The 55,839-nt window shown below is 49.1% G+C and carries 61 protein-coding genes and 1 riboswitch (2 of these 62 running past the window's edge); of the genes, 41 read left to right on the forward strand and 20 right to left on the reverse strand.

The features are described from left to right. Positions 1-556: the 5' portion of an energy transducer TonB gene (locus tag VPR01S_RS08970; RefSeq protein WP_040902493.1), read on the reverse strand. The gene continues 143 nt to the left of window position 1, outside the view; 556 of the gene's 699 nt are visible here — the first part of the coding sequence; its start codon is at positions 554-556; its stop codon lies off the left edge, out of view. 168 nt (positions 557-724) lie between these two features. Here VPR01S_RS08970 and hutW point away from each other — a divergent pair, with 168 nt between their 5' ends. From hutW to VPR01S_RS09070, 20 genes are all read left to right on the forward strand, one after another. Beyond that, positions 725-2,098, forward strand: coding sequence for a heme anaerobic degradation radical SAM methyltransferase ChuW/HutW (hutW, locus tag VPR01S_RS08975; protein WP_021705000.1), 1,374 nt, complete (start codon positions 725-727; stop codon positions 2,096-2,098). A gap of 10 nt (positions 2,099-2,108) precedes the next feature. Continuing rightward, on the forward strand, positions 2,109-2,621 hold the full coding sequence (gene hutX, locus VPR01S_RS08980; RefSeq protein WP_021705001.1) for a heme utilization cystosolic carrier protein HutX: 513 nt from the start codon (positions 2,109-2,111) through the stop codon (positions 2,619-2,621). A gap of 18 nt (positions 2,622-2,639) precedes the next feature. Further along, positions 2,640-3,170, forward strand: a complete 531-nt coding sequence (hutZ, locus tag VPR01S_RS08985; protein ID WP_021705002.1) for a heme utilization protein HutZ — start codon at positions 2,640-2,642, stop codon at positions 3,168-3,170. A gap of 65 nt (positions 3,171-3,235) precedes the next feature. After that, entirely contained in the window at positions 3,236-3,769 is a 534-nt protein-coding gene (locus VPR01S_RS08990; RefSeq protein WP_040902510.1) for an ATP--cob(I)alamin adenosyltransferase, read from the forward strand. A gap of 234 nt (positions 3,770-4,003) precedes the next feature. Further along, complete coding sequence (locus VPR01S_RS08995; RefSeq protein ID WP_021705004.1) at positions 4,004-4,408, forward strand: lysozyme inhibitor LprI family protein; 405 nt, start codon at positions 4,004-4,006, stop codon at positions 4,406-4,408. A gap of 184 nt (positions 4,409-4,592) precedes the next feature. Further along, positions 4,593-4,952, forward strand: a complete 360-nt coding sequence (locus tag VPR01S_RS09000; RefSeq protein ID WP_021705005.1) for a VOC family protein — start codon at positions 4,593-4,595, stop codon at positions 4,950-4,952. Between the two features lie 55 nt (positions 4,953-5,007). Beyond that, complete coding sequence (locus tag VPR01S_RS09005) at positions 5,008-5,490, forward strand: PaaI family thioesterase (RefSeq protein WP_021705006.1); 483 nt, start codon at positions 5,008-5,010, stop codon at positions 5,488-5,490. Between the two features lie 12 nt (positions 5,491-5,502). Continuing rightward, positions 5,503-6,048, forward strand: a complete 546-nt coding sequence (locus VPR01S_RS09010; RefSeq protein ID WP_040902511.1) for a nucleotidyltransferase family protein — start codon at positions 5,503-5,505, stop codon at positions 6,046-6,048. A 123-nt stretch (positions 6,049-6,171) separates the two neighbouring features. Then, positions 6,172-6,462 carry a YciI family protein gene (locus tag VPR01S_RS09015; protein WP_021705008.1) on the forward strand — a complete coding sequence of 97 codons (291 nt, stop codon included), beginning with the start codon at positions 6,172-6,174 and terminating at the stop codon, positions 6,460-6,462. Positions 6,463-6,921: 459 nt separating this feature from the next. Further along, entirely contained in the window at positions 6,922-7,206 is a 285-nt protein-coding gene (locus tag VPR01S_RS09020) for a MazG nucleotide pyrophosphohydrolase domain-containing protein (protein WP_021705009.1), read from the forward strand. Positions 7,207-7,262: 56 nt separating this feature from the next. Continuing rightward, positions 7,263-7,748: a GNAT family N-acetyltransferase gene (locus tag VPR01S_RS09025; RefSeq protein ID WP_021705010.1), complete on the forward strand. Its 486-nt coding sequence runs from the start codon at positions 7,263-7,265 to the stop codon at positions 7,746-7,748. A 32-nt stretch (positions 7,749-7,780) separates the two neighbouring features. Beyond that, positions 7,781-8,518, forward strand: a complete 738-nt coding sequence (locus tag VPR01S_RS09030; protein WP_021705011.1) for an SDR family NAD(P)-dependent oxidoreductase — start codon at positions 7,781-7,783, stop codon at positions 8,516-8,518. A gap of 39 nt (positions 8,519-8,557) precedes the next feature. Further along, positions 8,558-9,580: a S66 family peptidase gene (locus tag VPR01S_RS09035; RefSeq protein WP_021705012.1), complete on the forward strand. Its 1,023-nt coding sequence runs from the start codon at positions 8,558-8,560 to the stop codon at positions 9,578-9,580. Positions 9,581-9,645: 65 nt separating this feature from the next. Then, positions 9,646-10,107 carry a RidA family protein gene (locus tag VPR01S_RS09040; RefSeq protein WP_021705013.1) on the forward strand — a complete coding sequence of 154 codons (462 nt, stop codon included), beginning with the start codon at positions 9,646-9,648 and terminating at the stop codon, positions 10,105-10,107. A 193-nt stretch (positions 10,108-10,300) separates the two neighbouring features. Beyond that, positions 10,301-10,522 (forward strand): hypothetical protein, encoded by a 222-nt coding sequence (locus VPR01S_RS09045; RefSeq protein WP_021705014.1) that lies wholly within the window; start codon positions 10,301-10,303, stop codon positions 10,520-10,522. Between the two features lie 139 nt (positions 10,523-10,661). Beyond that, positions 10,662-11,174: a GNAT family N-acetyltransferase gene (locus VPR01S_RS09050; protein WP_021705015.1), complete on the forward strand. Its 513-nt coding sequence runs from the start codon at positions 10,662-10,664 to the stop codon at positions 11,172-11,174. 70 nt (positions 11,175-11,244) lie between these two features. Then, positions 11,245-12,048, forward strand: coding sequence for a PhzF family phenazine biosynthesis protein (locus VPR01S_RS09055; RefSeq protein ID WP_021705016.1), 804 nt, complete (start codon positions 11,245-11,247; stop codon positions 12,046-12,048). Continuing rightward, a complete protein-coding gene (locus tag VPR01S_RS09060) occupies positions 12,045-12,776 on the forward strand; it encodes a glucose 1-dehydrogenase (RefSeq protein ID WP_021705017.1) in 732 nt (243 codons plus the stop codon). Before VPR01S_RS09055 ends, VPR01S_RS09060 begins: the two co-directional genes overlap by 4 nt. 15 nt (positions 12,777-12,791) lie before the next feature. After that, positions 12,792-13,493, forward strand: coding sequence for a DUF4336 domain-containing protein (locus VPR01S_RS09065; protein WP_021705018.1), 702 nt, complete (start codon positions 12,792-12,794; stop codon positions 13,491-13,493). 157 nt (positions 13,494-13,650) lie between these two features. Continuing rightward, positions 13,651-16,011 carry a Lon protease family protein gene (locus VPR01S_RS09070; protein ID WP_021705019.1) on the forward strand — a complete coding sequence of 787 codons (2,361 nt, stop codon included), beginning with the start codon at positions 13,651-13,653 and terminating at the stop codon, positions 16,009-16,011. Between the two features lie 52 nt (positions 16,012-16,063). Here VPR01S_RS09070 and VPR01S_RS09075 read toward each other — a convergent pair whose 3' ends face one another. Both VPR01S_RS09075 and VPR01S_RS09080 read right to left on the reverse strand, forming a co-directional pair. Then, positions 16,064-16,957, reverse strand: a complete 894-nt coding sequence (locus VPR01S_RS09075) for a cation diffusion facilitator family transporter (protein WP_021705020.1) — start codon at positions 16,955-16,957, stop codon at positions 16,064-16,066. Positions 16,958-17,136: 179 nt separating this feature from the next. Continuing rightward, complete coding sequence (locus tag VPR01S_RS09080) at positions 17,137-18,015, reverse strand: LysR family transcriptional regulator (protein ID WP_021705021.1); 879 nt, start codon at positions 18,013-18,015, stop codon at positions 17,137-17,139. Positions 18,016-18,148: 133 nt separating this feature from the next. On the opposite strand from VPR01S_RS09080, the gene VPR01S_RS09085 reads away from it, so the two are divergent. Continuing rightward, on the forward strand, positions 18,149-18,724 hold the full coding sequence (locus tag VPR01S_RS09085; RefSeq protein ID WP_021705022.1) for a class I SAM-dependent DNA methyltransferase: 576 nt from the start codon (positions 18,149-18,151) through the stop codon (positions 18,722-18,724). A 39-nt stretch (positions 18,725-18,763) separates the two neighbouring features. Here VPR01S_RS09085 and VPR01S_RS09090 read toward each other — a convergent pair whose 3' ends face one another. Continuing rightward, entirely contained in the window at positions 18,764-20,740 is a 1,977-nt protein-coding gene (locus tag VPR01S_RS09090; protein ID WP_021705023.1) for an acetoacetate--CoA ligase, read from the reverse strand. A gap of 220 nt (positions 20,741-20,960) precedes the next feature. On the opposite strand from VPR01S_RS09090, the gene phhA reads away from it, so the two are divergent. Both phhA and VPR01S_RS09100 read left to right on the forward strand, forming a co-directional pair. Continuing rightward, a complete protein-coding gene (phhA, locus tag VPR01S_RS09095) occupies positions 20,961-21,752 on the forward strand; it encodes a phenylalanine 4-monooxygenase (RefSeq protein WP_021705024.1) in 792 nt (263 codons plus the stop codon). Beyond that, on the forward strand, positions 21,745-22,077 hold the full coding sequence (locus tag VPR01S_RS09100; protein ID WP_021705025.1) for a 4a-hydroxytetrahydrobiopterin dehydratase: 333 nt from the start codon (positions 21,745-21,747) through the stop codon (positions 22,075-22,077). Before phhA ends, VPR01S_RS09100 begins: the two co-directional genes overlap by 8 nt. Positions 22,078-22,174: 97 nt before the next feature. Here the strand turns inward: VPR01S_RS09100 and VPR01S_RS09105 are convergent, their stop codons facing one another. Then, on the reverse strand, positions 22,175-22,495 hold the full coding sequence (locus VPR01S_RS09105; RefSeq protein ID WP_021705026.1) for a hypothetical protein: 321 nt from the start codon (positions 22,493-22,495) through the stop codon (positions 22,175-22,177). Between the two features lie 236 nt (positions 22,496-22,731). Continuing rightward, positions 22,732-22,796: riboswitch (Fluoride riboswitch) on the forward strand. Between the two features lie 103 nt (positions 22,797-22,899). Here VPR01S_RS09105 and VPR01S_RS09110 point away from each other — a divergent pair. Next, a complete protein-coding gene (locus VPR01S_RS09110) occupies positions 22,900-23,592 on the forward strand; it encodes an iron-sulfur cluster assembly scaffold protein (protein ID WP_021705027.1) in 693 nt (230 codons plus the stop codon). A gap of 15 nt (positions 23,593-23,607) precedes the next feature. Continuing rightward, positions 23,608-24,582, forward strand: a complete 975-nt coding sequence (locus tag VPR01S_RS09115) for a GGGtGRT protein (RefSeq protein ID WP_021705028.1) — start codon at positions 23,608-23,610, stop codon at positions 24,580-24,582. 3 nt (positions 24,583-24,585) lie between these two features. Here the strand turns inward: VPR01S_RS09115 and VPR01S_RS09120 are convergent, their stop codons facing one another. Further along, positions 24,586-25,152 (reverse strand): hypothetical protein, encoded by a 567-nt coding sequence (locus tag VPR01S_RS09120; RefSeq protein WP_021705029.1) that lies wholly within the window; start codon positions 25,150-25,152, stop codon positions 24,586-24,588. A gap of 80 nt (positions 25,153-25,232) precedes the next feature. Here VPR01S_RS09120 and VPR01S_RS09125 point away from each other — a divergent pair, with 80 nt between their 5' ends. The 4 genes from VPR01S_RS09125 to secF all read left to right on the forward strand — a co-directional run bounded on the left by VPR01S_RS09125 (position 25,233) and on the right by secF (position 29,428). Further along, positions 25,233-25,901 (forward strand): hypothetical protein, encoded by a 669-nt coding sequence (locus VPR01S_RS09125; RefSeq protein WP_021705030.1) that lies wholly within the window; start codon positions 25,233-25,235, stop codon positions 25,899-25,901. A gap of 220 nt (positions 25,902-26,121) precedes the next feature. Then, positions 26,122-26,589, forward strand: a complete 468-nt coding sequence (locus VPR01S_RS09130) for a hypothetical protein (RefSeq protein WP_021705031.1) — start codon at positions 26,122-26,124, stop codon at positions 26,587-26,589. Positions 26,590-26,680: 91 nt separating this feature from the next. Beyond that, on the forward strand, positions 26,681-28,522 hold the full coding sequence (gene secD, locus VPR01S_RS09135) for a protein translocase subunit SecD (protein ID WP_040902499.1): 1,842 nt from the start codon (positions 26,681-26,683) through the stop codon (positions 28,520-28,522). 3 nt (positions 28,523-28,525) lie between these two features. Next, positions 28,526-29,428 carry a protein translocase subunit SecF gene (secF, locus tag VPR01S_RS09140; RefSeq protein ID WP_021705033.1) on the forward strand — a complete coding sequence of 301 codons (903 nt, stop codon included), beginning with the start codon at positions 28,526-28,528 and terminating at the stop codon, positions 29,426-29,428. A gap of 41 nt (positions 29,429-29,469) precedes the next feature. On the opposite strand, the gene VPR01S_RS09145 is transcribed toward secF, so the two are convergent. The 3 genes from VPR01S_RS09145 to elbB all read right to left on the reverse strand — a co-directional run bounded on the left by VPR01S_RS09145 (position 29,470) and on the right by elbB (position 32,339). Further along, positions 29,470-30,207, reverse strand: a complete 738-nt coding sequence (locus VPR01S_RS09145; protein ID WP_425585294.1) for a dienelactone hydrolase family protein — start codon at positions 30,205-30,207, stop codon at positions 29,470-29,472. Between the two features lie 94 nt (positions 30,208-30,301). Next, entirely contained in the window at positions 30,302-31,450 is a 1,149-nt protein-coding gene (yiaY, locus tag VPR01S_RS09150; protein WP_021705035.1) for an L-threonine dehydrogenase, read from the reverse strand. Between the two features lie 238 nt (positions 31,451-31,688). Next, positions 31,689-32,339 carry an isoprenoid biosynthesis glyoxalase ElbB gene (gene elbB / locus VPR01S_RS09155; RefSeq protein ID WP_021705036.1) on the reverse strand — a complete coding sequence of 217 codons (651 nt, stop codon included), beginning with the start codon at positions 32,337-32,339 and terminating at the stop codon, positions 31,689-31,691. Positions 32,340-32,788: 449 nt separating this feature from the next. Between elbB and VPR01S_RS21955 the strand changes: the two genes are divergently transcribed. After that, positions 32,789-33,625: a hypothetical protein gene (locus VPR01S_RS21955; RefSeq protein WP_021705037.1), complete on the forward strand. Its 837-nt coding sequence runs from the start codon at positions 32,789-32,791 to the stop codon at positions 33,623-33,625. Here the strand turns inward: VPR01S_RS21955 and VPR01S_RS09165 are convergent. After that, positions 33,604-34,524: a LysR family transcriptional regulator gene (locus tag VPR01S_RS09165; RefSeq protein ID WP_021705038.1), complete on the reverse strand. Its 921-nt coding sequence runs from the start codon at positions 34,522-34,524 to the stop codon at positions 33,604-33,606. The genes VPR01S_RS21955 and VPR01S_RS09165 overlap by 22 nt on opposite strands. 95 nt (positions 34,525-34,619) lie before the next feature. Between VPR01S_RS09165 and yjjG the strand changes: the two genes are divergently transcribed. Then, a complete protein-coding gene (yjjG, locus tag VPR01S_RS09170; protein ID WP_021705039.1) occupies positions 34,620-35,294 on the forward strand; it encodes a pyrimidine 5'-nucleotidase in 675 nt (224 codons plus the stop codon). On the opposite strand, the gene VPR01S_RS09175 is transcribed toward yjjG, so the two are convergent. From VPR01S_RS09175 to VPR01S_RS09185, 3 genes are all read right to left on the reverse strand, one after another. After that, positions 35,295-35,984, reverse strand: coding sequence for a helix-turn-helix transcriptional regulator (locus tag VPR01S_RS09175; RefSeq protein WP_021705040.1), 690 nt, complete (start codon positions 35,982-35,984; stop codon positions 35,295-35,297). 23 nt (positions 35,985-36,007) lie between these two features. Then, on the reverse strand, positions 36,008-36,328 hold the full coding sequence (locus VPR01S_RS09180) for a hypothetical protein (RefSeq protein ID WP_021705041.1): 321 nt from the start codon (positions 36,326-36,328) through the stop codon (positions 36,008-36,010). Between the two features lie 126 nt (positions 36,329-36,454). Next, positions 36,455-37,450 (reverse strand): glycosyl transferase family 90, encoded by a 996-nt coding sequence (locus VPR01S_RS09185; protein WP_021705042.1) that lies wholly within the window; start codon positions 37,448-37,450, stop codon positions 36,455-36,457. 483 nt (positions 37,451-37,933) lie between these two features. On the opposite strand from VPR01S_RS09185, the gene VPR01S_RS09190 reads away from it, so the two are divergent. Beyond that, positions 37,934-38,476 (forward strand): NUDIX domain-containing protein, encoded by a 543-nt coding sequence (locus tag VPR01S_RS09190; protein ID WP_021705043.1) that lies wholly within the window; start codon positions 37,934-37,936, stop codon positions 38,474-38,476. Positions 38,477-38,531: 55 nt separating this feature from the next. On the opposite strand, the gene phnX is transcribed toward VPR01S_RS09190, so the two are convergent. Genes phnX through phnW form a run of 3 tightly spaced genes read right to left on the reverse strand, consistent with a single transcriptional unit; the run spans position 38,532 to position 41,877 of the window. Continuing rightward, positions 38,532-39,359: a phosphonoacetaldehyde hydrolase gene (gene phnX / locus VPR01S_RS09195; protein WP_021705044.1), complete on the reverse strand. Its 828-nt coding sequence runs from the start codon at positions 39,357-39,359 to the stop codon at positions 38,532-38,534. A gap of 10 nt (positions 39,360-39,369) precedes the next feature. Further along, entirely contained in the window at positions 39,370-40,749 is a 1,380-nt protein-coding gene (locus tag VPR01S_RS09200) for an aspartate aminotransferase family protein (RefSeq protein ID WP_021705045.1), read from the reverse strand. A gap of 24 nt (positions 40,750-40,773) precedes the next feature. Next, positions 40,774-41,877 carry a 2-aminoethylphosphonate--pyruvate transaminase gene (phnW, locus tag VPR01S_RS09205; RefSeq protein WP_021705046.1) on the reverse strand — a complete coding sequence of 368 codons (1,104 nt, stop codon included), beginning with the start codon at positions 41,875-41,877 and terminating at the stop codon, positions 40,774-40,776. 254 nt (positions 41,878-42,131) lie between these two features. Here phnW and VPR01S_RS09210 point away from each other — a divergent pair, with 254 nt between their 5' ends. From VPR01S_RS09210 to VPR01S_RS09230, 5 genes are all read left to right on the forward strand, one after another. Next, positions 42,132-43,142 (forward strand): putative 2-aminoethylphosphonate ABC transporter substrate-binding protein, encoded by a 1,011-nt coding sequence (locus VPR01S_RS09210; protein ID WP_040902500.1) that lies wholly within the window; start codon positions 42,132-42,134, stop codon positions 43,140-43,142. 149 nt (positions 43,143-43,291) lie between these two features. Continuing rightward, entirely contained in the window at positions 43,292-44,404 is a 1,113-nt protein-coding gene (locus VPR01S_RS09215; RefSeq protein WP_021705048.1) for a putative 2-aminoethylphosphonate ABC transporter ATP-binding protein, read from the forward strand. Positions 44,405-44,412: 8 nt separating this feature from the next. Then, on the forward strand, positions 44,413-46,137 hold the full coding sequence (locus VPR01S_RS09220) for a putative 2-aminoethylphosphonate ABC transporter permease subunit (RefSeq protein WP_040902501.1): 1,725 nt from the start codon (positions 44,413-44,415) through the stop codon (positions 46,135-46,137). Positions 46,138-46,160: 23 nt separating this feature from the next. Continuing rightward, complete coding sequence (gene phnR / locus VPR01S_RS09225) at positions 46,161-46,865, forward strand: phosphonate utilization transcriptional regulator PhnR (RefSeq protein ID WP_021705050.1); 705 nt, start codon at positions 46,161-46,163, stop codon at positions 46,863-46,865. A 66-nt stretch (positions 46,866-46,931) separates the two neighbouring features. Beyond that, positions 46,932-47,834, forward strand: a complete 903-nt coding sequence (locus VPR01S_RS09230) for an EamA family transporter (protein ID WP_021705051.1) — start codon at positions 46,932-46,934, stop codon at positions 47,832-47,834. A gap of 27 nt (positions 47,835-47,861) precedes the next feature. Here the strand turns inward: VPR01S_RS09230 and VPR01S_RS09235 are convergent, their stop codons facing one another. Further along, the gene (locus VPR01S_RS09235) at positions 47,862-48,440 is read right to left on the reverse strand and encodes an HD domain-containing protein (protein ID WP_021705052.1); all 579 of its coding nucleotides are present in this window, start codon (positions 48,438-48,440) and stop codon (positions 47,862-47,864) included. Positions 48,441-48,856: 416 nt separating this feature from the next. Between VPR01S_RS09235 and VPR01S_RS09240 the strand changes: the two genes are divergently transcribed. Further along, positions 48,857-49,210, forward strand: a complete 354-nt coding sequence (locus tag VPR01S_RS09240) for a DUF3316 domain-containing protein (RefSeq protein WP_040902517.1) — start codon at positions 48,857-48,859, stop codon at positions 49,208-49,210. Between the two features lie 71 nt (positions 49,211-49,281). Here the strand turns inward: VPR01S_RS09240 and VPR01S_RS09245 are convergent, their stop codons facing one another. Together VPR01S_RS09245 and VPR01S_RS09250 are read right to left on the reverse strand one after the other, a co-directional pair. Beyond that, positions 49,282-50,064, reverse strand: coding sequence for a siderophore-interacting protein (locus VPR01S_RS09245; RefSeq protein ID WP_174377440.1), 783 nt, complete (start codon positions 50,062-50,064; stop codon positions 49,282-49,284). Between the two features lie 139 nt (positions 50,065-50,203). Continuing rightward, complete coding sequence (locus VPR01S_RS09250; protein WP_021705055.1) at positions 50,204-51,682, reverse strand: peptide MFS transporter; 1,479 nt, start codon at positions 51,680-51,682, stop codon at positions 50,204-50,206. A gap of 276 nt (positions 51,683-51,958) precedes the next feature. Between VPR01S_RS09250 and VPR01S_RS09255 the strand changes: the two genes are divergently transcribed. The 3 genes from VPR01S_RS09255 to VPR01S_RS09265 all read left to right on the forward strand — a co-directional run bounded on the left by VPR01S_RS09255 (position 51,959) and on the right by VPR01S_RS09265 (position 55,558). Beyond that, positions 51,959-53,083, forward strand: coding sequence for a M14 family metallopeptidase (locus tag VPR01S_RS09255; RefSeq protein WP_021705056.1), 1,125 nt, complete (start codon positions 51,959-51,961; stop codon positions 53,081-53,083). Positions 53,084-53,218: 135 nt separating this feature from the next. Beyond that, positions 53,219-54,622 carry an FAD-dependent oxidoreductase gene (locus tag VPR01S_RS09260; protein WP_021705057.1) on the forward strand — a complete coding sequence of 468 codons (1,404 nt, stop codon included), beginning with the start codon at positions 53,219-53,221 and terminating at the stop codon, positions 54,620-54,622. Between the two features lie 63 nt (positions 54,623-54,685). Further along, the gene (locus VPR01S_RS09265) at positions 54,686-55,558 is read left to right on the forward strand and encodes a LysR substrate-binding domain-containing protein (RefSeq protein WP_021705058.1); all 873 of its coding nucleotides are present in this window, start codon (positions 54,686-54,688) and stop codon (positions 55,556-55,558) included. 29 nt (positions 55,559-55,587) lie between these two features. Here the strand turns inward: VPR01S_RS09265 and VPR01S_RS09270 are convergent, their stop codons facing one another. Next, positions 55,588-55,839: the 3' portion of a hypothetical protein gene (locus VPR01S_RS09270; RefSeq protein ID WP_021705059.1), read on the reverse strand. 423 nt of this gene lie beyond the right edge of the window; the window shows 252 of its 675 coding nt (coding positions 424-675); its start codon lies off the right edge, out of view; it ends in the stop codon at positions 55,588-55,590.

The raw sequence follows: 55,839 nt of genomic DNA on the forward strand, positions 1-55,839 counted from the left end.
CTTGTTTGACCTGATTACCATTTTCATCCAGCCATACCTCGTACATTGTCACGCCTTCAATTCCCCGTTTTTGTGCCAGACGAGGGTAATGCGGGGCGACCGGCCGAGTGACAAACGATGGTTTTTGTACCATGACAGGTTCACTGGATGCGCCTTGTGTCGCCGGTTGAGGTTTCACGTTGTCGATAGGAGGAGTCGGTGGTGTTTCCTGCTCAGGTATTTTTGGTTGTTGCTTTGTTGCCGGCTTAGCTGACTTAACCTGAGCCGGCTTTGATTTGATTGGCTTTGTGACGTGTTTCTTCACCGCCGGTTTCGTGGCGACACTTTTCGTCGGTGACGTCAGTTCCGCTGCCGCTTGCACAGTCTCTGGAGCCTCAGTGGGTATGGCGTCGGATGCTGGGCTGGGAGGCGGGGCAGCAACAAAATTTATCGCAACAGATGTCGACTGGCTACCCGCGGGCATTGCCAACGCTTTTGGTTCCTGGGCGACAAACAGTAGAGCAGCATGCGCGATCAAAGACACACCGCCAGCAATTGCATACCTTGTCAGGCTCACTTTTTTCTCCACTTTGTTGACTGGCTGAACACACAGAGCAGATTATTATTTAAAATCTAAATAATATCAATTATCAATTGCATTCTCATTTGTGTGCTTTTATGATCCCGAACCAGCACCTAGATTGAAGCCTGAGTCCCTTGAATAAAGGGCATTGCAGGATTGTATATGAAGATTGACTTAAATAGTTTTGATGAATCGGTTTTGGGACGTCATACCGACGATCCACTCCGATTTGCTTTCGATGCGAAGCACTCCGCTCACGCTGGTGGCGGAAGTTCGATAGTGTCGCCGCAGAGTTCAACTACGGTTTTAGACAAGCTGTACCAAACTCCGGGTCGTGCCGGTGACAAGCGTTGTCTCTATATCCATGTTCCTTTTTGTCGTGTGCGGTGTACGTTCTGCAATTTTTTCCAGAACGCGGCAAGTCGCCGTTTAGTCGATGAATACTTTGATGCTCTGATGTTGGAAATCGAACAAAAGTCCCAGCTCGCCTGGACACAGTCCGCGGTATTTCAGGCGGTGTACGTTGGAGGTGGTACGCCAACGGATCTGTCTTCAGAACAGATACAGCAATTGGGTCAGAGGATACGATCCGCGTTTCCACTTGCGTCTGATTGCGAGATTACCCTGGAAGGGCGAATCAATCGTTTTAGTGATGAAATGTTTGAAAGGGCGCTCGAAGGCGGATTTAACCGTTTCTCTTTTGGTGTTCAGAGTTTTGATACTAAGGTCAGACGCAGCGCGAAACGACTGGATGATCGAGATACGGTGCTGGAACGTTTGAGCCAGTTAAGTGCCCGCGATGATGCATTAATTATTATCGATCTTTTGTACGGACTGCCGCATCAGTCGGCTGAGGTCTTTGAGCAGGATCTGCGCGATTTTCTCTCGACTGGGGCTCATGGACTGGACTTGTATCAGTTAGTGGTCGGCGGAGACGCGCCGATGTTGAATTTGGTGGAAAAGGGTAAGTCACCTCCGCCGGCAAGCTCCACGGAGAAAGCGCTTCTGTATAAAATTGGCGTTGAGTTTATGCGCCAGCATCATTTTCGGCCACTCAGCGTCAATCATTGGGCTCGAGACAACCGGGAGCGCAGTTTGTATAACAGTTTGGCCAAAACGTCGGCTGACGTGTTACCGCTAGGTTGTGGTGCGGGCGGTACGCTTGGCGGCTACAGTGTCATGCAGCATCGTCATCTTCAGGCCTATCTGCAAGCGATTGAGACACAACAGATGCCAGTGATGATGCTCAGTAAACAGCATGACTTGGCATCGGTATTTGCCGCTTTAAAAACGGCTTTCGACAGTGGTGTACTGCGTCGCTACGCGCTACCAAAGGTGTTTGGGGTGAACCTTTTTGGTTTACTGCATCCTCTGTTCGTCCACTGGGATCACCTTGGTCTGGCAAAGCTTGAAAAGGATTATCTCAGCCTGACGTTGGCGGGTGGTTTTTGGTCTGTCACTTTGACGCAGGCTTGTATCCGGATTCTGCTTCATACTTATCAAAACACGATGAAGCCATGTTTGGTGGCCTCTTAATGGAATAACTATGAATACATTAAAACAACAGGTCGCTCAGGTGATCGAAGATGAACCGAAACTGCTCCCAGCGGCCATTGCACAGCAATTGAAGGTATCGGAGTTTGATGTGGTTGCTGCGTTGCCGGATGACATGGTCGCCGTGATGGCAGGTGGACAGGCACAATCGATTCTAGAAGAACTGGTCAGTTACGGGCCGGTGACGACGATCATGCATTCGTTCGGTTCGATTTTTGAAGTGAAAGCTCCGTTTCCAAAAGGTAAGTTTGCACGCGGTTATTACAACTTGATGGGGCGCAGTGGGGAACTTCATGGCCATCTTCAACTCGACAATATTAAGAATATCGCGTTAGTCAGCAAACCATTCATGGGGCGAGAAAGCCACTATTTTGGTTTCTTTTCTGAAGACGGCAACAACATTTTCAAAGTGTACCTGGGGCGGGATGACAAGCGTGAATTGATTCCGCAACAAGTATCGCGATTTAAACAAAAACAAGCAGAAATAAAACAGAACGATCTTTGAGAGAGTCAGGAGATAGCCATGGATCAGCAAATAAAACAAGAGCGTTTGCAGGGACGCCTTGGACCGGAAATTCAGGAGTTTCGTCAGCAACGCAAAACCATTCAACTGGCGACAGTGGATGAAGAGGGGCGCCCTAATGTGAGTTATGCCCCGTTTGTACAGAATCAGGAAGGCTACTTCGTGCTGATTTCAGAGATCGCACGTCACGCAAGAAACCTCCAGGTGAATCCGCATGTCTCTTTGATGTTGATCGAAGATGAAGAGAGCTCAAAACAGTTGTTTGCTCGCAAGCGTTTGACATTTGATGCAATTGCCAGCGTGGTAGAACGTGATTCACCACTGTGGGCGCAAGTGATCGGACAAATGCAGGAACGTTTTGGCGAAATTGTCGAAGGGTTAAGTCAATTGCAGGATTTTGTCTTGTTCAACCTCAAAGCGGAACGTGGTTTGTTCGTGAAAGGTTTTGGGCAGGCGTATCAGGTATCAGGGGATGACTTGGTTGATTTTGTGCATCTGCAAGAAGGCCACAAAAAAGCGTCTAACAGCTGATTATTATTAATCATTTTCTAAGGGAGCTATAATGCTCCCTTTTCTTTTATCTGGAGTTGATCACCGTGAAACCGATAAGCAAAGCGCATGGTGAAATGTGTTACCCGTTTATTTATGAAGACAGCCCAGTGTGTGATTTTGAAATTGCGGCGGACGAACTGTGTACACGTGTGGGCAAAGTGTTGAGTATGGAGCTGGACGAGCACAGCCGGGAAATATTGACCCGCATGCAGCCGCACATATACCATCTCAATGGCTCTGTGCGCGGCAAGTTAGCCATTTTTGAGGAGACGCTCAAGGAACTGCATCGCGATTATGAGCAACTCTGTCAGATTCTGGAAGGCGGTTTTCGTGGATTTGTGTTGCCTGGCGGGCATCCGATCGCAGGAGAGCTGCACTTGTGCCGTACGCAAGCAAAGAAGGTGGTTCGTGCCTTAGTGGCGGTGGAACACTCGGGCCAAAAATCGCCTGCGCCCATTCTGTTTAAGTATGCCAACTTGCTGGCGAATATTCTTTACGCACTGGCCTCATACACCAACCGTATTCATGATGTGGCGGAGACGGAATTTGTCAGTAAAAGCTACGCGATGCCCAAGTAAAGACGGATTGTCTGAATCACTTACCAAGTGATCGCTCAGCCTGACAGCTTGAGAGTGACACCGCAAAAAAAATGCTTCACGAATCCATGTCAGCAAGCATTCTGGCTCAAAATTAATACGGTACAAACGCCTGTCTGACGAACTGTTAATGTCCGTGTTCCAGTGACCTGACAGTGAAACAATCGGCAGGATGTACGCGCGCCTTAATCAAGCGTTAAATAGGAAAATAAAAAAGTGAAAAAGTGGTTGTTAATCGGGTTATTGCTAACGGGGGCCGCGATGGCATCGGATAAGATTGAACATCCGTGTACCGTGAAAGGTGGTGGCGTGACCGCTGGCTATCTGTGTGCTGTGAACAAAATGGATATTGCCGACAAAGAGCTGAATCGAACTTATCTGGAAGCGTTAAAGAGAGTTAAAGAAGAAGAAACCGCTTTAAGGAAAACATGGGAAAAGACAGACTTGGTGAAGCCTTTTCGGGCGGCTCAGCGCGCATGGTTAACATTCAGAGACGCTCAGTGTCGATTCAGTGGCCTTTCTTCAACACCATCTCCCTGGCAAGCCGTTCAGATTGAGGAATGTAAAGTAAGAATGACGCTTGAACGAATCGCTTATTTTAAGGCGGTGTATGTAGGTTAATTGCCTTGCAGTGCAACGTGAAGCCAGTAACAAATCGTTAATTAGGATTCGCGACGCGTGGCATTTTTTAATGATTTAGGTGTAGTGTTGGAGAGGGTAGAAGGAGCCGGCAATCATGTACTCCTTGCGCGATAGTGCACATCGTATTGATTGACGACCAGAGAAGCCGAAAGGAGGCGAATGCATGCATCAACATGAAAAACTGAATTATGTAGAGTTTGGAGCCAAAGACTTGGCCGCCACGAAGGCTTTCTTTTCTGCGGTTTTTGGCTGGGCGTTTGTGGATTATGGCCCCGAGTATACCGCCTTTTCAGACCAAGGCTTGGATGGTGGTTTTTTTCGGGCAGAGACTTGCAATCAAACCAGCACAGGTGGGGCACTGCTGGTGTTTTATAGTGCTGATATTGAATCGACGTTGGCTAAAGTGACTCAGCATGGTGGTCAAGTGACGCGTCCTGTCTTCGATTTTCCGGGTGGCTGGCGCTTCCATTTCACAGAACCCAGTGGTAACGAGTTCGCGGTGTGGTCAGAGGCGCGCGGATAGAACCGTGCATCATGATCTCAATCGGTTAAGGTCAAACTAGATTTCAGGAGTCGGCATGGAACAGGGAAACGCTTTTCAGGATTTAGTTCCAAATAATCATTGCTTTGGGTGTGGCCCCGAAAACCCGCTTGGTTTGCAAATCAAAAGTCACTGGGTTGATGAGAACAAATCGGCGTGTAGGTTTGTGCCTTCACCTCATCATTGTGCGGGGCCCGTTCAGTTTTTAAATGGCGGTATCATTTCGACCATCATTGATTGCCATTGTATATGCACGGCGATCGCGAAGGGCTATCAATTGCAGGAGCGGGAAATCGGGACCGGCGAGACGATCTGGTATGTAACCGGGAAACTTGATGTGACTTTTCTTAAGCCGGTACGCATTGAACAAGAAGTGGAATTGGTTGCCGAGATAGATGAAATAAAAGGCAGCAAGATGACATTAACTTGCCAGCTCTACTCTGCAGGCGAACTCTGTTGCTCTAGCCAGGTTGTGGCGATACAAGTGCCCAACAGTTGGCTAAATAATATGACGGGCTGATTGGCAAATTCATTGAACGTTTATTCGAAAACAGTTGAGTCTCTTGTCAGGCGAGATGCGTTGCGGCTAAAAGCATTGCAATGTGTTAAGCAACTTCAGTTGCCTCAATGCTATCTGGCGGCTGGCTTTGTACGCAATTTGGTTTGGGATTATTTGCACGCCAAACCTCGGTCAACCGCGCTAAACGATGTCGATGTGATCTATTTTGATCCTCTGGAAACGAACCCTGACGCGCATCTGGCTCACGAAGCTCGACTGAAACACGCCTTGCCTATACTCAACTGGCAAGTGCGTAATCAAGCTTGGATGCACCTTCGCAATGGGGATCGTCCCTATCAGAGCGCTATTGATGCGATGAGCTACTGGCCTGAGCAGGAGACGGCGGTTGCGGTCAGACTCAACAGTGACAATCAATTTGAATGCGTGTCCGTGTTTGGTCTTGCTTCGTTGTTTGCATTGAGGATTACCTACAATCCAAAACGTGAACGTGTTCTGTTTGAACAACGACTCCAGACTAAAGGCTGGCTCAATCTATGGCCTGAGTTGCGAGTCGTATGAACGCCTTGGGCTGAGTGCGGCCAAGACAATCTTTTGAAATTAAAATAGAAAAGTGTCGGTCTCATTTCGAGTGGATGGCAATACTACACAGCTGAAGAAGAGAATAACGCAGGGAGTAACGGAATGTTTGTGGTTTCAATAACCTATAAAGTCAACTTGGAGCAAGTGGAGTCGCATTTAGACGATCATATCGCATACCTTGATCGTCAGTATGAGCTCGGTCACTTTCTGGTTTCGGGACGCAAAGTACCCCGGACGGGCGGTGTGATTCTCGCGTTGGCACAGAGCCGTGAAATGCTCGATGCTGTGCTCGCTGAAGATCCTTTCTACCAGCATGCCTTAGCCGATTATGATGTAACTGAATTTGTGCCTACCAAGTCGTCCCAAGAGCTGGCGCTGTTGTTAAATCGGTAATCAGTCAGCTTGTCTGTCGTGTTTCAACTGTAACCAGCGCGCCCTGGCGTTTTATCTCAGGCTTGGGTACCAAGTGTCGACTCACGACGAGGATTTTAGCGAGCTGGTATTTCGTTTGATTTAGTAGCCATCAGGCTATTGCTTCTCAGTCGCGGCGGCATGATCGACTTTCGCAATGATATTCATGTAGTTCGCTTATAGTGCCTGCTCCCGTTTGCTGGCCGTTATGTCGCAAAATTGTAAGCACTTTCAACTTTGATCAAACCGTATCGGCCAGCGCCAGAAATGGCATCTGTAGCAGATTCAGTCCAAGTCGTTGCGACTTCATATTGTTCTCCTTGTGACAATATGAGCGTAATGGACGCAAAGTAAAAGATAGTGTTGATACGCAGCGAAAACACATTGCGCCATTGTGGGCAAATGAGCCTGTGGATTGTCTGAACCAACGAGAGAAAACCTGTGAAGATAAGTGAATTGCAAGCGCATATTAAAACGTTCGATTACGACCCTGAACAGCCGCAGAGCTACTTTCTAAAGTTAATTGAAGAAGTAGGGGAAGTGTCCGAAGCATTAAGAAAAAACCGTTCAGGGCAGCCTGACAGTGGGTCTTTAAAAGGCTCCTTAGCAGAGGAGTTGTACGATGTCCTCTATTATGTTTGTGCGTTGGCAAATATCCATGACATTGATTTGGAGAAAACGCACCAGCTCAAAGAACAGTTAAACAAGATCAAATACAACCGTTAGGTCAACAAGTGTCAGAGTCTGCGGACGCGAGTTCGCCGCCTTAGGAAATGGAATAAATGATTATCAGGGAAATGAACAAAGATGATGTAGACGCATTGATCGATATTTTTGTCGAGCTAGAGCGTTACTACTTTGGGGAAGAGGCGGCCAGTGCAGAAGAGCTTCATGATTATCTGCTGACTAAAGTGTTTTCACCCGAGTCTGGTGTCCGGGTAGTGGCGGCTATAAACGACCAGTGTGTGACGGGGATTGCGACCTATACCCTGATGTATCCGGCCCCGAAATTATCAGGACAGATGTATATGAAGGATCTGTTTGTTTCATCGGCGGCCCGAGGGCAGAGGGTTGGGAGAAAGATCATGCACTATCTGGCTGCACTCGCCATTGCAAAAGGTTGCCGGCGTCTCGACTGGACGGCAGAAACAACCAACCCGTCTGCGGGCGACTTCTATCGCGCTATCGGTGCCCAGCATGTGACGGAAAAACAATATTACCGTTTTAGTGATGAAGCACTAAGTCAACTCGCGGTTTTGAATGAATAACATCGACGTTAACAGAGATTATAGGGAAGAAGATGAAGACAGCACTTATCACCGGAGGAACGAAAGGGATCGGACTGGAAGCGGTCGTGCGCTTTGTCCGGCAAGGTTATCAGGTAGTGACGTGTGCCCGCCATTCAGACACCTGGCGACAAGCGACGTTGATTCATCCGGAGCTGGAATCGGTAAGGTTTATTCCAACCGATATTTCCGTTCAGGCTCAAGTTGAGCATCTTTTTGACTGCATTAAGTCGGATTATTCCGGGTTGAACGTCGCGGTCAATAATGCGTCACCGGCATTGGGTTCGAGGGGGCTTTATCATACGGTTGATCCCGATGCGCTGCAGGAGACACTGCAACAGGACTTTTGGTCACATGCGTTGTGTCTCCGTTACCAATTGGAACTGATGAACTCAGGAAGCGCGATCGTCAACATTAGCTCGATTAACGGACTCAGGCCCACACCGAATGCTGCCATGTATGCGGCAACGAAGCACGCTTTGGAAGGGTTAACGCGCTCGCTGGCGCTAGAAAACATTGAGCGCGGTATTCGCATTAATGCGGTGGCTCCGGGCGTCACCTGGACACCACGCTGGGAAGAGCGGGCAAAGGAAATACCGGCTATCCGACAAGATGTTTCCAGCGTTGTCCCACTGGGGCGGTTTGCCAGCAGCAAAGAGATCGTTGATGCGATTGAGTTTCTTTGCTCCGATAAAGCCAGCTATATTGTCGGCCACACGTTGGTGGTTGATGGTGGGCTGTCAATAAAATAAGTCAGCCATTTACCCATTACAGAAGGATCTATTGCGGCTATGTTGTTACCACCAAGATTAAAACAGGGCGATACGATTGGCTTTTTCTCGCCATCCTCACCGGCGACCGTATTTGCCCCCACTCGATTTGCGCGAGCGAAAACTTTTCTCGAAAGCAAAGGGTTTAAGCTGAAAGCAGGTAGCCTGACGGGTGAATCAGACCATTACCGTTCGGGGTCAATACAGTCCCGGGCTGAAGAACTGAATAGATTGATTCGTGACCCTGAGGTGCGGTGTATTATGTCGGTGATCGGCGGGTTCAACAGCAACGCGCTGCTGCCTTATATCGACTACCAAGCGCTGCAGCGTGATCCGAAGATCATCATAGGTTATTCGGATGTGACCGCACTCCTGCTCGGTATTTATAGCAGGACTGGGCTGGTTACTTTTTATGGCCCGGCGTTGGTGGCATCGTTCGGGGAACTTCCTCCACTGGTCGAAGAGACGTTTGCATCCTTTGAGTCGTTGCTTTGCCACTCGCCGAGATGGCCTTACGAGTATCAATTACCAACCTATTGGACCGATACGATGATCGATTGGGAAACGCAAAGTGAAGTAAAGCCTGTGCGTGACAACCAATGGCTATTCCTTGGCAACGCAGCGGTTTGTGGGCGTCTTGTTGGCGGGAACCTCAATACCATGAGCGGTATCTGGGGATCAGAGTTTATGCCAGTAATCCAACCAGGTGACATCTTGTTACTCGAAGACTCGCTGTTAAGTATTGCCCACATCGAGCGATCATTTAATCATCTAAAACTCTGTGGTGTGTTTGAGAAAGTGGGCGCCATTATTCTGGGCAAACATGAACTGTTTGACGACAAAGGTACCGGACGAACGCCATTGGATGTGTTACAAGAAGTACTGGGAGAGCAGACGCTGCCAATTCTTTACGGGTTCGACAGTTGTCACACTCATCCGATGTTGGTGACGCCGCTGGGTGTGGAAGCGTGTATTGATTTCGAGCAGGAAACCATCCATCTGATGTCGCCCTGGACTCAGGAAGTTTCCGCTGGACAAGTTTAAATGTTGAGTCGGAGCGTGTAATACCAGATCAGCACTCAGTGATGACGTTATTTCAAGGAGGACTTATGGACGCAGAACAACAAATTAAACAACTAGGCCTGATACTGCCACCAGTCAGCGAACCACAAGGCAGTTATCGTAACTGTGTACGTACAGGAAATCTTTTGTATGTTTCCGGAAAAGGGCCAGTCTCGGGATTCGATGAGATACCCAAAGGGAAATTGGGGCGTGAGTACACCGTTGAGCAAGGGTACGAGTTCGCCCGTGCCGCAGGGCTAGATATTTTAGCGGCCATAAAACAAGAGCTCGGTACACTCAGTCGCGTGACCCGCGTGGTGAAAATTCAAGGCTTTATCAATGCAACTGAAGAGTTTGAACAACATCCCCGAGTGTTGGATGGTTGCTCTGAGCTGATGGTGGAAGTGTTCGGTCAAAAAGGCATGCATGCCCGTTCTGTTTTTGGTGCTGCTTCGGTCAGAGCCAACTTACCACTTGTGATTGACTCAATTTTTGAAATCGCTGATTAGAGTGTTAAAAATATGCAACAGGCATCAAGTGAGTCACTGAAAGAGTCTTTAACGATAAAACAGCGACTTACAAGCGCTAAACTTCATATTGAAGAGCGTTGACCTTCGTGATCAAACGCAATTCATTCTTAGCAAAATTACTGGATAGTGGACGGAGCATATGGGGTATATGCGTATCGTAAAGAGGTAAAAAATGCGAATGTATCGAGACATTACGAATGATCCGTCGATCCGCGGGTACGAGATCGGTGATGATTACATCACGGTGTGGTTGGAAGGCGATGTCAGGCCAAGTACCTATAAATATGATCGGGCTGGTCGGCAGCATGTGGAACGAATGAAGCAGTTGGCGAAGTCGGGGAATGGACTCAATGCTTATATTCAACACTTCGTGAAGTTTGATTACGATCGTTAATGTTTCAGCCTGACGCTTGGTATTGTGTCAGGCTTTTTCATATCTGTTGTCTGTACACTTTTACGTGCCACATTGCTGTGCTAGGGTGAATGTCCTTAATTTCATGAGCTTACATGACGAGTTTAAGCATAAGGAACCTATGCAAATTACACTGTTACGCGAGTCAGATACTCAAGCGTTGTTAGAATTTGAGTTGGAAAATCGCGCCTGGTTCGAATCCCATATCAACCCACGTGAAAATAGCTTCTACAGTTACGAAGGTGTGCGTAGCCACATTCTTGAGTTTCTCGGTGGCTACAGGACCCGTGAAATTCTGCCGATGTTAATCAAAAATGATCAAAACGAGATCGTCGGTCGAATTAACTTTCATCAGGTGGACAAACTCCGCCAGACGGCTCACCTGGGTTATCGTATTGGCGAGCGCTTTACGCGTCAGGGTATTGCGTCGTTGGCGGTGGGGCAGATTCTCCAGAAGGCACGTCAGTTTGGTGTTCACACGGTGATCGCCATGGCAGCAATCGATAATCTGGGCTCGCAAAAAGTATTGGGGAATAACGGATTTGAAAAAGTTCGGGTGATCAAAAACTTTGCCGTTGTGCGTCGGCGCAGTATCGATTGTATTGAGTTCCAGATTGATTTGGACAGCGAGTAACTCTCAGCCATCAAATGGCCGGAGGGGGGCACACCAAGTGGTCAAAGACATAAACAGCCAAGGAGTCATCATGGCATTGGATATTTATCAAGTCGACGCTTTTACCCATCAGGCGTTTCGTGGCAATCCGGCCGGCGTGTGTATCATTCGGGAAGATTTGGATGAAGCGCTGATGAAAAACATCGCTAAAGAGATGGCCGTTTCTGAAACGGCGTTTCTGAATCTGAATACGATGAATCTCAGATGGTTTACGCCACAGGTTGAGGTTGATCTATGCGGGCATGGTACGTTGTCAGTAGCGCATATTCTCAGACAGCGACATGTTGCCCAGACAGGCGACGAACTGGCATTTGATACGCGAAGCGGCATATTGAAAGTAACGTTAGATGAGCAGCAGTATCATCTGGATTTGCCTGCCGCTCAGATTGATACTCATCAAACAGTGAGTGATGAGCTGATTGATCATCTTGGCATCTATCCGGAGCAGGTCATTCAATCCGGTCTGTTTGACGGCAAGTATTTTATCGAGGTCGAGGATGAGGAAACGATTCGTTGTTTGGAACCCAACTTTGATGCTTTAACACAGTTCCCCGGGCGTAGTGCTTTAATCACGGCACGTTCAGAAAGCCGCTACGATTTTATTTCGCGCTACTTCGCTCCGTGGGTGGGCGTGAATGAAGACCCGGTTACGGGCTCTGCTCACTGTGCGTTGGCCACTTATTGGGGAGAGCGACTGGGTAAAACGGTGATGAGCGCGTATCAGGCTTCGCAGCGAGGTGGCGAGGTGACAGTAACCTTACTGCCTGAACAGCGCGTTTTACTGACCGGGCAGGCGGTGACGATTTTGAGCGGAAAACTGGATCTGTCAGTATGAATAAAGTGGTGATTGTCACTGGTGGTGGCCGTGGCATCGGTGCAGCAACGGCCAAAAGGTTGGCGGCTCAGGGGTACGCTGTGGTCGTCAACTACCGGGTTCGCCAACAAGAAGCTGAAGCTGTAGTTGCGGAGATCACAAGCCTTGGCGGTACGGCGTTGGCGATTGCTGCTGATGTATCGGCAGAAGCGGATGTCGTTCGGCTGTTCGAACAGGCTGAGCTGCATTTTGGTCAAGTGACGCATCTGGTCAACAACGCCGGTATTCTGACCACCCAGTCCGAGTTAAAGCACATGACCGCCGAGCGTTTTAGCCATGTATTGAACGTCAATGTGATGAGCTGTTTTTTATGCTCGCGCGAGGCTGCGAGAAGGCTGCCCTTTGGAGGCGCTATTGTCAATGTTTCGTCTGCGGCTTCACGCACCGGAGCCCCGTTTGAATACATCGATTATGCGGCGTCCAAAGCGGCGATGGACACTATCACCAAAGGTTTGTCTCTCGAATTAGCGCAACATGGCATTCGGGTAAACGGTGTGCGTCCGGGGTGCATATATACTGAGATGCACGCTGATGGGGGAGAGCCTGAGCGTGTGGATCGCTTAAAAGAACGTATCCCGTTACAACGTGGCGGTCAACCAGAGGAAATTGCGGCGGCGATCGCCTGGTTGCTGTCGGATGAAGCGTCCTACGCAACAGGGTCGTTTATTGATTTGGCTGGCGGAAACTAACGCGTAAGGAATCGTATGGAAGCTCTGGGAAAGGATATTTGGATTGTCGAGGGTGGAACGGTGCCCTTTTTTTCATTGCCGTATTCGACTCGGATGACAGTGATACGTTTGCAAGACGGTCGTTTATGGATTCATAGCCCAATCAAACTGACGCTGTCTCTGAAAGCGCAAATAGAGGCTCTGGGTGAGGTTGCCTACCTGATTGGACCGAACCATCTGCATCACTTGTTCATTGAAGATTGGCAGCGCGCTTATCCCTTGGCGCAGACATACGCGACGGCGGAGCTGAAAAATAAACGTGAGGATCTGTTTTTCAATGGGGTACTTGAGTCAAGTTCGGCAATGCCATGGTCGTCAGAGATACGCCAACTGCTGTTTACTGGCTCTCGGGCAATGCAAGAGTGTGTGTTTTATCATCCGGAATCGGGCGTTTTGATCGTAACCGATTTGATTGAGAACTTTAATCCGACGGTATTTAAGCCCTGGCAGCGTGCGATAGCCAGAGGCGTTGGCATTCTGGCTCCCAACGGTAAAATGCCGCTGGACTGGAGGATGAGCTTCATGTTCAGTAAACCGCAGGCAAGAGAACACCTTGCGACCATACTCGAATGGCAGCCACGTATGATCGTGATGGCGCATGGTGAGATCATCCGTCAGCAGGCAGAAGGTTTCTTACATCGTTCTTTTTCCTGGCTTGACCTGAACTGTTCCCACTGACTTTCGAAGGCTTTCCCTACTCAGTGAAATAAGGTGCGCAAATTGATGTTTATTTGCGCACTCAGACCCGTTTTGGGTGTAAGTCACTAAATTGTAAACCAAAGCCAACTACACTGAGCGAATAAACAACGACAAAAACAAGAAAAAGGAGGTTGTTATGGCAATTCAAAGATTGGATGCTACTCAGCTCTACCACGTCGCTGAGCTGGAAATTTTGCCATGTAAGTCAACGAAGGAATTACCTCCTATCGATGAAATTGTGGGCCAGGAGCGCGCACAAAAGGCCGTAGAGTTCGCCATGTCGATCAAGGAAAAAGGCTACAACATTTATGCCATAGGTCAGAATGGCCTTGGCAAGCGTACCATGATCCTGCGTTATCTGAATCGGCATAAACATGACGTAGATGGTCTTTATGACTGGTGTTATGTAGCAAATTTCGATGATATCCGTACACCAAAAGTTCTGAAACTGCCTTGCGGAGTAGGCAATAAGTTTCGTCTGGATATTGAAAAGCTGATGACCAAACTGGTGACGGCTATTCCATTGGCGTTCGACAATGAAATGTATTTCAGCCGGGCTGAAAAGCTCAAAAATCAGTTGGCGCAAAAGCAGCAGGCGGAGCTGGAAAACATCAGTCGGGAGGCAAAAGACAAAGGGATCAGCCTGACGCTAACCACGCAGGGAGATTACCAGTTTATCGCCATGAACGGTGAGGAGCTGCATACCGAAGAGTCGTTTGAGGCGTTAAACAAGAAAGAGCAGGAGTACTTTGGTGCCACCATCGATGAGCTGGAAGTCAGTTTACGTAACATGGTCAGACAGCTGACGGAGTGGGAAGAGGCTTACAGCGACAAAATCAAAAAGCTCAATGACGACGTCACACAGGACGTCATCACGCACTTTTTCCGTCAATTGAAAGAAGACTACGCGCAATATCCGGAGATCAAAACCTATCTGCGTGATCTGCAAAAAGACATTGTCGAAAACGCTGATATCTTTCTGGAAGAGGGCAGCGAGCAGGGTGAGATTGCCCAGGCATCGCTGGATAAAAAGCTGCCACGCCGTTATAAAGTGAATGTGCTGGTCAGCCGAGCTTCCCACGAGTTTCCCGTGGTGGTGGAGGAGAACCCGAACTACCATTCATTGTTTGGCTACATTGAGACTGCGACGTTTAAAGGGACGGTTTTCACCGATTACTCCTTGATTCGTGCCGGGAGTTTGCATAAGGCCAACGGTGGAGTCTTGCTGATGGATGCGGTCAAAGTCCTGGAACAGCCTTATGTTTGGGATGGCATTAAGCGTGCGTTGCGATCGCGTCAACTGAGCTTCACCTCATTGGAGAAAGAAGTGACGTTGACCGGTGCCGTTTCTCTGGATCCGGAACCTATTCCACTGGATGTGAAAATCATTCTGTTTGGGGATTACCGGACTTATCAGCTGCTTCAGCATTATGATCCGGAATTCAGTGAACTGTTCCGTGTGACCGCCGATTTTGAAGACGAAATGCCGCGCACAGCGGATTCAGAGCTGCACTATGCCCGGTTTATTTCCAGCATCGTGCATGACAACAGCATGCTGCATTGTGATCGGAAAGCGATTGCCCGCATCATCGAGCACAGCTCTAGGATTGTCAGCGATCAGGGCAAGTTGTCGCTGCACTCGGCGCACATTGCCAACCTGTTGCGTGAGTCTAACTATGTGGCTCGCCAGGCAAACTCTAATATGATTCGTGCCTCGCACGTTGAGGACGCATTACGCAATCAGGAACTCAGGGTCAGCCGTCTCAAAGACAGTGTGATGGAGAGTTTCATCAATGGCACTACGTTAATCCATACGGAAGGTTCGGCTATCGGTCAGGTCAATGCGTTGTCGGTGCTCAGTACCAGTGATTATATGTTTGGTGCGCCCAACCGAATCACCGCCACCACGGCGTACGGTGAAGGTGACGTGATTGATATTGAACGCAGTGTCGATCTTGGTGGTAGCATTCACTCAAAAGGGGTGATGATTTTGTCGGCGTTCCTGACCTCCGTATTTGGCAAGACCGCCCGAGTACCGTTAACCACGCACATTACGTTCGAGCAGTCATACGGGGGTGTCGATGGAGACAGTGCGAGTATGGCGGAATTTTGCGCTATCGTATCGGCTTTCTCCAAACAGCCAAACCGTCAGGATATCGCGATTACCGGCTCGATGAACCAATTTGGGGAAGCACAGCCAATCGGTGGTGTGAACGAGAAGATCGAAGGTTTCTTTGATGTTTGTGGTATCAAAGGCCGGAGCCACGAGCAAGGCGTGATCATTCCTCGCTCGAATGCTCATAACTTGATGCTGCGAGCGGATGTGGTGAAAGCGGTTGAGCGTGGCGAGTTCCACATCTGGGCCATTGACCATGTGACAGAAGCAATTGAGATCTTTACGGGTAAACCTGCGGGCGAGCTGAGTGAAGAAGGCAGTTACCCAATCAACTCGATATTCGGTATTGCGCAGGCAAAATTAAACGCGTTGAGAAAGTAAAAACAAAAACGCCGGATTTTAAATCCGGCGTTTCTTTGTCTTGAAATCAGACTTAGGCTGCGATGTTCATGGTCAGATTAAGCTCAAACGGCAACTTAGACAACTTGTCTTGTAACTTGGCTCGCATCTGATGAAGTTCATCAATGGCCAGCTGTTCTTGCTCTGGCAGAATATCGATGTTGACCCGTAGCTCGTTACCCACTTTAGTGACGCCCGCCAGCGCCATGCCCTGGGAAAATTCCTTTTCGATAAACTCGACACCTTTACTGACCTCACTGCGGATAGATTTATCCGGCGCCATCATCAACAGCTCTCGAACGGCATCACGCAGCATACAAAACGGCACTTTGATGAAGTAGAAAGACATCAGCAGCATCATAGCCGGATCGGCATACACAGAGTAGTGTGACCAAGGTGACAGAGAAACAAACCAGGCAGAAACAAACCCGAGTGTCACCGCGACGCTCAGCAATGTATCCATTTGCCACTGCTTGGCTTCCGCTTCTATCAGACCGCTGGAAAAGCGTTTGCTCTTGCGGGTAATGTACCACCAGGCATAACCACACCCGATGACATTAACCACACCAAATAAGGTTGCAATCGATGGGTCAACGGCGCGTCCGCCCTGGAACATGGCCAGCACTGCGCCATACAGGGAATAGGAAACGACCGATAGGATAACCGCCCCTTTGATCGCGATAACGACTGGCTCCAGTACCGCTTTTCCAAACGGGAACAGGTTCTTCGACGGAGAGCGAATGTATCGTGAAACGGCGAGTGACAATAAAGTTAACAGTAAACTGACGAGAGAATATACGCCGTCAAACACAATCACCAGAGAGCCAACGAGAGCACCAAGTACTAAGCCACCGCCCGCAAAGCCTGAAGCTAAAAGGGCTGAAGCCGTTAATACTCTTTTCTCATTTAAGCTTGTCCTGGCACACATACATCACCTGTTGTTCAAAAATACGCAGCCATTCTTTGCTTAAGTGCACATTTTTACAAATGTAATCTTTATGTGATGATGAGATTAAAACGTATATTTTTATATTTGTCTTTATATTCAGTAGTTTATGTCTGGTTTCTGGTGTCATTAAATTTGACACTGAGTGATTGTTGTGCGGGTCAAAAATCAAACAGATATTCGTTGAGCTTATCCGCCAGCCAAAGCATACCAGGATGTTCCGCCATACCTGAGGCGGTAAACATACAGTAATCCTCTTGCGTAAGCCCGTAGGTATGTTTGATTACCGCCAGCTCTTGCTGGCGCAGATGATGGCGGATCAGCGGCTCCGGTAATACTCCCCAGGCTTCCTCTGTCAGTATCGTGTTCAACATGTAATCAAAGCTGGAGAAACCGATATACCGGCGTGAGAAAGGTTGCAGCTCCGGGTTGTCTTTTTCGTTGAGGTAGACCATGACCGCTTGCATGGAGTTTCGAAGCAGTTCGTCGGTCACCCGGCGCATTTTACTCAGTGGGTGTTGGGTATTGCACACCGACATCATGCGTATTTTACCGAGCGGTTGATAGGTGATGAGCGGATCATCGATTCGTTCGTAGTCCACTCCAAAAGCGAAATCAACCTGCTGAGTGGCTACCAGATTGGCGAGGTCACCGCTGGAGGCGAGGATCAGGTTAAACGAGGTGGCCGGAAAGCGGTTGTTCAATCTGTGCGCCAGATCTTGCCACAGATCGTCTGGCAGAGAATCGTCCCGGGCAATCCATACTTCGGCGTTAAACTCTCCCGAAGCCTGAGCGCAGGTCTGGCGGATACGTGCGGCAGTAACCGTCAGGCTTTCGCAATCCTTATAAATGGCTTTGCCTACTTCTGACAGTGTGAGGTGGTTGCCGGATCGAACAAATAACTCGGTATCGAGTTCTTTTTCCAGAGCTTTAATCGCCATACTGAGCTTAGTACGGTTGCACTCTAACTGGCGTGCAGCTTCAGAAACCGAGCCGGTGTCAGCAACGGTACAAAAGGCTTCTATTTGAGAGAGGTTCATGCGCTGGTGGTTTATCCGAATTGATGATTCTGCAACTAATTTATACCAAATTGTCGGCGAATAGCACTAACACGTAAAGTCCGTTTTGGTTTAATCTATTGTAAGTTAAAGAAGTATTTATAGGGAGATTACCATGGCGCACGATTGGGATGCATACGCAGCAGAGTGGGAGAACAACCCAGCTACTGCTGTCTATGCTGAAAAAGCGTTTGAGTCACTGCAACAACTGGTTGATCTGAAAGGTAAACACATTCTTGATTTCGGATGTGGTACTGGCTTGTTGACACAAAAGATGTCACCACTTGCCAAAGACATTGTTGCTCTGGACGTGTCTGAAGCCATGATCGAGCAACTCGACAGCAAAGAGTTGGCCAACGTCGAACCTGTGGTTGATATGCTGACTCGCGGATTGGTTGCGCTGCACCCGGCTTTTCGTGGGCAGTTTGATTTGGTCGTGGCGTCATCAGTATGCGGTTTCTTACCCAACTACTCTGACGTTGCAGATATTGTGTACTCCATCCTTGATGAAGGTGGTCTGTTTATTCATTGGGATTGGTTGGCAGAAAACGACCAGGATGGCCTGACGGTTTCCCGGGTGAAAACGGTGTTGTCCAGCGTTGGTTTTGAAGACGTCAGTGTCTCTGTGCCTTTTGAACTGCAAACTCAGGAAGGGACGCTCAAGGTCTTGATGGGCGTGGGCAGAAAATAATGACGTTTAAACACCCGGCTTAAGCCGGGTGTTTTGTTTTTAGTCTGCTAGCGCCGGAGTCAGCGACGCAATCTCGTCCAGAACTTGTGGATTGGCAATGGCGCCGACATTTTTCACCGTTTGGCCGTGGATCACCTGTTTCGCTGCCAATTCGACTAGTTTCCCCGATTTGGTTCGGGGAACATCACTGATGGCCAATATCTTGGCTGGCACATGACGAGGTGAGCACTTCTGGCGCAGAAGCTGACGAATTTTGTCTTCCAGATCTGGTGTCAGTTGCGCGTACTCCGTCAGTTTCACCAGTAACACAATACGTTCGTCATTGTTCCATTGTTGGCCAATGGCAATCGAATCGACGACCTCATTCAACTGATTGACCTGCTGATAGATTTCTGCGGTACCTATTCGGACTCCTCCTGGATTTAAGGTGGCGTCGCTGCGACCAAAAAACTGCACCCCACCATTTGAATGCATAATGACATCGTCACCATGGTGCCAGGTATTGGGGTATTTATCCCAGTATGCATGATGATAGCGTTCACCATCGTCATGCCAAAAACCAACCGGTTGGTTCGGGAAACTGTTCAGGCAGACCAATTCTCCACGCTCATCGAGCACGGGTTGACCTTGCTCGTCGAAAACGGCGATATTCATACCAAGCCCCGCGGCCTGGCATTCTCCGCGATACACGGGGGAAATCGGATTGCCAAGGACAAAGCAGCCGCAAATATCGGTGCCGCCTGATATGGACGCCAGATGCAAGTCGGGCTTGATGTGTTGATAGACATAGTCGAATTGCTCCGGATACAGTACAGAGCCTGTAGAGCACAACGTCTTAAGCGCGGAGAGATCGAACTGTTCTGCGGGGGCCAGACGTTGTTTCTGAATGGCTTCGAGGTATTTGGCGGAGGTGCCGAATAGCGTCACACGGGCTTTTTCCGCCAGACGCCACAAGTTACTGGTGTCAGGGGAGACTGGGCTGCCATCATAAATGACCAGTGTTGCACCACTGGCCAGCGCCGAAACGTGCCAGTTCCACATCATCCAGCCACAGGTAGTGTAGTAGAAAACCCGCTCTTTCGGCTGAATGTCGCAATGCAATTGATGCTCTTTAAGGTGGTTAATGACAGTGCCACCCACGGAATGGACAATGCATTTGGGCTTTCCGGTGGTCCCTGACGAATAGAGCACAAACAACGGGTCATTGAAGCCAATGCGATGGTAGCGAATGCCTCTGGGCTGATAACATTCCAAAATCGCATTCCAGTCTGAAAATGTATGGTCCGCAGGGGGAAGCCCGACCAGATATTCAATCTGACAAGTGTTTTCCAGCTCGTCTAGATTTTTGGCCAGCTCGATATTTTTTTTCTGCATATCAAAAGCTTTGCCGCCAAATGTATAGCCGTTGCAGCAGAATAACACTTTAGGTTTCACCTGGCCGAATCGCTCTGTCACGCTATCGACACCAAAGTCTGGCGACGTGGATGTCCAGATCGCCCCTAAACTGGTCGTTGCCAGCATCGCCACCAGAGTTTGCGGCATATGGGGCAGGTAACCGGCGACCACATCTCCGGCGCCAACGCCATTCTGTGTGAGCCATTGTTGTACCACTGACACCTGATCGCAGAGCTGTTGCCAGGTCAGGTGTTGTTTGTCTTCTCGCTCGTTTTCGAACCAGACAGCGATGCCCCCGGGATCCTGAAACGCATATGAGAGAAGGTTTTCAGCATAGTTAAGTTCGGCTTGAGGAAACCAAATAGTGTCTCGGCTTGGCTGAAATGTCTGCCATTTGGGCAATCCTTCACCGAGAATACAGTCACCTCGATAACCAATCACATCGCAAAATTGCCACACTTCCAGCCAAAACTGTTTTTTGTCTTCGACGGACCAGCGATGCAGATCCGCATAGGTTTCAATTTGTTGGCCCAGCATGTTGATGTGTTTAATGAACTGATGAATATTCGATGCTGAAACGCGCGCAGATGACGGCGTCCAGAGGGGCTGGTTAGGGGACATGACTTCCTCGTCTACTCTATTCCTGTAAGTGTAGTTTTGATGGCTTTTTGTGCAAAGTCAAACCAAGAGAAGAATAAACAGACATCTGATAAATAAGCAAAAAATACACAATTGTAAAATTTATGTTACATCGATTGGGGTGCGATTACCGCTGGATAAATTGGCAGCCAGTAGGGAAGGCGATAGGCTTAATGTAAAGGACTTGTTAATTGGTGTTTGTATGACTCAGTATCATTCTAAGCCTGTGAATAGCAAAGGTTTTGTCGACTGGAACGACGACGAAGATCGCATTTGGTACGATCTGGTTACCCGTCAACAGAAAGTGATTAACCATCGCGCCTGTCAAGCGTACCTCGACGGTCTGACGATGTTGGATTTGCCGCTTCACAGGGTACCACAGTTGCCTGAAGTGAATGCCGTTCTGAAGCAAGAGACGGGCTGGCAGGTCGAGCCTGTGCCAGCGTTGATTAATTTCGACCGTTTCTTTGCCTTACTGGCCGACAAGAAATTTCCGGTGGCGACTTTTTTGCGCTCACGTGACGAGTTTGACTATTTACAAGAGCCGGATTTCTTTCATGAGATATTTGGCCACTGTGCGATGCTGACTCACCCGGATTTTGCTGCTTTCACCCATACTTATGGCAAGTTAGGTAAGAGCGCGACACCAAAACAACGTGGCTACTTAGCTCGGTTGTACTGGTTTACGGTGGAGTTTGGTCTGGTTAAAGAGCAGGGTAGCACTAAGATTTATGGTGGTGGTGTGTTGTCTTCTCCCGGTGAAACGGTATACGCACTCGACAGCGCAGACGCCATTCGAGAAACGTTTGATTTGCAGACGGTACTAAGAACACCTTATCGAATTGATATTATGCAACCAAAATATTATGTGTTGGATGATATTGCTGAGCTGTATCAGCTTAGCCAAGTGGATTTAATTGCCGAAGTGGAACAGGCAATGTCCAAAGGACTTTTACCTCCATTATTTGAACCAAAGGAAGTGACACATGCTTGATGAATTGCGCTGCGAAGCTTGCAGTATAGATGCCATCGCGTTGACGGAAAAAGAGCAGCAAGCACTGCTGAGCGAGCTACATGGCTGGCATATTCATGTTCGGGATGGGATTCCTCAACTAGAGAAAGTGTATAAATTTAAAAATTTCATGCAGGCATGGACATTTGCTAACCGAATTGCAGAATTAGCGGAGGAGGAGTTTCATCACCCTTCTATCTTACTGGAGTGGGGAAAAGTAACTCTGACATGGTGGAGTCATTCTATTAAAGGTTTGCACAAGAATGACTTTATCTGCGCCGCGAAATCTGACGCAATGTGCGAATAAAAAAGCAAATCCCCAAGGCTGTCTGGCAGACTTGGGGATATTTTTACCTTTCCCATAGCAATCCCTGTTATGGATGATGAACCAACTATCCTTGTTATTACTGACGGTCACCTGGCAGACGACGTTTGGTTGTCATGGTGTTACCGCTGGCGTCATTGGCCATAAAGGTGTAAGTGCGGGCGTGATTTTCCTGATTCCAGACTGAAGCGCGACCGAACTCATCTGTTTTCACTGTGTATTCATTGCCGTTTTTCACCATAATTTCTTGGTTAGCGACCGCTTGACCGTTGTCAGTCACGGTGATCATGGCTTTGCTGCCAAGTGTCTGTACGTCCATTTGCATGGCAGATGCTGCAGGTACCACTGCCAGCGCGGAAAAAATACCAGTAATCGTAATCAGTTTGTTGATGCTTTTCATAGTGTGATCCTTATTGGTTTGATTTTTGCTCTCTGAGCACCTGATGTAAATCATATGTGTGATTTATGTCTCACTCTATAGCAATTCATGGTTCAAGTTGTTCGAAAACTTTGAACTATATTTGCACAATTTATGCGTGCCACATTTTTAACCACTTTGAGTCATTAAAAATTCGGTTTTTAGGTAAAAAGACTCTAAAAAGGCATTTGCAAACGGACGCAAACTGGCCTTATCATCCTAAGCAAGGTGATGGGGTTCCACCTATTTAACCGCCGCTTGGGCTGATGACTCCTACAGAAACGAAAACAGGTGTAACTGTTGGAAGGGCAAGGATATTGCTCGATTTTCTGTAGGAACCAGATGCCGCCATCTGCACTTGTTTTCCTGACCCAAAGGAAAACGCCATGCAATACTCTTCCGAAATCCAATCCATGTGCCCGATTCAACGTGGCGAATTGCATCCGTCTGCTCCGATCCCCGTAGAGGGGCGAATGGTACGCCCTAAAGACGTCATTGCGATTTCAGGTCTCAGTCATGGAGTCGGAACCTGCGCTCCGCAACAAGGTGCGGCTAAACTGACGCTTAACGTAAAGCAAGGCATTATTGAAGAAGCCTTGGTCGAAACTGTGGGCTGCTCGGGTATGACGCACTCTGCGGCGATGGCGGCGGAAATTCTTACCGGTAAAACCATTCTAGAAGCACTGAATACGGACTTGGTATGTGATGCCATAAATGTCGCGATGCGCGAAATCTTTTTGCAGTTTGTTTACGGCCGCAGTCAGTCGGCGTTCTCTCTAGATGGTTTGGAGATAGGTTCAGCACTGGAGGATCTTGGCAAAAGTCAGCGTAGTCAGGTGGGAACCAGCTACTCGACGCGTCTGAAAGGGGTGCGTTATATGGAGCTTGCGGAAGGTTACGTCACCAAACTGGCACTGGATGAACGCAGTGAAGTGATCGGTTACCAATATCTTAACCTGGGCAAAATGATGGCCGACATCGAACGAGGTATCCCGGCTGACGAGGCGATGCAAAATGCGGTCGGAGTCTATGGCCGGTTCGATGAAGCGGCGATGACCATTAACCCTCGTCAGGCGTAACCAAAGGTGAACAAAATGAATACTCAAGTGACTCAACTACTGCAAAGCATGAATTTTTCTTCGATTGAAGAAGCGCACCGATACTGCCTGACGTTTGACATCGATCCGAAGCAGCAAGTTTTGGAGACTCAGCCGATCGCCTTTGATAATGCCTGTGATGCGTATACGCTCGGCACCGCGTTGGCCTTGCAGCGCCAGGTAACTAAAGCAGAAGAAGCGGCCATCGCTATTGGGGAAGGTTTGCAGGCATTTTGTAAACCGGGCAGTGTGGCGGCGCAGCGTCAAGTTGGGCTGGGCCATGGGGCTCTGGCCGCTCGTTTGCTTAATGAACAGACCCGGTGTTTCGCATTTCTGGCTGGGCACGAATCATTCGCGGCGGCGGAAGGCGCGATAAAAATTGCGTTAAACGCCAATCAATCACGACAAACGCCATTGAAAGTAATCCTTAACGGATTGGGCAAAGATGCTGCGTATTTAATCTCTCGTATCAATGGTTTTACTTACGTCCGGACCGAGTTCGACTACGATACAGGAACGCTTGTTGAAGTCAGTCGTACGCGCTTCTCTAAAGGTGCCAGAGGAGACATTCTTTGCTATGGGGCGGACGATGTGCGCGAAGGTGTGGCGATCATGCATTGCGAGCAAGTGGATGTCAGTATCACGGGGAACTCAACCAACCCGACCCGTTTTCAACATCCGGTTGCTGGTATCTATAAGTCCGAGTGCACGGCGCTCCATAAGCGGTATTTCTCTGTCGCTTCAGGTGGTGGAACCGGCAGAACGTTACATCCAGATAATGTGGAAGCAGGTCCGGCGTCTTACGGTTTGACCGATACGCTAGGCAGGATGCATGCCGATGCACAGTTTGCAGGCAGCTCATCGGTGCCGGCGCATGTGGCGATGATGGGGTTCATTGGTATGGGGAACAACCCGATGGTAGGGGCGACCGTGGCACTGGCCGTCGCTGTTGAACAACAAGTGCATCAATAACGACTAGTTATGCTGAGAGGGCTGGCGTGCATTTTCCAGACTCTCAGCTTCTTGCGAATACCGGCTACGAAGAAACTCCAGCTTTTCCATCAGCTTTTGCACCTCTTTCCGCAGCTTTTGATTGACTTGTATATAGCCTGCGCTGGTGATCATATTGAGCGCAAATCCTTGTTCTTCGCAGGCTTGGTTCAAAGACAACCAGTTGGACTCCATCAGACGGATAGCAGGCGTCATCTGACGCAGTTGTAACGTCTCTATATTCATGTTGTCTGCAGCGGCTCTTGATGCCCGGATTTGTCCTTCCAATTTTAGGTGCCACTGTTGTTTGTCTGATTGCCAGAAAGACACCAGTTCCTGTGAGGAAAATTCATCATGGAGAAAAACCTGGCGATGATACGCAGACAACCAGAAGTTGAATTTGTTGGCATGAAAGTTATACCTGTCGTCAATTCGCTTTTGTGCAGCAAGAGCTTTGTTCCATTCTTTTTCATTACACTGCACACTTTTGGCTTGAGACGGTAAAGTGATCAACGCTGTGGCCGTTATAAGGACAAGTAGTCGCCAGATCATAGTTATCTCTGCAGGTGTATCTGAGTTAATTATAGATGAGCGATGTGTGATTGAGATAAACAGGAAGAAGACGCGAAGCGATGAGAAAAATAGTGATGTTGGTCTTGCTGGTGCTCGGATTGGCTGCGTCTGCTGCTGGGTATTACATGTTTTATCTCAAACCGAAGGAAGCCGCGCAAAACGCCAGTCAGAATGAGCCTCTTGTACCGCCAGCAACCGAATACAAAGGCAAGAAAGTCGTCAAAACGCAACCGGATGTCGTGAAAACAGACTATTACGTTGGTTCTCCTCAGTTAGGTGTGCGAGAAGCTCCGGATTATGATGCTTATGCTGAGACCGAATATTATCGTGGTGACAAGCTGATTATTCTCGAGCAAAAGGACGGGTGGGGCCGAATTTCGCCATATTATGTATACGAAGAAGGCGGCCCGGAAGTGGCGGAGTGGGTGCCGATGGATGCCTTACTTGAAACGCCGCCTATCATCAGTGAAGCCGAGCGTCGGGAGACGATAACCGGGTACATCAACGGCTCAGACGATTTTGATCTCTATGAAGAGATGTTTATTAAAACAACCGACAAATTGCTGCAAGACGGAACTTGCTCACCAGCGGATTTTGAAGAGCTCGGAGGATGGGTCACTTCTGTCAAATACAGTGATGGCTACGTGTACTTTGTCTATTGTGGCGGCTTCAAGGTGTCAAATAAGATTTATGTCGATGTTCAAACAGGCGAAATTTTCTTTCGCTAATTACTGAGGGGCGAATAATCAGAGGTTCGGAGCCTTTGACTTTCAGTCTTTGAGTCACTCTTTCGTTTACTTTTGGCGAGCTTTTGAACGGCTCTGGCTCAAAATTAAGACACTTACCTATGTTGCACCATTGAAATGTTAGATTTTAGAACTTTTTAGTTGTCGCTATGAATGCGCAAATCTATTATGCATTCTGGTTTGGTTTTTATTGGCCGCGTGAATGGCATTTCGCTTAATTAAATACATCTTCTTTACCTTGCTGGCGATGGTTTTACCTTCGCAGGCTTCTGCGTACCTGTCGCAGACGGAATCCGATGTATTGACACGTCTGTCCAGCACTAAACCGTCACACGTATTACCGGGGAGTATTGATTTTCAGGCTCTGTTTGATCAGAGTGGGGAAACGCAAACTCCGTCGTCAACACCCAGCTCTCATTCCGAATTTGACTCCGCGGCCGTTGGTATCATTAACGCTAACCGTTGGAGCTCCCGCCATTTGGAAGATGGCGATGTTCCGTCTTTCGATGGCAGTGATATTAATAGCGCTATTGCGCCGGCACATCGGCTCTACCGCGCAGATATCGACACGCCTCATTACGAGACAGACAACCAGTTTTCCCAAAGCCATCGTATTGCTGGCTGGAAAGAAACCAATGCACTGTACGTAGCGCTAAACAGTCAATACTGAGTTTTCCTCTTTACGTGGCGTTTTCCGCGCCAGGCTTTATCTCAATCTGATTTAGACAACACTCGATAAACAATCGAGGGATTATACGTATATGAAGAAAACTCCGAAAAAGACGGCAAAGAGCGCTCGTCTGATGAATCACTATTCTGCTTGGAAGTATGTGGTTCTGGTTGCGACAATTATTGTCCTGACACTCAGCGCTATTCCGACCTGGTACGGTGAGAAACCGTCCATTCAGGTGACAGCGTCACAGAACAACAAAGTGTTGAGTTCAGTAACAGAAGTGAACCAGTATCTGGCTCATCGCAACATCAATGTAGACACCATCACCCAACAAGGTGAGAAAACCACGCTGGTATTCAATAACGAAACGGATCAAACCCATGCACGCGGGGCATTGGACGAACTGTTGAACAAAGATGACAGTATTTCGTTCTCTTATGTGTCCGTGGCACCGCAATGGCTGAGCAACCTGGGTTTTAGCCCGATCAAACTTGGCCTTGATCTGCGAGGAGGTGTTCAGTTTCTGCTGAATGTGGATGTGGACAAAGCCTTTGAAGATCAGCGCAATGCACTGGTTGATGAGATGCGCGACATGCTTCGTCAAGAACGGGTGCGTAATGTTCAGTTTGTGAAAGTAGGCGTGGATGGCTTTGATCTTAATAGTATTTCTTCAGACGCTCTGACGAAATCAGCTACGTACCTCAAACAGAACTATCCAGGTTGGGATGTGAAACGCTATTCCGATCACCTGAGTGTGAATCCGACGCAACAGAACAAAAGTGAGTTCCAGAGCATCACGTTGACGCAAAACCTTAAGATTATGCGTGATCGGATTGAGGAACTGGGCATTACGGAAGCCTTGGTTCAGCGTCAAGGCGAACACAGCATCCGTATCGAATTGCCGGGTGTTCAAGACCCGTCTCAGGCAAAAAATGTGATTGGTGCGACAGCTACGCTGGCATTCCATGAAGCGAAAGAACCGTCTCAGGGCAAGTCGTATGACGACATGATCCTCAAAGACAACAATGGTCGTGAAGTGGTTCTGGCAAAGCGTCCGGTGTTGACTGGCGAACACATTGTCAATGCGCGTGCTGGTGTTGATAAAATGGGTTTCTCCGAGGTGAACATTTCTCTCGACCATGCTGGTGGCAAAATCATGAGTGATTTTTCCGGTAAGCACATTGGTAAGCCAATGGCGACGGTGTACCGCGAATACACCACCAACGCGAAAGGCGAAACAGAACGCAGCGAACGTGTGATCAGCGTAGCAACGATTCAGTCTCAACTGGGCAGTCAGTTCCGCATTACGGGGGCTGGCTCTATGCAGGATGCGCAGAATCTGGCTCTGTTACTGCGTGCTGGCTCTCTGACCGCACCTGTAACCATTGTCGAAGAGCGTACAATCGGCGCGTCTTTGGGGGCGGAGAATATTCACAACGGTTTTGCGGCGCTGGCATTAGGTATGGCGATGACGCTGACCTTCATGGCTTTGTGGTACCGCCGTTTAGGCTGGGTTGCGAATACCGCGTTGCTGATCAATATGGTGAGCTTGCTGGGTATGATTGCGTTGCTGCCGGGAGCGGTACTGACGTTGCCAGGTATTGCGGGCCTGGTACTGACGGTCGGCATGGCCGTGGATACCAACGTGCTGATTTTTGAGCGGATAAAAGATAAGGTCAAAGAAGGGCGCTCTTTTGCCCAGTCGATCGATCAAGGTTTCAACAGTGCATTCAGCACTATTTTGGACGCGAACGTCACGACCATGATTACCGCCGTCATTCTTTACTCCATCGGTAACGGGCCTATTCAGGGCTTTGCCCTGACGCTGGGATTGGGTTTGTTGACCAGTATGTTCAGTGGTGTGTTCGCATCACGGGCAATCATTAACTTGGTTTGGGGCCGCGATGGCCGCCGCGATGTGAGGGTATAAATCATGGTTGAGTATTTGAAACGACACATTCGCCCAATTCGCTACGTGACGGGATTGGTCTCTATTCTGCTGATGGTGATTTCTTTTGCGGCGTTAGGCGTACGGGGTCTGAATATGGGCCTGGATTTCACGGGTGGTATGGTGACCGAAGTGAAAGTTGATCCGACCCTGACTAACGTGCAACTGACTCAGGCGCTGAAGCCTGAGCTTGGAGAGTTTACCAGTGTCACACACTCGAATGAGGACGGACGCTGGATCATCCGCTATGCGATCCCAGAAGCAGGGCAAACCACCCCGGATATTACCCACATTCTTCAGGGGGTGTCGCATCAAGTGGATGTGATCAGCAATAGTATGGTGGGATCACAGGTTGGCCAGGATCTCTACAATCAAGGTGGTCTGGCATTTCTTATCTGTGTGCTGTGTATTCTGGGTTATCTGAGCTTCCGTTTTGAATGGCGCTTAGCAAGCGGGGCAATACTGGCATTGTTCCACGATGTGGTATTGGTGCTCGGCTTCTTCGCGTTGTCACAGATGGAGTTCAACCTTACGGTATTCGCGGCGGTGCTGGCGATCCTCGGTTATTCGTTGAATGATTCCATTATCATTGCAGACCGGATTCGTGAGCTTTTATTGGCGAAGCCGAAGACGCCGACCAAAGACACCAACGATCAGGCAGTGATCGCGACATTTTCGCGTACTATGGTGACATCGGGCACCACCTTGATGACAATTGCTGCGCTATGGATCATGGGAGGCGGGCCACTAGAAGGATTTGCAATTGCGATGTTCATCGGTGTGATTTCCGGTACCTGGTCTTCGATTTCAATCGGTACTATCTTGCCGGAGTGGTTCAAACTGGAGCCGAAACACTACATGCCAGTAGAAGTGGATACCGCACCCTAACAAGAAAAGCCAGAAAGCCCCGCGACAGCGGGGCTTTGTCATTACTGGGTTTGTGCGGCGAGAAACTCCGTAAAGCGGGTCCACGATTTTTCATCAGCATCTTTGCGATAACGCTCACTGCCAAATACAGTAAAGGCGTGCGGCGCGCCACTGTAGGTGATCATTTCATGCTTCACGCCTTGTGATTCCAGTTCACTGGCCAGCGTGGCAAATTGATCCATGGTGATGGCGCTATCGGCTGTTCCATGGAAAACCAGGATTGGCGCTTTAGCATCGGCATACGATTGACCTTCTGGGGTTGTCAGTCCGCCGTGAAACGTGACAAACCCTTTGGCGTTCATGCCTGCTCGGGCGGACTCAAGCACTGCGGCACCACCAAAACAATACCCCATAACGACCACATTCGTGCCACTGCCGTTCAACTTCGCGGCATAATCCAGGCTACCTTGCATCAGTGCTCGCAACTTTTGGCGATCCTTGTAAAGCTCGCCGGTATGCTGACGTTTGTCTTCGACTTTGGTCGGGCGAACGCCTTTTCCAAACAAATCGACGGCGAAAACGTTATAGCCTAGTTTATTGAGCATTTCCGAACGTTGCACTTCGTAGTCGGTCAGCCCATCCCAGTCATGAACCAACAAAACAAGTGGTGCAGTGTCGCTGACTTTGGACCAGTAGCCCTCGTATTCACTACCATTTACATTGTAAATCTGATTCTCTCCGGCCAGTACTGATGTTGTCAAAAGTGACAAAGAGAGTGCGAGTGGTTTAAGCATAATCACCTCCTGTGTTCCGACTAGTTTAGTACGTGCCTGAACAAACAGTAGAGCAAAACAAAAAAGCCTCCCGAGGGAGGCTTAATAGCATAGAGTAAGATCACATAGCCGCTTGAAAGATCTGACTGATCTCGTCGTGAGTAGCCTGTTTCGGGTTAGTGAAACCGCAGGCATCTTTGAGTGCGTTATCCGCCAGGGTTGGAATGTCTTCCGCTTTCGCGCCCAGTTCACCGATACCCGCAGGGATACCGACATCTTTGGCTAACTGAACGATGGCGTCGATTGCGGCGTTTGCGCCTTGTACTGCCGACATTGCATCGACATTTACACCCATTGCTTTCGCTACGTCACGCAGACGTTCAGGACACACCTGGGCATTGTATCGTTGCACGTGTGGTAACAAGATGGCATTGCACACACCGTGCGGCAGGTCGTAGAAGCCGCCAAGTTGGTGTGCCATCGCATGCACATAACCCAGAGAGGCGTTATTGAATGCCATACCTGCCATAAATTGAGCGTACGCCATTTGTTCGCGGGCTTCGATATCATCACCTTTTTTCACCGCGGTGCGCAGGTAGGCCTGAATCAGCTCAATCGCTTTTATCGCTACCGCATCTGTGATCGGCGTAGCGGCCGTTGACACATAGGCTTCTACGGCGTGAGTCAGTGCATCCATACCCGTCGCGGCGGTCAGGGAAGCCGGCTTCGCCAGCATCAGTTCTGGGTCATTGACCGACATCAGTGGGGTCGTGTGCTTATCGACGATCGCCATTTTAATGTGACGTTTTTCATCGGTGATGATACAAAATCGTGTCATTTCAGACGCGGTGCCCGCTGTTGTATTGATGGCCACCAATGGCAGCATCGGTTTTGCTGACTGGTCGACACCTTCATAATCGGCGATTGCACCATCATTGGTGGCGACCAGCGCAATGCCTTTTGCGCAATCGTGTGGTGAGCCGCCGCCCAGCGAGATAACAAAGTCACATTCGTTGTCTGCCAGAAGGCTAAGTCCGTCGTTAACATTTCCTATGGTTGGGTTCGGTTGGGTGCCATCAAAAACCACGGTGTCGACGTCTCTATCGCCCAACAGATCCTGAACCTGTTTCACCACGCCGATTTGATTGAGCACTTTGTCGGTCACGATCAGGCCTTTCTTAAAGCCTTGCGACTGAATGCTGTCTGCTGCGTCTTTAAGACAGCCTGCGCCCATCAGGTTAACCGTAGGAATGAAAAATGCACTTGTCATTAAGAATGCTCCACTGTGTTTATGTATGCATACAGGCTCGCATATAATGTGGATAAAAAGGCTTGATCTGAGGCAAGTTCTGGCACGTCAAACTCACAGATAGTGATATTTGTGATGTGGGTCTTATTGCACATTATGTGTGGTTTGTTAAACGCAAGTGATTAAAATTATACTTTTAATCAAATGGTTAAACAGAATGGAAAAAGCGCCGCGTGGACGCTTTTTCGCTGAGACGCCGTCAGGCGATTTCGATCAAGCGTGCTACCAGACGTTCAATCCCGCTTGCGGCTTGTGAAATGTTTTCAGCCAGCATATAAGCTGGTGTTGAAAGCACTTTGTTTTCTGTATCGAACACATAGTCGTCTACCGGACACTCGACATGATCGCCGCCCATCTGACGAAAGGCTTTGGCAGTTTGGACGTCATTTCCGATAGTGCCCTGTACATCGGTGCCGTAAATCATGGGAATAATGGCTGGCGCGATACACAAATACGCCGCAGGCTTTTTCGCTTCGGCAAAGCCACGACAGGCTGCAGCCACATGAGCATTAATACTGCATTCTGTGCCTTTGACAGCAAAGTCGGTCAGGTTTTTTGCTGCGCCAAAGCCGCCGGGCAAGAGCAGGGCATCAAAGTCAGCCGGATTCAGTTTGGCGACATCCTCTATCTGACCTCGGACGATTCGAGCAGATTCGACCAGCACATTGCGGGTTTCAGGCATTTCCTCACCAGTGATGTGGTTTATCACATGCATTTGTTCGATATCTGGCGCGAAGCAGTGCCAGGTCGCACCATGCTTCTCGATCGCGTGCAGAGCCAGCACCGTTTCATGGATTTCAGCACCATCGAAAACACCGCATCCGCTCAATATGACAGCAACCTTTTTCATCTTAACTTTCCTTTTCTTTACGCTTAAGAACTCAGGACTCACTCCTTTTGGCTAAGTTCCTGATCAACTTCAGTGCTTTCTATATTATCGTCGATTTCATCCTGATCGTGATCGTCAGGCCGATAATTTTTCACGACAAAAGGTGTCAGCATAACGCTCGATGGCAAAAAGTGTTTCATAGCTCCCCCTGTAATTGCAACGAGCTTAATACGGACTTGTATTCAGTGTCGTTGAGCTGAGTCATCTGTTCACTGACAGGGTGGAAGAGGCTGCTTAAATTGCCTGATTTGTCACACATTATGACGAGGCGGTAAGAGGTCTATATCAATAAAGTTGACGATAACGCTTGGCGTTGTGCATGAAAACCTGTAGTGAGGCGAATCTCAATTATTGATTCCTGGTCACGGCTCAGTATCATTGCCCGACTGGTTGTATATAAGATGAATAATATGCTGCGTAAATATCTTTCTTTTGCTGCACTGGCGGGGGTGTTGAGTGTCAGTGGTTGCCAGTCGAAGAGCATCAGCCGGGGGATGAAAGCGCCGGTGTGTAATATTGATAAGCCCGTGCCGACGTACGTCCATTTCTTTGTGGCAAACGAAGCTCTGAAAGGACGTTCGCAGCAAGAGAACCATACTCAGATGCAATTTTGGGTGAATTACTCCAATTGGGTTTTGGAGAACTCTTGTATCCCAATGACACGCAATGTGGCAGAAGTAACGTTTGTTGATTTGAGCGATCACTATGTACTGGACTTTAGCTCAGCGCATTATTCGCTGGAATCTGTTCTGGGGGCCGATCGTATTAGCCAGATCCGTCAGCAGTCCAACCATTATTATGCGTTGATTCTTGGCAGTGAAAACACGTTTTTTAAGGGTGATCTCCACGGACAAGCAGAGCGTGCGCCTCATGGTCATTTTATTGCCTTGCGGTACAACACTTCCCAACATGTGCTTGAGCACGAGTTTGGTCATTTAGCCTGGGCGGAACATGACACCGAAACCTTAAAAGAGCAGGTAGGCAACAACGATCTCACAGAGAGCAGTGCTGTTTGGGAATGGCCATACATCAAACCATACGCACGTGCCTATTTGTGTGCGAACGGTGGTACGATCATGAGTTACGCTCCGAAACGCAGGCCGTTTTATTCCAGCCCACAGATTTCGTTTAACGGAGAAGTGTGTGGGAATGCGAAGGCAGGCGACAACGCTAGAGTATTACGTGATTATGCCCAGCGCCTGCGTGAACGTATGGCAAGTGTGGGTCAGGGAGTCGCGATCAACTGATCCCAATAGGGTGTATCTGTCCCCAGCCGGTCGGCTATGTATTCGATGAACGTCCGGACTTTCAGTGGCAGGTGCTTTCTTTCCGGAAACACCGCATAAATGGCGTGCTCTGGCAGAGGGAAGTCCTGCATCACGGGAATTAAGGTGCCTTTGGCGATATCGGATGCCACGATAAACGTGGGTAACTGAGCGATGCCGAGTCCGTCTAACACCGTGCGGCGGATAACTTCACTGTTATTCACCACAAAGTTTCCCTTAGGAACGACTTTATGCTCGCCGTGGACACTTTCAAATGTCCACTCGTGCCCGCCTCGGAAATAGCTATAGCGCAGGCAATTGTGATGAGCGAGATCCGTTGGGCGTTTGGGTTCACCGTATTGTTCCAGATAAATGGGAGAGGCACACAGCAGGCTTTTACAGGGCGCCAGACGACGTGCCACCAAATTAGACACAGGTAAATGGCCGATACGAATCGCCAGGTCGAAACCACCTTCAATCAAATCCACCATTTGATCTTCAAGTTGCAGATCGATTTCGATTTGCGAATTCAGCTCGATGAAATCGGCGATAATGGGGGCGACGTGCTTGACACCAAATCCCATTGGTACGCTGATTTTCAATCGCCCTTGCGGTGAGCCCTGCAACTCTGTGACGGCGTCCAGCCCCTGCTGAGCGAGACCCAGCGCCTGCGATACGTAATCGTAATAGCGCTGACCAGCCTCCGTCAGGCTGAGTTTGCGCGTTGTTCTGTTCAGCAGACGAATGCCGAGTTCATCCTCCAACTGGTTGACGCGTTTACTGACTGCTGACTTGGTGATATTGAGCTTGGCAGCCGCGACGGAAAAGCTGCCGTTTTCTACAACGGCGACAAACACGGGGATAGCAGAGAAACTGTGCATAGAGTTGAGTTTAAGTTAACAATGAGTTTCTTATTATATGGATTATCATCCAGAAGAAAACAATCTAAACTAGGCCGAACGAGTAAGGAGTAATCATGAAGTACGATTGGATTCTGTTTGACGCGGACGAGACCCTGTTCCATTTTGACGCATTCAAAGGCATGCAACTGATGTTTGCCCGTAAGGGAATTGAATTCACGCAACAGGACTTTGCTGAGTATCAGCAAGTGAATAAACCGCTCTGGGTTGATTATCAGAATGGCGACATTACCGCTGATGAGCTAAAGCACACGCGTTTTGACCTCTGGGCGAAAAAACTTGAAACGACCACTGCTGAGCTGAACACTGCATTTCTCGAAGCTATGGCGGATATCTGTACCTTACTGCCGGGTGCGAAGGAGTTGATGGAAGCGCTGTCAGGAAAGGCCAGAATGGGCATCATCACCAATGGTTTTACGGAGCTTCAGGCCATTCGTCTGGAAAGAACTGGAATGAGCAGCTACTTCGATCACATTGTGATTTCTGAGCAAGTGGGTATCGCCAAGCCAGACGAAGGTATTTTTGCCCATGCGATGTCGCTGATGGGCCATCCGTGCAAATCGAAAGTATTGATGGTTGGTGACAATCCGCATTCAGACATTCTTGGTGGTATGAATTTTGGGATAGAAACCTGCTGGCTCAATACCGAACGTGTAGATGCCGTGGATGGCATTTCTCCGAGTTACACCGTGGCGTCATTGCATGAACTGAAAGACATTCTGATCGCCTAATCAGCGTTCTGCCGGCGCATGGAGTGATGTGTAATGACTGAGGGATTTGGTGTTTGTTATCTCGAATCCCTCATCAAGTGTGCTGAGTTTTTTGATGCGATCAAGACGGAAATGACGATAGTCGTGGCGCAGTTCGCACCAAGCCACTAATGTCCATATCTTGCCCCAGAAAATTTGCCCGAGAGGTTGGAGCGTGCGCCGGGTTTGCTTACCATTCTCTGCGGTGTATTCCATTTCGACTTTCAACCTGGCGTCGGTTGCATGGCGCAGCATCTGGCTATGTCTGGCGGTGTCTGAACGAGAATGCAGATCCGGCACGAGCATCGAAAATTCTTCCACCTGTTGTTTTCTTTTGTCCGGAAGGACAGACAATATTTTCGTCGACGCACTTTTGGCCGCGCTGGCGAGTTCTTCGTCTGACCATGAGCGCACCATTTTCATGCCCAGTTCCAGTGCCATCATTTCTTGTTCGGTGAACATCAAGGGCGGGAGGTGGGAGCCGGCTTGCAGTAAATAGCCGACCCCCGCTTCTCCGTATATCGGAACGCCGGAACGAATGAGTGATTGAATATCGCGATAAATGGTCCTTTCGCTAACCTGCATTTCTTCAGCGAGCGCCGAGGCAGTGACCGCGTAGCGTCGGGAACGCAGCAAGGTCAGGAGTTCAAATAGTCGTTCCGATTTACTCATTCAGTCTTCATCCCAGATGCTGATTAACGGTATTTTTTGGCCAGGTCACACATCTTAATGTGTTGGTGCTGAATGTCGACTGAACCTCGGTCGATCAGTGCGATTAAGGCCTGACATTGCTCATTCGCTGCAAACTGCTTACTGGCCTGTTTGGCTTCTTCCATGGAATCCCAATAGATTACGTCATTCCACAGGTTACGTTCGATTTCGTAGCTTAATGAACGATACTGAAACCCTGGCAGATTAGCGACAAATGCCTGGCTCTGCTCCGATGCGGCAACCAGATCGTGTTCCGTTACTCCTTGACGCAGTTTAAAGGTGACGATTTCAATAGCACTTTGCATGATTGTTTCCTTGTTGGTTAAGTTCGGAAACAAGCTTAAAACGTGACTTTGACAGGACATGTCAGGAGTGTGGCGAGAAGTACAACGGCTACCGCATGGTAACCGTGTTCGGCGCAAGAGCTAAAATTACCGGGCAAAAAAGCGACCAAGTGTCCGCGGGGCAAACGGCGTTAACATTGGCAGTGTCGATACTGGATTATTTTCACATTTAGAAAAGTATTTATCGGCGACCAGCAAGGAGATCAGACGCTCTTTGTTGTCATCCTGAAACTGCTCAACCCATTGATTCGCGTTGTGTATGATCGACAGAGCCTCATTTTCATGCTCCAGATAGTAGTCCATTTTTTCGATGAGGTCGGAGTAATCGTCCTTTAATTCAACGTAATGCACGCCTGCTTTAAGCCGACCTTCCATAAACCAGGTCTCGAATTTGGGCTTTGACATCATCACCAGTGAGTTGGAGGACATGGCCCATTTTAGATTGGTGGCAACGTCATTCCCCTCGATGCAAAGAACAAATTTGTGCTGCAGCTGCTCAGCCACGCTCATAAAGTCTTTTTCCCACGGTTGTCCTTGTCTGGGTTTGGTTTGACCAATGTCGCAACGAGGATGATCATAGAACGCTCGGATAACCCGTTTACGATGATCCTTGTGCCCGACACCTCGCCAAACAACCATGTTCTTTTTTTCCTGATAAGGCAGTTTGTCGCAGACAAAGTTAAAATGACGAATACGGTTCAGTTTTAACAATACAGAATGTTCGTTGCAGCCATTAATCGGGCGACTTTTTAAAAACGTAGGATGATCAGGAATATGAGTGACATCGCCATTTTTATAATCGAAACGTAACCCACAAGGGAAATAACGTATTACGGAACGAAGGTCAAAAAAATAGGTGGCTCCTTTGGTCTTTTTAAAAGTTTTCACTTTTGTTCCGCAATTTTCATTCAGCGAAAATCCACGAGTTAACTTATTGTAATAATTCACTCTGTCGTAGATCTCATTCTGATCATAATAATCAATGGATTGAATAATCTTGTGGCGATTCCAGCGATAGACACATTTTGGCATCAATAAGGTAATGGCATTGGAAAAGTAGTATAAGAACTTGTTTTTACGCACGTTAATGACTCTCGTGACTGAATCTTAAGACAAATCTAATACAGTTGGATTAACCATCAATGAAAGAAATATGATAATTCCGTTACTTAACAGTAACTCAGTAATTTGATGCGTATGGAATCAATTTAATATACGAATTATTCTCAATAATGGCAGGGTTTCTTGTAAGGTAATCATCCACTGTTAGATAGAAAATACATTAATATAATTATCATCAATAATAAGTAGAGCATTTATTACGCCTGATTACTATATAAACTCACATGTCGGACAGCAAATTTGAGACTTGATTTATATTTTAATTGCACCGTTTTTCATAAAGAAAAAATTATATTCTCTGTATGTAAAATCGAATGATGTTTTATTTTTATGCACTTTCTTGATATGTCACCCATTTTAATGGGGATACTGCGATCAGAGCGTTTCTGTTCAGCCGCAGCACGTTTTGTTAAGGTACCAGGGTACAAATCGAGAGAATCAGATATGAGTGATATCAAACAGTTAGATAGTCGAGTGGTGTATCAGAACCCGTGGATGACGGTGCGCGAAGATAAAATAGTGCGCCCCAGTGGTGCGGAAGGGATTTATGGTGTGGTCGATAAGCCAGACTGCGCAGTGATTCTTGCCGTGGATAACGGCGAGATCCATTTGGTACAACAGTACCGTTACACTGTAGGTCAACGTTGCTGGGAATTGCCGCAAGGGGCATGGGAGTCAAACCCGGATGCCGATCCTCTCGAACTGGCTAAAGGCGAATTGAGAGAGGAGACCGGATTGTCTGCCGCCAGTATGAGCTATGTGGGTGCCCAGTTTATCGCCTATGGATTCCTCAATCAGACCTGTCATATCTATCTGGCTTCTGGCCTGACGTATGTGGGTAATTGTCTTGACAAGGAAGAAGAAGATTTGATCACACAAGCGTTTTCGCTTCAGACGTTTGAACAAATGATGATTGACGGTGACATCAAAGATAATGTGACCATCGCCGCCTACGGTCTGGCTAATCTAAAAGGCCTGATTGACTAGCACACGCCCTCCGTAAAGAGGGCGTATTCGTTTATGGGCTGAACATTCGGCTTTTTTACGGCCGTTCACCGGCATTGAGACGGCGCTCAATGTCTGCCAGGACGTCAGGTAGATCTGCAATGGTATCAATGAGGTAGTGAGGCGCAGACTTGAGTAATTTGCTTCGGGCTTTCTGCCGTGCGTTGTCTAAAGTGACGCTGTCCGCGTTTTGATATTCTTCCCAGGTTAGTCCGGCTTCGTTACCGGAGAGCAATAGGCCGACTGTCCACATACCGGCGTTGTGCCCCTCCTCGATTCCAGGCACAGCGTCGTCAACTTTCACGCAGGCATTGACGTCGGTGACGCCCAGTTCAATGACGTTTTTGAGCGCCATAAATGCAGCCGGACGCCCGCCTTGAGGCAGATCATCGGTCGCAACCACATAATCCGGCAGATAACCGTAGTTGGCTGCAGCCGGGATCAGTACATCCATGACTTCACGCGGATAGCCGGAGCAGGAGCCAATTTTGATACCCTGTGCTTTGAGTGCATTGACCACCTCAATGGCGTTGAGAATCGGCTCTGCATGATCGGCCACTTTGGCTTTCTGTAACGGCATAAATGCGGCGTAAACTCGGTCGATGTCATCAGATGTCATCGATCTGCCAAACTGGGCACGCCAGCGGGCATCAACCGTCGTTAACTGGCCAACCGCCTGAATATGATCCCATTTACCCAGCCCCATCGGCTCCCGCGCTTCTTCCAGGCTAATATCAAAGTCAAAGCCTTGGCGAAACGCTTCGACAAATATGCTGGTAGGTGCAAACGAGCCGAAATCTACAATGGTACCGGCCCAGTCAAAAATCACCGCCTGCAGCGGAGAAAGAGAAGTGGATTGAGTCATTATCTTGGTCCTAAACGTATTGAAAATCTTGAGAAATTTGAGCGAGAGCTTGCTCGAAAATATCCAGCGCCTGATCGAGCTGTGCTCGCGTGATAATAAGCGGTGGACTGAGTTGGATGACGTTGCCCTGTGAGACCTTAAAACTCAGCCCGCGATTGAGGCATTCATACAACATCGCTTCGGCTTCATCACAAGCCCGGGTTTTACTGCGATGATCGGTCACCAGTTCCACCCCCCAGAGCAGACCGATCCCACGAACATCTCCGATGAGCGGGTAGCGGGCTTTGAGCTGATGCAATCGTTCCTGCATAACACGACCCAGTTGACGCGTATGAGCCAGCAGACCTTCTTGCTCGATGGTCTCGATGGTGGCCAGAGCGGCCGCGCAGCCGAGCGGGCTTTTTTCATGGGTATAGTGACCCATCGAAATCCGCTCGGCGACGTTGTATTTCTCTTTGGTGATCATGGCTGCAAACGGCACGATGCCACCACCGAAGCCTTTCCCGATACAAAGTACGTCTGGTTCGATGTCATACGCTTGATAGGTGAACCAATCACCGCTGCGGCCCATACCATTGGGAATGTCGTCGATGATCAGCATGACATTGTGTTTGTCACAAATGGCGCGAATACGTTGCCAGTAGGCCTTACTGGGGACTTGTACATCGGTGTTGCGAACGGCTTCCGCAATAAAAGCCCCAACACCGCCTTCTTTTTCGATGACGTATTCCAGGTAGTCTGCATAGTGAACGTCACTGCCATCGTTTGAAGGCAGGGCTCCGCGATACGAAACGGCTGGTGGAATACGTTCAACGCCGGCCATCAGCGGCCCCATCCCCTGGCGAAAACACGCTTCTCCCCCCACCGAAATGGCATCCAGCGAAGCACCGTGAAATGAGTCCCACAATGAGACGACTTTGTAATTCCCGGTAACGTAACGGGCTAACTTAAGCGCCATGCCAATGGCGGATGTGCCACCGGGGGCAAACAGTACCCGACGCATTTCTCCACCACAGATGCTGATCAGTTTTTCCGCGCAACGGATGGCCGTTTCATTGGTAAAGCGACGGGGAGAAAAGGGCAACGCAGCCATTTGTTCCGTTAGACGCTGAATCACATGCGAGTGACCGTATCCCAACTGATGGACATTATTGCCATGAAAGTCCATATAGCGTTTGCCAGCGGTGTCCTGAATGTAGATGCCGTCAGCGGCTTGTAAGGCGTCCAGGCAGGGCGTTGACATGGCCTGATGCAGAAAAACCTGACGGTCTCTTTGCAGCAGAGTCTGGGTATTCTCATCATCAATTGACGAGTTCCAGGCCTGACGAGCCGGGGTTGTATTGATGTCGCCTTCACTGTGGAGATTGGGCTGAGGAATGGCTTGAGTCATATTCGGAGTGTCCTTTGCTCAAACTCAGACGTGCTGCCAGTACAAGGCGGTGCTGACGGCTTCAATCAGGCGTTCAATGTCGGCTGGATACACTTCACCGATGTTGCCAATACGAAAGCAGTCTGCGTTTGAGACTTTGCCTGGATAGATCACAAACCCCTGTGATTTAAGACGTTGATAAAACTCGTTGAACTGATAGTCACTGTGAGCGGGTGAGTGAAAAGAGGTGATGATAGGCGAGTGGAGCGCATCTTCCAGCAAAGGTTCGAAACCGAGTGAACGCATGCCGGAAACCAGCGTACGTTGATTGGTCCGATAGCGCTGGTAGCGGGCATTGATGCCACCTTCTTGCTCAAGCTCTAATAATGCCTGGTAAAACGCTCGTACGGTGTGAGTGGGGGAGGTAAATCGCCATTTGCCGTGATTGACCTGCATGCAGTACCACTGAGCGTAAAGATCCAGGCTCAGAGAGCGTGCCTGACCCCGGCACTTTTCCAGTTCATCTTGTTTGGCAATCACAAAGCCAAATCCGGGCACGCCCTGAATACACTTATTCGCAGAGCTGATCATAAAGTCGACCCCCAGATCGCCAATGTCCATTGGAATGCCGCCAAAACTCGACATGGCATCCAGTATGACGATTTTCCCGTGGCGTTTGGCCAGTGAAGCGATGGCTTCGATTGGATTGAGCATCCCTGTGGTGGTTTCGCAATGGACGATGGCAACATGTGTGATGGAAGGGTCCGAGACCAATGCCGTTTCCACCTCATCCAAGTGTGGCTGTGATGTTTCGCCAGGCGAAACGACATGGTTCGGAATAGCCAGATAATCAGCAATCTGAGCGATTCTTGCGCCGTAGGCACCGTTATCGACCACCAGCAGCTTTCCATTGCGGTCAATGGCGCTGCCGATTGTTGCCTCGACAGAGGCGGTTCCGCTGCCTTGCATCAGCACACAAGTATAACCGGGCTGACGCGTTGCCAGACGGACCAATTTGTGTCTGATCACTTCAACGATGTCTTTATTGTAATCGTCATCCCACGTACACCAGTCTTTCAGCATGGCTTCCCGAACGGTTTCTGACGTAGAGAGAGGACCGGGTGTCAGCAGCAAATACGCATTTTTCATGTTTGTTTTCTCTTTGGACTATACCAGAATTGATTTTGACTCTAGCAAGGCGGATTTGGCGCGTAAATAGCCCGATTTACAATTTCACAAAAGTTTCATCTGCGGGGAAACCGCCGACTCTCAAAAGTTGTATTTTTCGTCAAACTGCCACTTTTTGTTCATGTAATCGTCACAGAGTCCTTTTACGGTGGTGGTCAGTTAACTGGTACAGACCAATTAAATTCACCGCAAACCTATGCTCTAAACTGGAGAAGATGATGAACAACCGTTTGATGAAAGGATCTCTGGCTGCACTTCTGTCTATGCTGGCCGCTAATGCAATGGCGGCTCAGGAAGTGACGGTTTACACCGCTTTCGAAACTGACATTCTGGCGAAGTACAAATCGGCATTTGAAAAAGATAACCCGGATGTAACGATCAAGTGGGTGCGTGATTCAACGGGGATCATGACCGCGAAACTGCTGGCTGAGAAAAACAATCCACACGCCGATGTGGTTTGGGGTCTGGCAGGATCGTCCATGGCTTTACTGAAGGAAGAGGGGCTGCTGAAGCCGTACACGCCAAAAGGTGTCGACGAACTGAATGCAAACCTGAATGACCCGCAGTCGAAACAGGCTTGGTTTGGGAACGACGCTTTCTTCAATGCGGTCTGTTTTAATGAAGCGGTGGCGAAACAGCTTAACCTGCCAAAACCCACATCGTGGGAAGATCTGACCAAGCCGGTATATAAAGGTCACATTGCGATGCCAAACCCTGCTTCCTCAGGTACCGGTTACATGCAAGTTTCTGCCTGGCTACAAAACATGGGTGAAACACAAGCCTGGGACTACATGCAGCGTCTGGATCAAAACATCGCTCATTATACCCATTCGGGCTCAAAGCCGTGCGTACAGGCAGGTATGGGCGAAGTGGCTATCGGTATCTCCATGGCCAGTCGTGGTGCGAAACTGAAAACGCAGGGCGCGCCACTGGATGTGATCGTACCTAAGGGAATCGGCTGGGAATCTGAAGCCGTGGGTCTGGTGAACGAGACCGACGCTGCCAAGCGCGTTGTCGACTGGTCGGTATCAAAAGCGGCCAATGAGCTGTATGTGGAGATGTATCCGGTGGTCGGCCACAAAGAGGTCAAAGCGACCGTCTCTAACTTTCCGAACGTTCAGGACGTAATGGCTAAGATGGACTTTGCAAAAATGGGGAGTGAACGTGCAAAAGTCCTGGCGGCATGGTCTGAGAAGTTTGATGCTAAATCAGAACCCAAATCTTAATGCCACATGATGCATCTAGTAAAGGAGAGCGAATGCTCTCCTTTGTCGTTTGGGGCTGTTCATCATACTGTCATCTTGTCGTTTTAAATTTGTCACTGGACTGAAACATAGATGCGTTAATTTTGGACTATACCAATTAAGGGCGCATTATGAACACACCTCAACCTTACCTGCACATTGAAAACGTCGTAAAGCAATTTGGTCAATTTACGGCGCTGAAGCACATCTCTCTCTCGATTGAAAAAGGCGAATTCGTCTGCTTTCTCGGCCCATCCGGTTGCGGCAAGACGACATTGTTGCGGGCAATTGCCGGGCTGGACTTACCCACATCCGGGACTATTTTCCAGGGCGAGCAGGAGACGACTTTTTTACCGCCGGAGAAACGCGATTTTGGCATCGTGTTTCAGTCGTATGCCTTGTTTCCGAATCTGACAGTGCAGGAGAACATAGCCATCGGCCTGAAGAATCAAGGGATGTCGACCAAAGAAGCGCTGGAGAAAGTGGACGACTGGTTGGCGATGATCGGTTTGCCGACGTCTGGAGAGAAATACCCCAATCAACTGTCTGGCGGACAGCAGCAACGGGTCGCATTGGCACGCGCGCTGGCGCTATCTCCTGGGTTGTTGTTGCTGGACGAACCGCTGTCTGCGCTGGATGCAAAAGTTCGAATTCATTTGCGTGAGGAGATTTGTAACCTGCAACGCAAACTGGGTATTACAACGGTGATGGTGACACACGATCAGGACGAAGCGCTTTCGATGGCGGATCGCATTGTGGTGATGAATCATGGTGTGATTGAACAGGTCGGTACTCCGGAAGAGATCTATCTCAAGCCCGCAACGCGTTTTGTTGCCGAGTTTGTTGGCAGCATGAACTTCATTCAGGCATCGGTAGCAACAGATGAGCAAGTGCGGATCGCTGAATCCTTGCTGCCGACGCCGGCACTGGAGAATCATACCCCAAGTCGCGGTGAGCGTTTCGATCTGGCGGTGCGTCCGGAGAGTGTGCGCTTTGTCGACTCCTATTCTGATGCGCTACCAGTGCGTATTTGTGGCAAAGAGTTTCTTGGCGCGTACACCCGGGTTGAGTGTCAGTTGCAACACGATGCGCACGCCCCTCTGATTTTCGTCGATTTACCCGGTGAACAAATCCATGCGATGAAACTGAGAGTCGGGGATATTCGCTATATCCGTTTTGCGCAAAACGGGCTTCGCGCTTATCCCTCACACTCGCACAGCAACGATAACGTCGCAGTGGCTTAGAGGTAGCGATGAAAGGAAATACTATGACTCAATCAACACCGGTGTCCACGATGAAAACGGATTCTTTCCTCACCCGTATTAGTCGTGACAACCTGATTCTGTTTGCTTTGCTGGCGCTGCTGTCCGTTCTGATGGTGTTGTTTATTCTGATGCCGTTGTGGGCCATGTTGGCGAAAAGTGTCCAGAACAGTGACGGAGAATTTGTCGGCCTGGTTAATTTTGCCACCTATTTTGCCTCGCAAGCGCTGTGGCAGTCGATGGGAAATACGTTCACGGTCGGCTTGTTGGTTACTGCGGTTGTGGGGGTTTTGGCGTTTGGCTACGCGTACGCGCTGACGCGTTCTTGCATGCCGTTCAAGGGGATGTTTCAGATCCTCGGAACGGCGCCGATTTTAGCGCCATCTTTACTTCCGGCCATTAGTCTGATTTTTTTGTTTGGTAACCAGGGGGTAGCGAAAGCGTTGCTCGGGGGAGAATCGGTGTATGGTTTGATCGGTATTACAATGGGGTTGATCTTCTGGACATTCCCGCACGCTTTGATGATTCTGACGACGTCGCTGCGCACCTCCGATGCGCGTTTGTACGAAGCGGCGCGCGCCTTAAAAACGTCGTCAGTCAAAACGTTTTTTGTCGTCACTTTACCGGCAGCAAAGTACGGACTGATTAGCACGTTGATTGTGGTGTTTACGCTGGTGGTGTGTGACTTTGGGGTTCCGAAAGTTATTGGAGGGAGCTACAACGTTTTGGCGACCGATATCTTCAAACAGGTGGTTGGTCAACAGAACTTCTCTATGGGAGCTGTAACCAGTATCTTGTTATTGTTACCAGCGTTGCTGGCATTTGGAGCTGATCGCTGGGTTCAACGTAAGCAAAAAAGCCTGTTTGATACTCGCTCTGTGCCTTACCAGCCTCAGCCGCAAAAGTGGCGTGACGGAATTTGTCTCGTCTACTGCACGCTGATTTCCCTGGTGGTGCTGGCAGTGCTTGGGATGGCCGTTTATGGTTCACTTGTCACGTTCTGGCCGTGGAATAAAGCCCTGACCTTGAATAACTACAATTTCGCGGAAATGAGCACGTATGGTTGGAGCCCGTACTTTAACTCGCTCACTCTGGCGGGGTGGACCGCGTTGTTCGGCACCGCCATCATTTTTATTGCGGCATATTCCATTGAAAAAGGCCGTTCGTTTGCGCCAGTTCGCCAGTTTATGCAGATGATGTCGGTGGTGCCGATGGCGGTACCGGGTATGGTCTTGGGGCTGGGTTACATTTTTTATTTCAACGATCCGGCCAATCCATTGGGTGTACTGTACGGAAGCATGGCGTTTCTGGTTATCAATACCGTTGTCCATTATTACACCGTAGGGCACATGACGGCACTCACGGCATTGAAACAGTTGCCAGATGAACTGGAAGCAACCGCTGCATCGGTTAAACTGCCGCAGTACAAGTTATTCCTTAAAGTCACTCTACCTGTATGTCTGCCTGCGATTCTGGATATTGCTACCTATCTGTTTGTTAATGCACTGACCACCACATCTGCGGTAGTATTTCTCTATTCAACCGATACCATTCCGGCGTCGGTGTCCGTGCTCAATATGGATGATGCCGGCCAGACAGGCGCAGCGGCGGCGATGGCTGTAATGATCATGGTGTCAGCCGCGGTTGCGAAAGTCGTTCATATGACGGTCGGGAAACTTTTGGAAAATAAAACCCAAGCGTGGCGTAAGCGCTGAGAACAACAAGGAAAAACAAGCGAGTGCAGTACGTAAAAATCAAAGATGCCATTGTTGAACAGATCGCGTCAGGGATGCTTTCGCCAAGGCAGAAGCTGCCGGCAGAACGCAAGTTGGCGGAGTCATTTAATACCACCAGGGTGACATTGCGTGAAGCGTTGTCGCTTTTGGAAGCGGAAGGTAAGATTTATCGTGAAGATCGTCGTGGTTGGTTTATTTCTCCCGAACCTCTGAAATACGATCCAACCCAAACACTCAATTTTACCAACATGGCGCTGGCCCAAAACCGGCTGCCGAAGACGGAACTGGTGGCGGCTAAAGCCAGTCTGGCCAACAAACAAGCCTCGACGCTACTCAGCTTGCCGCCATTCGCTGATGTTTACCGCATTGATCGTGTCCGTTATCTGGAAGATCGCCCCGTCGTGTTTGTGACCAACTATGTGCGACCGGAAATGTTCCCAGACTTACTAAGTCACGATTTGTCGCAATCGCTTACTGACATTTACCGCGAGCATTATGGCGTGGTGTACCAAAAAATCCGTTACCGCATCAGCACCAGTTCATTGCTGGGCGAGACTGCACAGTTTCTGCGGGCCACATCGGGCACACCAGCAATGGTGGTCGAGCGGATCAATTACAACCAGCAAGGTGAGTTAATAGACTGTGATATAGAGTACTGGCGCCATGATGCGATCAGTATCGAATCGCTTGCGGAATTGACACGCTAGCGGTTTCTTAGGTAAGGGCTTCCGCACGGAAGCCCTTTTGCTTTTCTGCTTATCACAGGGAGTGTTATGGCATTTTTTGCGATAGTTCTGGTTGTCTTCTCCGCGTTGCTGCACGCAGGCTGGAACATTCTGGGTAAAAGTAACACCAGCTCGGGCACGGCTTTTACGCTGGCAGCCGGTGTTACGGCGTCATTGCTATTAACGCCTTATTTGATCTGGTATCTCAATACCATTGGCTGGCAATCATTGCCTGACTCTTTCTGGTGGATAGTGCTGATGAGCGGTGCTTGTCAGATGCTCTATTTGGTTGGATTGATGCTGGCTTATCAGCAGGCCGACATCGGCGTTATCTACCCGATAGCTCGGGCGTTGCCAGTGCTGATGGTTGGGTTCGGTGGTTCGTTACTGGGGCACACACTGTCGTGGATGCAGTGGAGCGGCTTTGTGATGATCACTCTGGGTTGCCTGGTAGTGCCGCTGGCACGGTTTCGAGACTGCCACGTTCGCTCGTATATTAATCTGGGCGTGTTCTGGGCATTGGTGGCAGCGATTGGTACGACAGGCTATTCCATACTGGACAAGCAGGCGTTGGACATCGCGACACAAGTGGTCAGGGTTGTGCTGAGTGATAAACACACTGCCATCTTCTATCTCGGTGTTCAGTTCTGGGCGATGGTGCTGTTTACTTTGGGCTGGTGTGTGGTTAGCGGAAATGTGGGGCAGATTCGTCACGCATGGCACATTAAACAACGCGCGGGTTTGGCCGGAATCATGATGGCAAGCACTTACGGCCTGGTTCTGTTCGCGATGACCATGACGGCCAATGTTAGCCTGGTGGTGGCCTTACGTCAGATCAGTATTGTTTTTGGCTTAATTATGGGGGTGCTGTTTCTTGCCGAGCGTTGGTTCTTTACCCGTGGCATTGGGGTTAGCTTAATTTTGGGCGGTTTGCTCCTGGCTCTGGCGTAGTTTTGCCAGGAGCAAACCGGTCGTTTGTCACGCGACCTCGATATGGCGCGAGCGTGTCATTTCTGTTCTGATGAGGCAACTTGCCGTGAGTTTGAGATAGTAGTCTAAATCAGGGTGGTTCAGGTACGGCTGTTTTCCCTTGTCATCGTACTGGCGAATCTGAATCGCTTCCCGGTAATGCGGCTCTGCTTCGAACGCACACAACTCGGTGTGGTTCATTAATCCACCCTGAACGGCAAGTGATCGACGGGACGCTTTGCTGAGTTGGTCAAAATAGTGTGACTCAACCGTACACAGGTAACGTTTGGCCTGAACATGTAAGCGGATACAGTCGGTGATTAACGGCGGAAAATAGCCTTTAAGGCACTGCTCACCAATGTCTTCATGAAAACCGTCAATACCGGATTCGGTGCTCTCTTCCGGCAATCCCAGAATCAGATAACCAAAGTCATGCAGAAATGCGGCCACCACCAGTTCCTTATGACAGCCCGTTTGCTCGGCGATAAACGCTGCCTGCATCATATGCTCACCCATCGACAATGTTTCCCCGTACGCCACGTGTCCACTTTCCATAAATTGCTGACGGATAAATTCAATCACTTGCATTAAGAGCCCTTACTCCTTGTTTTTACGGGCAAATGGTAGGGAAGTAACAATAAAGTCCGGTGACGATACGGTTACGTTGTGGTGACAAGTACTACGTATTTCACCGCTAGTCTTTATTTTCAAAAAATTTCACCGATTTTTTGTGTGTTTAAAAGACGCCAATGTTCGCTATTTCGTTAATGAATGTACGGTTTGGCTTTTATTTATGATAATGATTTTTCTATCAAAAGAAGCCAGTGGTGTAATTTCAGAACTGAGTGAGGAAAACACCTACGAAGTAGGGTTGGGCAAATTTTGCGCAAATGATTAGTGAGTTTTATGAAAGTAATGTCATCTGTTCATGGTCTCTGTACGTATGATTTGATACAAGAGCAGTGAGGATGTCGCTCAAATACAACAAAGACGAGGAGTCTGTTATGAGAAAACTAACTATCCTTACCAGCGCTGCACTGTTGATGATGTCAGGTGTTGCCTTTGCAAATGGCGCTTACTCAACCGCAGCAAAAACTGCTCAGATGACGGGGCAGGTTGTTGCGTCCAAAGATCAGGCGTATCAGGAAGGGCAGCAAATGCTCAGTGATTTGAAATCCAAATCGTCCTATGAATTAAGCCAGGCCTTGCCAACCCGGATGGATCCCATCAATAGACGCTCTTTCCAAATCACAAATTCGGAAGTGACGGTGAAAGAGTCGATGAATAACGGCCAAATTGCGTATCAGCCGATTGTGAATGTCAGCTACGAATACGACTACCGTGACGGTAAATATTAATTATTGTTTAAGCTAGCACTTTTTAGCGGCCGTTTTGGCCGCTTTTTGATGATTATTACCCAGTTTCTTTATTACGCTGTTGCTTTAGCGTCTTCGCGCTTAATGACTTTATGACCCTCTTCGGTGACGCCATTTTTCCAGTAGCTACTGATGTAAATGAACTCGCGATCCACACCGTGTTCATTGCGGAAGTATTGACGCAATGCGCGCATTGATTCGAATTCACATGCACACCAAACAGACGCATTGCCCGCCAACCAGTTTTTTGCTTTCACCTTTTCGACAAAACGGTTGGTCTTGGTATCGGCGATGACCCAATCCAGTGTTACGCCTGCTGGCCCCTCAAGGGCCTGAATATCGTCTTTATCCTGTATTTCGATGACGGCATAACCACGCGCATTTTCGGGTAAGGAGGCCAGTTTGACAGACAACGCTGGCAGAGCGGTCATATCGGCGGTGAGGAAGAACCAGTCTGCGTCGGTATTCAGGTTTTGGATGGTTCCCGGGCCTGCAATGGTGATGGTGTCACCGGGTTTTGCTTGCATGGCCCAGCGAGCGGCATGACCACAACTCGTATCATTCACCTGATGACGAACGAAATCGACGGTGACTGTCGCAGACTGATGATCGATTTCGCGAATCGTATAGGTGCGCATAACTGGCCGGGCGTTGTCATCCAATACGCTCAGATCGGTACCGCCTTCTGGCGTGAACAACAATTTAATGTAACCACCGGCACAATCGGTAGGAAAACGACTCAGTCCGTCCCCTTGCAACACGATACGTTGCATATTGGGCGTCAGTTGCGTGGTCGATAAGACAACAAGCGAGGTAGGGGTCGGTTTATTCATAATTTTTCTCTGTGTAATGTAACTGCTTAAGCATATGGGGCAATGATACGAAATTCAATGATAACTATTATCATTTACTTAATTTTACACTGGGACAATAAAAAAGCCCCTGACTGGCAGGGGCTGGTTGGAAAAGAAGACGTTAGGCCTGTTCGGGCTGTGCCAGTTTATCCCCCGGCTCCTGACGGGCGGCTTCCAGCATTTTGCGAATGATGAAAGAGCAAACCAGAGCAATGGCGACCATAACGACAGCCAGTACCGTCAGCAGTTGGAAATAATCGCCGTAAACGGTTTGCACAATTTGTTGGGTAACTGCCTGGCCTTTCTCAAGCGCGATGGATGTCGAGAAAACCGCGCCAACAATGCCACTCAGCGCCATCGCAACCGAGAACAGGCTAACTGAAAAGTTCTCGATGTGTTTAGGGGCTACAGAAAGAATAAAGGCCACCACCAGGCTACCGACAATCACTTCTGCAAAGGCCTGAAAGAAGTGAATCGCAAGGAAGATTTCCGGACGGATGATGGCGTTTTCACCCACATTCGTTACAGCCAACGTCAGAATACCAAACGCGATGGCAGTGAACACGAACGCAAATCCGATTTTGGTGGCGGTTGAGAAGTTGATCCCGTGCTTTTCGAGTGAGGAGAAAGTCAGCGCTATCACCGGACCGGCGACGATACACCATAGCGGGTTCATGGCCATAGAGGCCTCCGGAGCAATGGGAATGAGGCCAAACAGGTCGCCGCGCATGGTATTGATGGTCACCATGGTCATTGATGTCATCATCTGACCGTAATATATGAAGAAACAAGTTGTCAGAACCGTCATGATCAGAATGGTGCCCATTTTGAGGGCATCCGATTTATCCGATTTCAGCATCAGTGAAATGAAATATAAGATCGCCGCAGCGCCAATCGCATAAACGATATTCTGGCCGACGTCCATGTTGGAGAACATGAAAAAGACCAGCCCTACCATGGCGGCTGACAAGGCGAAGAATGCAGCCCAGTTTTTAGTACTCACTGATGCCTGATCGATATCCGCCCCAACGCTGACCAGTTTTTTATTGAACACAATCAGCGTAATGAACGCCAGACCTGCCATGGTCGCCGACAGGCCAAAGCTGCCGTTGAAACCAATGGCCAGCACAAACATTGGGAACAGATATTGTCCCAGCAAAGCACCGACGTTGTTGACGGAATAGTTCACCGGATAGCCGTTTTCAAAGTCTTCTTCTGTGGCAAAAGTACGCTTGTATAAACTGGGGTAAGAAGGAGACATCAGGCCTCGGGCATAACTGGCCAGCGCAATACCCACCAGGCTCATAGGGACGTTGGTGGCTGAAGCACCCAGCACCAATAGTATGTAGCCTGTAGCAAAGGTACCGTAGGCAATGGTGAGAGAACGGTATGCCCCAAGGAACTTGTCGGCGATAAAGCCACCGGCGATGGCAAACAGGGGGCCAATTGAAGAAAAAGCACCCACCACCATCATGGTGTCCGCTTCGCTATACCCTAGATCTTCTAAGAAGAAACGGGTCAGGATGACCATGACACCATAAAAGGAAAGGCCAAACATGGCCTGGCAAAACATCATTGATTTATTGAGTTTATTCCACATAAAATTCTCTTCCAGTACGTTTAGTATAGTATTTTATGCTTATTATTTTATCATTTGTGGTAATTGATAATTTGAAACAACCATCCCAAAAAGCACACGATATTCACTATTTTTTCTAATCTTCGCATATGAATTTCTAATGGGTATGCTCCAATACATTTGCATTGGGTGATATTTATCCGAATGGGTGCTGTTATGGGAGGAAACGCATGCTGATCCGGTTTGCTTTGTGTTAGCCTGAGAGCTTATGGCTCAGATGCAAAGGTGAGTAAATCAATGAAGATTTTTAGCAACTTCGACAGTGGCAGCATTCACATCGTTAGCGCCGACGATAAGGACAACATCCAGTTACGGATCCCGAATGACAACCAGTCTGAATTCTATCAGTGGTTCCATTTTCGTCTTGAAAGTGAGGCGGATGTGGCACACACATTCCATATCGGTCAACTGGCGAAATCGGCGTATCCGGAAGGGTGGAAAGATTATGATGTTGTGGCGTCTTACGACCGTGAAGAATGGTTCCGTGTCCCTGCCGAATTTGATGGTGATACGCTGAGTTTTACGGTGATCCCTGAACGTGGCTCAATGTATTTCGCTTATTTTGCGCCTTACAGTTATGAGCGCCATCTGGATTTACTTCATCAGGCACAAAGCGAACACCACTGCACGCTGGAAACTCTGGGTCATACACTGGATGGCAATGACATGAGCCTGCTGACTTTCGGTGAGCCCGGGGAAGGTAAGAAGAATATCTGGATCATTGCACGTCAGCACCCGGGTGAAACCATGGCGGAGTGGTTTATTGAAGGCGTGGTTAACCGCCTGCTGGACGACAGTGATACCGTCAGCCGCGCGCTATTGGAAAAAGCGGTGCTGTATGTGGTGCCAAACATGAACCCAGATGGCAGCATTCGTGGCCACTTGCGTACCAACGCCGTGGGTGTGAACCTGAACCGTGAATGGCAGACGCCGTCGATGGACAAGAGTCCGGAAGTGTTCTTAGTGCGTGAACGTATGTTGCAAACTGGCGTGGATATGTTCCTGGACATTCATGGTGACGAAGCGATTCCATATAACTTTGTGGCCGGCTCTGAAGGGATCCCGTCGTATGATCAGCGTCTGGCTGAGCTGGAAAAAGCGTTTAAAGTGGCGTTGTTCACCATTACACCGGAGTTCCAGGACGAAGTCGGCTACGACAAGGACGAGCCGGGCAAGGCTAATCTGACCGTAGGTTCAAACTGGGTGGCAGAGCAGTTCAAGTGTTTGTCTTACACCATTGAAATGCCGTTTAAGGACAATAACAACTACCCGGATCCGCTTTACGGCTGGTCGCCTGAGCGCAGTGTCCTGTTTGGACAAGACATATTAGCCGCCGCGCTGGCTGTGACCGATAAGATTTAACCTTTTAAAACGCAGGCGTTGAGCCTGCGTTTTTTATGCCGTTAGAAAATCTGCGGGCAGGCGTAAGATGTTCTTGCTACGCCGCCGCCCTGTTCAGCGTTACTCTGCGAGTAAGCAAATGAACAGGGAATTATTATGTCTCACCATCCTTCCTTTTGGTTTAAACAAGCGCTTGAACAAGAAATAGCGTCGGCCCCGCACGTACTCTCTCAAGATACTCAGGCCGATGTCGCGATAGTCGGAGGCGGCTACACTGGGCTGTGGACCGCAATTTTGATCAAGCAGCAACAGCCGGATCTGGATGTTGTCGTGATAGATAAAGGGCTGTGTGGCAGCGGCGCATCCGGAGCGAATGGTGGCTGCATGCTGACCTGGTCGACCAAATACCCAACGCTGAAACGCTTGTTTGGTGAGCAGCACGCCTCGTGGCTGGTGCGAGAATCTGAACAGGCGGTGTATGAGATTGAAACCTTCTGCCAAAAGTATGGAATAGAAGCGGAGTTGCGCCGCAGCGGGACCTACTACACCGCGACCAACCCAGCACAAAAAGATACCATGCAACCTACAGTGGATGAGCTTGAGCGTTTGGGTATCAACAGTTGGCATGCATGTCGTGATGAAGACATTGCTATGTTGGCAGGCTCCCGCCGACATATTCAGGGTTATTATTCAGCCGCAGCAGGGTCCGTTCAGCCGGCGTTGTTAGTGCGAGGATTACGCCGTCATGCTATCGGGCTTGGTGTGCGGATATATGAAAATACGCCGATGACAGAATTGACGTTTGGTGAACCAGCGAAGGTGCATACACCTCAGGGAATCATCTCAGCCAATAAAGTGGTGTTGGCACTGAATGCCTGGATGGTTGAGCATTTTCGACAGCTCAAACGCAGTATCGTTGTGGTGTCTTCTGACATGGCGATCACCGCGCCGATTCCGGAGCTGCTGAAACAACACGGGCCGGAGCCGGGTTGTGCGGTGGTGGATTCACGTATTTTCGTCCATTACTACCGGGATACGCCGGACGGACGTTTGATGTTGGGAAAAGGGGGCAACCGGTTTTCATTTGCGAATCGGGTTGATCCTATGTTCAATCAGCCAACGCGGTACCTGTCGTTGTTGACGCGCTCTTTCCAATGCCTGTTTCCTGATCTTGGTTCGGTTCGTTTCGATTATCACTGGAGTGGCGGCTCGGATCGTTCGGTCACGGGTCTGCCGTTCTTTGGCCACTTAGAGGAGCAACAGAATATCTGCTATGGATTCGGTTATTCTGGTAATGGTGTGGTACAGACGAGAATTGGCGGAAAAATTCTGTCCTCACTGGTTTTGGAACAAGATAATGACTGGGCCAACTGTGGACTGGCAAAAGGGCCGTTGGGATACTTTCCTCCAGAGCCTTTTCGCTGGCTTGGTGCAATGGTGGTGCGCGATGCAGTCCGACGTAAAGAAGCAGCAGAAGACCGTGAAGAACGCCCCCGGCGGATGGATAAGTGGCTATCGAAGCTCGCTGCTGCGGCCGGCAAAGCCGATAAACTGGCGTAAGCGTCACCAAAGTGTCACAGCTTGTTCATACAATGCGAGGTAAATCCTTTAGCCGAAATTCTGATGCCATCACTGCCACCTCTTAATGCATTGCGCGCTTTTGAAGCGACGGCGCGTCACCTGAGTTTTACAAAAGCCGCCGCGGAGCTGAATGTCACCCGGGCGGCGGTCAGCCAACAAGTAAAGCAACTGGAGCATTTTCTCGATGCCCGATTGGTTGAGCGCAAAGGCAGCCAATTGAGCCTGACTCAGCATGCGCTTCGTTATCTACCGGTTCTGACCAATAGCTTTCAGAGTGTGTCGGCCAGTACCGAACAGTTATTTCTCAAAAAGCAGCGCGCAGAGTTGCATGTTAGGGTAGCGCAAAGCTTTTGCCATCAATGGTTGATTCCTAGGTTAGCTGACTTCAGGAGACAGTTTCCGGACCTTGCGATCAAGCTTACTACTACGTCCGATCCGTTGCCGGATGACAGTCGTTGCGCTGATATCGAGATCCTCAATGGCTATCCGGGAAGCTATGCGAGTTATACGGCAAGGCGATTGACCCATGAGCGCTGGGTCATTGTCGCCAGTCCGGGTTATCTGAAGCTGAATCCGATTCGCACAATGCATGAACTTCTGGCGGCGGATAAGTTGGCGATCAGCGGTTATCAGGAGAATTGGGCACAGATGTTCAGCCAGTATGGATTGGCAAAGCGCCGTTTAACCATGTCGATACAGTTTGATCATACCTTGTTAGCGGTGGAAGCGGCGGTCAACCATCTTGGTGTGCTCATGGTGCGTGATGTGCTGGTGCAGGAAGCGCTCAGGCAGGGAGCCTTGTGTCGGGTCGGAGAGTATGGCCTGGTAACGGAGGGAGGGCATTACCTGATTGTGCGTCACCAGAGTCCGATTTCGGATCACTTTTGTCACTGGCTGACTCAGGCCTTGCAATAAACAACCGCAGCGTTGCTGCGGTTGGTGGGTTATTCTGACCGATTGGCGGACGCCAGATCGGTTTTTTGCTCTTTCAGCAGAGTGACCGCCAGTTTGGTATCCTCTATCAATTGGCTAGTGTCTGCGTCGTCTGTATTTCTCAGCGGCAAAACCAGATAGTGAATACTGCCATCTTCTCTGGTGACGCCCGTTGCAATGATCACATCACCTTCAGACGCGGTACCGAAATACTCTGAGACCACCTCTGTTTCACTGACTCCGTAGCTGTCCAGGTAATCTGG

This window comes from Vibrio proteolyticus NBRC 13287, assembly GCF_000467125.1.
GTDB classification, from domain to species: domain Bacteria; phylum Pseudomonadota; class Gammaproteobacteria; order Enterobacterales; family Vibrionaceae; genus Vibrio; species Vibrio proteolyticus.

What these genes read in the sequence shown, in the direction of transcription:
- hutW (WP_021705000.1), top strand. Translation starts at nt 725, where the DNA reads ATGAAGATTGACTTAAATAGTTTTGATGAATCGGTTTTGGGACGTCAT.
- hutX (WP_021705001.1), top strand. Translation starts at nt 2,109, where the DNA reads ATGAATACATTAAAACAACAGGTCGCTCAGGTGATCGAAGATGAACCG.
- hutZ (WP_021705002.1), top strand. Translation starts at nt 2,640, where the DNA reads ATGGATCAGCAAATAAAACAAGAGCGTTTGCAGGGACGCCTTGGACCG.
- VPR01S_RS09000 (WP_021705005.1), top strand. Translation starts at nt 4,593, where the DNA reads ATGCATCAACATGAAAAACTGAATTATGTAGAGTTTGGAGCCAAAGAC.
- VPR01S_RS09005 (WP_021705006.1), top strand. Translation starts at nt 5,008, where the DNA reads ATGGAACAGGGAAACGCTTTTCAGGATTTAGTTCCAAATAATCATTGC.
- VPR01S_RS09015 (WP_021705008.1), top strand. Translation starts at nt 6,172, where the DNA reads ATGTTTGTGGTTTCAATAACCTATAAAGTCAACTTGGAGCAAGTGGAG.
- VPR01S_RS09025 (WP_021705010.1), top strand. Translation starts at nt 7,263, where the DNA reads ATGATTATCAGGGAAATGAACAAAGATGATGTAGACGCATTGATCGAT.
- VPR01S_RS09030 (WP_021705011.1), top strand. Translation starts at nt 7,781, where the DNA reads ATGAAGACAGCACTTATCACCGGAGGAACGAAAGGGATCGGACTGGAA.
- VPR01S_RS09035 (WP_021705012.1), top strand. Translation starts at nt 8,558, where the DNA reads ATGTTGTTACCACCAAGATTAAAACAGGGCGATACGATTGGCTTTTTC.
- VPR01S_RS09040 (WP_021705013.1), top strand. Translation starts at nt 9,646, where the DNA reads ATGGACGCAGAACAACAAATTAAACAACTAGGCCTGATACTGCCACCA.
- VPR01S_RS09045 (WP_021705014.1), top strand. Translation starts at nt 10,301, where the DNA reads ATGCGAATGTATCGAGACATTACGAATGATCCGTCGATCCGCGGGTAC.
- VPR01S_RS09050 (WP_021705015.1), top strand. Translation starts at nt 10,662, where the DNA reads ATGCAAATTACACTGTTACGCGAGTCAGATACTCAAGCGTTGTTAGAA.
- VPR01S_RS09055 (WP_021705016.1), top strand. Translation starts at nt 11,245, where the DNA reads ATGGCATTGGATATTTATCAAGTCGACGCTTTTACCCATCAGGCGTTT.
- VPR01S_RS09060 (WP_021705017.1), top strand. Translation starts at nt 12,045, where the DNA reads ATGAATAAAGTGGTGATTGTCACTGGTGGTGGCCGTGGCATCGGTGCA.
- VPR01S_RS09065 (WP_021705018.1), top strand. Translation starts at nt 12,792, where the DNA reads ATGGAAGCTCTGGGAAAGGATATTTGGATTGTCGAGGGTGGAACGGTG.
- VPR01S_RS09070 (WP_021705019.1), top strand. Translation starts at nt 13,651, where the DNA reads ATGGCAATTCAAAGATTGGATGCTACTCAGCTCTACCACGTCGCTGAG.
- VPR01S_RS09075 (WP_021705020.1), bottom strand. Translation starts at nt 16,957, where the DNA reads ATGTGTGCCAGGACAAGCTTAAATGAGAAAAGAGTATTAACGGCTTCA.
- VPR01S_RS09080 (WP_021705021.1), bottom strand. Translation starts at nt 18,015, where the DNA reads ATGAACCTCTCTCAAATAGAAGCCTTTTGTACCGTTGCTGACACCGGC.
- VPR01S_RS09085 (WP_021705022.1), top strand. Translation starts at nt 18,149, where the DNA reads ATGGCGCACGATTGGGATGCATACGCAGCAGAGTGGGAGAACAACCCA.
- VPR01S_RS09090 (WP_021705023.1), bottom strand. Translation starts at nt 20,740, where the DNA reads ATGTCCCCTAACCAGCCCCTCTGGACGCCGTCATCTGCGCGCGTTTCA.
- phhA (WP_021705024.1), top strand. Translation starts at nt 20,961, where the DNA reads ATGACTCAGTATCATTCTAAGCCTGTGAATAGCAAAGGTTTTGTCGAC.
- VPR01S_RS09100 (WP_021705025.1), top strand. Translation starts at nt 21,745, where the DNA reads ATGCTTGATGAATTGCGCTGCGAAGCTTGCAGTATAGATGCCATCGCG.
- VPR01S_RS09105 (WP_021705026.1), bottom strand. Translation starts at nt 22,495, where the DNA reads ATGAAAAGCATCAACAAACTGATTACGATTACTGGTATTTTTTCCGCG.
- VPR01S_RS09110 (WP_021705027.1), top strand. Translation starts at nt 22,900, where the DNA reads ATGCAATACTCTTCCGAAATCCAATCCATGTGCCCGATTCAACGTGGC.
- VPR01S_RS09115 (WP_021705028.1), top strand. Translation starts at nt 23,608, where the DNA reads ATGAATACTCAAGTGACTCAACTACTGCAAAGCATGAATTTTTCTTCG.
- VPR01S_RS09120 (WP_021705029.1), bottom strand. Translation starts at nt 25,152, where the DNA reads ATGATCTGGCGACTACTTGTCCTTATAACGGCCACAGCGTTGATCACT.
- VPR01S_RS09125 (WP_021705030.1), top strand. Translation starts at nt 25,233, where the DNA reads ATGAGAAAAATAGTGATGTTGGTCTTGCTGGTGCTCGGATTGGCTGCG.
- VPR01S_RS09130 (WP_021705031.1), top strand. Translation starts at nt 26,122, where the DNA reads ATGGCATTTCGCTTAATTAAATACATCTTCTTTACCTTGCTGGCGATG.
- secD (WP_040902499.1), top strand. Translation starts at nt 26,681, where the DNA reads ATGAAGAAAACTCCGAAAAAGACGGCAAAGAGCGCTCGTCTGATGAAT.
- secF (WP_021705033.1), top strand. Translation starts at nt 28,526, where the DNA reads ATGGTTGAGTATTTGAAACGACACATTCGCCCAATTCGCTACGTGACG.
- yiaY (WP_021705035.1), bottom strand. Translation starts at nt 31,450, where the DNA reads ATGACAAGTGCATTTTTCATTCCTACGGTTAACCTGATGGGCGCAGGC.
- elbB (WP_021705036.1), bottom strand. Translation starts at nt 32,339, where the DNA reads ATGAAAAAGGTTGCTGTCATATTGAGCGGATGCGGTGTTTTCGATGGT.
- VPR01S_RS21955 (WP_021705037.1), top strand. Translation starts at nt 32,789, where the DNA reads ATGCTGCGTAAATATCTTTCTTTTGCTGCACTGGCGGGGGTGTTGAGT.
- VPR01S_RS09165 (WP_021705038.1), bottom strand. Translation starts at nt 34,524, where the DNA reads ATGCACAGTTTCTCTGCTATCCCCGTGTTTGTCGCCGTTGTAGAAAAC.
- yjjG (WP_021705039.1), top strand. Translation starts at nt 34,620, where the DNA reads ATGAAGTACGATTGGATTCTGTTTGACGCGGACGAGACCCTGTTCCAT.
- VPR01S_RS09175 (WP_021705040.1), bottom strand. Translation starts at nt 35,984, where the DNA reads ATGAGTAAATCGGAACGACTATTTGAACTCCTGACCTTGCTGCGTTCC.
- VPR01S_RS09180 (WP_021705041.1), bottom strand. Translation starts at nt 36,328, where the DNA reads ATGCAAAGTGCTATTGAAATCGTCACCTTTAAACTGCGTCAAGGAGTA.
- VPR01S_RS09190 (WP_021705043.1), top strand. Translation starts at nt 37,934, where the DNA reads ATGAGTGATATCAAACAGTTAGATAGTCGAGTGGTGTATCAGAACCCG.
- phnX (WP_021705044.1), bottom strand. Translation starts at nt 39,359, where the DNA reads ATGACTCAATCCACTTCTCTTTCTCCGCTGCAGGCGGTGATTTTTGAC.
- VPR01S_RS09200 (WP_021705045.1), bottom strand. Translation starts at nt 40,749, where the DNA reads ATGACTCAAGCCATTCCTCAGCCCAATCTCCACAGTGAAGGCGACATC.
- phnW (WP_021705046.1), bottom strand. Translation starts at nt 41,877, where the DNA reads ATGAAAAATGCGTATTTGCTGCTGACACCCGGTCCTCTCTCTACGTCA.
- VPR01S_RS09210 (WP_040902500.1), top strand. Translation starts at nt 42,132, where the DNA reads ATGATGAACAACCGTTTGATGAAAGGATCTCTGGCTGCACTTCTGTCT.
- VPR01S_RS09215 (WP_021705048.1), top strand. Translation starts at nt 43,292, where the DNA reads ATGAACACACCTCAACCTTACCTGCACATTGAAAACGTCGTAAAGCAA.
- VPR01S_RS09220 (WP_040902501.1), top strand. Translation starts at nt 44,413, where the DNA reads ATGAAAGGAAATACTATGACTCAATCAACACCGGTGTCCACGATGAAA.
- VPR01S_RS09230 (WP_021705051.1), top strand. Translation starts at nt 46,932, where the DNA reads ATGGCATTTTTTGCGATAGTTCTGGTTGTCTTCTCCGCGTTGCTGCAC.
- VPR01S_RS09235 (WP_021705052.1), bottom strand. Translation starts at nt 48,440, where the DNA reads ATGCAAGTGATTGAATTTATCCGTCAGCAATTTATGGAAAGTGGACAC.
- VPR01S_RS09240 (WP_040902517.1), top strand. Translation starts at nt 48,857, where the DNA reads ATGAGAAAACTAACTATCCTTACCAGCGCTGCACTGTTGATGATGTCA.
- VPR01S_RS09250 (WP_021705055.1), bottom strand. Translation starts at nt 51,682, where the DNA reads ATGTGGAATAAACTCAATAAATCAATGATGTTTTGCCAGGCCATGTTT.
- VPR01S_RS09255 (WP_021705056.1), top strand. Translation starts at nt 51,959, where the DNA reads ATGAAGATTTTTAGCAACTTCGACAGTGGCAGCATTCACATCGTTAGC.
- VPR01S_RS09260 (WP_021705057.1), top strand. Translation starts at nt 53,219, where the DNA reads ATGTCTCACCATCCTTCCTTTTGGTTTAAACAAGCGCTTGAACAAGAA.
- VPR01S_RS09265 (WP_021705058.1), top strand. Translation starts at nt 54,686, where the DNA reads ATGCCATCACTGCCACCTCTTAATGCATTGCGCGCTTTTGAAGCGACG.